39 protein-coding genes, 3 tRNA genes and 1 pseudogene are annotated in these 49,313 nt (G+C 46.3%); 23 read left to right on the top strand and 20 right to left on the bottom strand.

The window, feature by feature from the left end; all coding sequences use genetic code 11:
* Together D7V92_RS19275 and D7V92_RS19270 are read left to right on the top strand one after the other, a co-directional pair.
* A pseudogene (locus tag D7V92_RS19275) lies at positions 1-225 on the top strand (polysaccharide biosynthesis protein); the annotation flags it as partial.
* Between the two features lie 144 nt (positions 226-369).
* Positions 370-3,669, top strand: a complete 3,300-nt coding sequence (locus D7V92_RS19270) for an AsmA-like C-terminal region-containing protein (RefSeq protein WP_121773553.1) — start codon at positions 370-372, stop codon at positions 3,667-3,669.
* Here D7V92_RS19270 and rfbB read toward each other — a convergent pair.
* Together rfbB and rfbC are read right to left on the bottom strand one after the other, a co-directional pair.
* The gene (gene rfbB / locus D7V92_RS19265) at positions 3,661-4,800 is read right to left on the bottom strand and encodes a dTDP-glucose 4,6-dehydratase (RefSeq protein WP_121773552.1); all 1,140 of its coding nucleotides are present in this window, start codon (positions 4,798-4,800) and stop codon (positions 3,661-3,663) included. The two genes, D7V92_RS19270 and rfbB, sit on opposite strands and share 9 nt — an antisense overlap.
* Positions 4,801-4,813: 13 nt before the next feature.
* The gene (gene rfbC, locus D7V92_RS19260) at positions 4,814-5,371 is read right to left on the bottom strand and encodes a dTDP-4-dehydrorhamnose 3,5-epimerase (RefSeq protein WP_121773551.1); all 558 of its coding nucleotides are present in this window, start codon (positions 5,369-5,371) and stop codon (positions 4,814-4,816) included.
* Positions 5,372-5,537: 166 nt separating this feature from the next.
* On the opposite strand from rfbC, the gene D7V92_RS19255 reads away from it, so the two are divergent.
* From D7V92_RS19255 to guaA (D7V92_RS19235), 4 genes are all read left to right on the top strand, one after another.
* Positions 5,538-5,609 (top strand) — tRNA-Cys (locus tag D7V92_RS19255).
* A gap of 59 nt (positions 5,610-5,668) precedes the next feature.
* A tRNA-Cys gene (locus D7V92_RS19250) sits at positions 5,669-5,740 on the top strand.
* A 391-nt stretch (positions 5,741-6,131) separates the two neighbouring features.
* A complete protein-coding gene (gene guaA, locus D7V92_RS19240; protein ID WP_005854975.1) occupies positions 6,132-7,652 on the top strand; it encodes a glutamine-hydrolyzing GMP synthase in 1,521 nt (506 codons plus the stop codon).
* Positions 7,653-7,703: 51 nt separating this feature from the next.
* Positions 7,704-9,011 carry a glutamine-hydrolyzing GMP synthase gene (gene guaA, locus D7V92_RS19235; RefSeq protein WP_005854978.1) on the top strand — a complete coding sequence of 436 codons (1,308 nt, stop codon included), beginning with the start codon at positions 7,704-7,706 and terminating at the stop codon, positions 9,009-9,011.
* 88 nt (positions 9,012-9,099) lie between these two features.
* On the opposite strand, the gene D7V92_RS19230 is transcribed toward guaA (D7V92_RS19235), so the two are convergent.
* The 8 genes from D7V92_RS19230 to D7V92_RS19190 all read right to left on the bottom strand — a co-directional run bounded on the left by D7V92_RS19230 (position 9,100) and on the right by D7V92_RS19190 (position 17,340).
* Positions 9,100-9,837, bottom strand: coding sequence for a DUF1080 domain-containing protein (locus D7V92_RS19230; protein WP_057327341.1), 738 nt, complete (start codon positions 9,835-9,837; stop codon positions 9,100-9,102).
* 765 nt (positions 9,838-10,602) lie between these two features.
* Positions 10,603-11,301, bottom strand: a complete 699-nt coding sequence (locus D7V92_RS19220) for a 16S rRNA (uracil(1498)-N(3))-methyltransferase (protein ID WP_005854983.1) — start codon at positions 11,299-11,301, stop codon at positions 10,603-10,605.
* 38 nt (positions 11,302-11,339) lie between these two features.
* Positions 11,340-12,656, bottom strand: coding sequence for a NupC/NupG family nucleoside CNT transporter (locus D7V92_RS19215; protein WP_008780242.1), 1,317 nt, complete (start codon positions 12,654-12,656; stop codon positions 11,340-11,342).
* Positions 12,653-13,294: a bifunctional nuclease family protein gene (locus tag D7V92_RS19210; protein ID WP_009275899.1), complete on the bottom strand. Its 642-nt coding sequence runs from the start codon at positions 13,292-13,294 to the stop codon at positions 12,653-12,655. Before D7V92_RS19210 ends, D7V92_RS19215 begins: the two co-directional genes overlap by 4 nt.
* Positions 13,295-13,366: 72 nt before the next feature.
* Positions 13,367-14,113, bottom strand: a complete 747-nt coding sequence (locus D7V92_RS19205) for a sensor histidine kinase KdpD (RefSeq protein ID WP_233572879.1) — start codon at positions 14,111-14,113, stop codon at positions 13,367-13,369.
* Between the two features lie 183 nt (positions 14,114-14,296).
* Positions 14,297-15,367 (bottom strand): hypothetical protein, encoded by a 1,071-nt coding sequence (locus D7V92_RS19200; RefSeq protein ID WP_121773550.1) that lies wholly within the window; start codon positions 15,365-15,367, stop codon positions 14,297-14,299.
* A gap of 237 nt (positions 15,368-15,604) precedes the next feature.
* The gene (locus tag D7V92_RS19195) at positions 15,605-16,402 is read right to left on the bottom strand and encodes a M48 family metallopeptidase (RefSeq protein ID WP_121773549.1); all 798 of its coding nucleotides are present in this window, start codon (positions 16,400-16,402) and stop codon (positions 15,605-15,607) included.
* An 8-nt stretch (positions 16,403-16,410) separates the two neighbouring features.
* Complete coding sequence (locus tag D7V92_RS19190) at positions 16,411-17,340, bottom strand: DUF5106 domain-containing protein (RefSeq protein ID WP_008780245.1); 930 nt, start codon at positions 17,338-17,340, stop codon at positions 16,411-16,413.
* A gap of 81 nt (positions 17,341-17,421) precedes the next feature.
* Here D7V92_RS19190 and D7V92_RS19185 point away from each other — a divergent pair, with 81 nt between their 5' ends.
* The 6 genes from D7V92_RS19185 (at position 17,422) to D7V92_RS19160 (ending at position 26,028) form a co-directional block, all read left to right on the top strand.
* Positions 17,422-18,309, top strand: a complete 888-nt coding sequence (locus D7V92_RS19185; RefSeq protein WP_008773321.1) for a LysR family transcriptional regulator — start codon at positions 17,422-17,424, stop codon at positions 18,307-18,309.
* A gap of 109 nt (positions 18,310-18,418) precedes the next feature.
* Complete coding sequence (locus tag D7V92_RS19180; RefSeq protein WP_022191709.1) at positions 18,419-19,474, top strand: YeiH family protein; 1,056 nt, start codon at positions 18,419-18,421, stop codon at positions 19,472-19,474.
* An 86-nt stretch (positions 19,475-19,560) separates the two neighbouring features.
* Positions 19,561-21,906, top strand: a complete 2,346-nt coding sequence (locus tag D7V92_RS19175; RefSeq protein WP_005855004.1) for a transglycosylase domain-containing protein — start codon at positions 19,561-19,563, stop codon at positions 21,904-21,906.
* Between the two features lie 230 nt (positions 21,907-22,136).
* Positions 22,137-23,702: a glycerol-3-phosphate dehydrogenase/oxidase gene (locus D7V92_RS19170; protein ID WP_009275902.1), complete on the top strand. Its 1,566-nt coding sequence runs from the start codon at positions 22,137-22,139 to the stop codon at positions 23,700-23,702.
* 32 nt (positions 23,703-23,734) lie between these two features.
* A complete protein-coding gene (gene glpK / locus D7V92_RS19165; RefSeq protein WP_008773317.1) occupies positions 23,735-25,234 on the top strand; it encodes a glycerol kinase GlpK in 1,500 nt (499 codons plus the stop codon).
* Between the two features lie 56 nt (positions 25,235-25,290).
* Positions 25,291-26,028: an MIP/aquaporin family protein gene (locus D7V92_RS19160; protein WP_005855011.1), complete on the top strand. Its 738-nt coding sequence runs from the start codon at positions 25,291-25,293 to the stop codon at positions 26,026-26,028.
* On the opposite strand, the gene D7V92_RS19155 is transcribed toward D7V92_RS19160, so the two are convergent.
* Genes D7V92_RS19155 through D7V92_RS19125 form a run of 7 tightly spaced genes read right to left on the bottom strand, consistent with a single transcriptional unit; the run spans position 25,994 to position 32,432 of the window.
* Positions 25,994-26,473 (bottom strand): HyaD/HybD family hydrogenase maturation endopeptidase, encoded by a 480-nt coding sequence (locus tag D7V92_RS19155; protein ID WP_005865036.1) that lies wholly within the window; start codon positions 26,471-26,473, stop codon positions 25,994-25,996. The genes D7V92_RS19160 and D7V92_RS19155 overlap by 35 nt on opposite strands.
* Positions 26,470-27,207: a Ni/Fe-hydrogenase, b-type cytochrome subunit gene (gene cybH, locus D7V92_RS19150; protein WP_121773548.1), complete on the bottom strand. Its 738-nt coding sequence runs from the start codon at positions 27,205-27,207 to the stop codon at positions 26,470-26,472. Before cybH ends, D7V92_RS19155 begins: the two co-directional genes overlap by 4 nt.
* A 14-nt stretch (positions 27,208-27,221) precedes the next feature.
* Entirely contained in the window at positions 27,222-28,943 is a 1,722-nt protein-coding gene (locus D7V92_RS19145; protein WP_005865041.1) for a nickel-dependent hydrogenase large subunit, read from the bottom strand.
* Positions 28,944-28,958: 15 nt separating this feature from the next.
* A complete protein-coding gene (locus tag D7V92_RS19140) occupies positions 28,959-30,056 on the bottom strand; it encodes a hydrogenase small subunit (RefSeq protein WP_005865043.1) in 1,098 nt (365 codons plus the stop codon).
* Between the two features lie 19 nt (positions 30,057-30,075).
* Positions 30,076-31,125 carry a hydrogenase expression/formation protein HypE gene (gene hypE, locus D7V92_RS19135; RefSeq protein WP_121773547.1) on the bottom strand — a complete coding sequence of 350 codons (1,050 nt, stop codon included), beginning with the start codon at positions 31,123-31,125 and terminating at the stop codon, positions 30,076-30,078.
* A gap of 6 nt (positions 31,126-31,131) precedes the next feature.
* Entirely contained in the window at positions 31,132-32,211 is a 1,080-nt protein-coding gene (hypD, locus tag D7V92_RS19130) for a hydrogenase formation protein HypD (RefSeq protein ID WP_036651536.1), read from the bottom strand.
* The gene (locus tag D7V92_RS19125; protein ID WP_005865048.1) at positions 32,199-32,432 is read right to left on the bottom strand and encodes a HypC/HybG/HupF family hydrogenase formation chaperone; all 234 of its coding nucleotides are present in this window, start codon (positions 32,430-32,432) and stop codon (positions 32,199-32,201) included. The genes hypD and D7V92_RS19125 overlap by 13 nt, the downstream gene beginning before the upstream one ends.
* A 159-nt stretch (positions 32,433-32,591) precedes the next feature.
* Between D7V92_RS19125 and hypF the strand changes: the two genes are divergently transcribed.
* The 4 genes from hypF (at position 32,592) to D7V92_RS19105 (ending at position 38,156) form a co-directional block, all read left to right on the top strand.
* The gene (gene hypF / locus D7V92_RS19120) at positions 32,592-34,874 is read left to right on the top strand and encodes a carbamoyltransferase HypF (RefSeq protein ID WP_036618011.1); all 2,283 of its coding nucleotides are present in this window, start codon (positions 32,592-32,594) and stop codon (positions 34,872-34,874) included.
* A gap of 12 nt (positions 34,875-34,886) precedes the next feature.
* On the top strand, positions 34,887-35,234 hold the full coding sequence (hypA, locus tag D7V92_RS19115; RefSeq protein WP_005855027.1) for a hydrogenase maturation nickel metallochaperone HypA: 348 nt from the start codon (positions 34,887-34,889) through the stop codon (positions 35,232-35,234).
* Positions 35,235-35,263: 29 nt separating this feature from the next.
* Complete coding sequence (gene hypB, locus D7V92_RS19110) at positions 35,264-36,016, top strand: hydrogenase nickel incorporation protein HypB (protein ID WP_121773546.1); 753 nt, start codon at positions 35,264-35,266, stop codon at positions 36,014-36,016.
* Between the two features lie 79 nt (positions 36,017-36,095).
* Positions 36,096-38,156 (top strand): acetate--CoA ligase family protein, encoded by a 2,061-nt coding sequence (locus D7V92_RS19105; protein WP_005855031.1) that lies wholly within the window; start codon positions 36,096-36,098, stop codon positions 38,154-38,156.
* A gap of 62 nt (positions 38,157-38,218) precedes the next feature.
* Here D7V92_RS19105 and D7V92_RS19100 read toward each other — a convergent pair whose 3' ends face one another.
* Positions 38,219-38,836 carry a recombinase family protein gene (locus D7V92_RS19100; protein WP_005855033.1) on the bottom strand — a complete coding sequence of 206 codons (618 nt, stop codon included), beginning with the start codon at positions 38,834-38,836 and terminating at the stop codon, positions 38,219-38,221.
* 139 nt (positions 38,837-38,975) lie between these two features.
* A tRNA-Ser gene (locus D7V92_RS19095) sits at positions 38,976-39,062 on the bottom strand.
* Positions 39,063-39,201: 139 nt separating this feature from the next.
* Here D7V92_RS19095 and mltG point away from each other — a divergent pair.
* From mltG to D7V92_RS19060, 7 genes are all read left to right on the top strand, one after another.
* Positions 39,202-40,251 (top strand): endolytic transglycosylase MltG, encoded by a 1,050-nt coding sequence (gene mltG / locus D7V92_RS19090; protein ID WP_121773545.1) that lies wholly within the window; start codon positions 39,202-39,204, stop codon positions 40,249-40,251.
* A gap of 104 nt (positions 40,252-40,355) precedes the next feature.
* Positions 40,356-41,957: a thiamine pyrophosphate-dependent enzyme gene (locus D7V92_RS19085; RefSeq protein ID WP_008780255.1), complete on the top strand. Its 1,602-nt coding sequence runs from the start codon at positions 40,356-40,358 to the stop codon at positions 41,955-41,957.
* On the top strand, positions 41,954-42,535 hold the full coding sequence (locus tag D7V92_RS19080) for an indolepyruvate oxidoreductase subunit beta (RefSeq protein ID WP_005865060.1): 582 nt from the start codon (positions 41,954-41,956) through the stop codon (positions 42,533-42,535). The genes D7V92_RS19085 and D7V92_RS19080 overlap by 4 nt, the downstream gene beginning before the upstream one ends.
* Before the next feature lie 213 nt (positions 42,536-42,748).
* A complete protein-coding gene (locus D7V92_RS19075; protein ID WP_008778142.1) occupies positions 42,749-43,258 on the top strand; it encodes a TlpA disulfide reductase family protein in 510 nt (169 codons plus the stop codon).
* Positions 43,259-43,263: 5 nt separating this feature from the next.
* The gene (locus tag D7V92_RS19070) at positions 43,264-44,052 is read left to right on the top strand and encodes a 4Fe-4S binding protein (RefSeq protein WP_121773544.1); all 789 of its coding nucleotides are present in this window, start codon (positions 43,264-43,266) and stop codon (positions 44,050-44,052) included.
* Positions 44,053-44,173: 121 nt separating this feature from the next.
* Positions 44,174-46,600 carry an alpha-L-rhamnosidase N-terminal domain-containing protein gene (locus D7V92_RS19065; protein WP_121773543.1) on the top strand — a complete coding sequence of 809 codons (2,427 nt, stop codon included), beginning with the start codon at positions 44,174-44,176 and terminating at the stop codon, positions 46,598-46,600.
* 18 nt (positions 46,601-46,618) lie between these two features.
* Entirely contained in the window at positions 46,619-48,349 is a 1,731-nt protein-coding gene (locus D7V92_RS19060) for a bifunctional UDP-sugar hydrolase/5'-nucleotidase (protein ID WP_121773542.1), read from the top strand.
* 240 nt (positions 48,350-48,589) lie between these two features.
* On the opposite strand, the gene D7V92_RS19055 is transcribed toward D7V92_RS19060, so the two are convergent.
* A complete protein-coding gene (locus tag D7V92_RS19055; RefSeq protein WP_005865070.1) occupies positions 48,590-48,814 on the bottom strand; it encodes a hypothetical protein in 225 nt (74 codons plus the stop codon).
* Positions 48,815-49,313 lie beyond the last annotated feature (499 nt).

Here is a 49,313-nt window from a genome sequence, read left to right as displayed (position 1 = left end):
TATGAGGAGGTACTCAATGAGGAGGAAACCTCCAAGCCTACTTTTCATCCGAAGATCAAGATCGCCCAAGTCCGTGCGTATGATTATGTTGACGCCAATCTGCGGATTGATGCCTTGGTACATGCTTGTGCCGTGGAGGGGGATATGCAGATCGTGAAGCGGATGAAGGAGATTGTTCCCGAGTTCAAGAGCCAGCATTCTAAATACGAGGTTCTGGATAAATAAATTGTAGAAAAATAAATAAGATGTAAAAAGAAGGTCTCTCATTGCGGGGGGCCTTTTTTTATGAGATAAGCGTTGTCTTTGGGATAGTATTTCGTATTTTTGCTCATACAATTTAATTAGTGTTGTTTGTGATAAGATGAAGGAATGAGTATGGTACGAATAAGAAAGATATTGCTGGTTGTTGTGTCTGCGTTGGTCGGGATCTTTTTCATACTTCCCTTGATCGGGGTTGGTATACTGAAATGGGCGGTCTTACCTCCGGAGAAGCTGACACCGCTGGTCGTAGAAAAAACAAACGAATTCATAGAGGCGCACTTGGAATGTGAGCGGGTGGAGTTGACTTATTTCGAGACGTATCCTTATCTGGGAGTGAAGTTGACAAATGGGCGTTTGATCTCACATCAGGCTGAGGATTCTATAGAACATCAGGAGGATTTGATGATTCCTTCGGATTCTTTGCTGTCTTTCAAAAAAGCGATCGTCGTATTTAACCCTACGGATTATCTGTTTAGCGGGAAAGTGACGATTCCTCGGGTTATCATGGATAGTATCCGTTTTTATGGTTATGTGAATGAGGAGGGAAAGGCGAATTGGGAGATTTATCAAAGTGAGATGGATTCGGTAGACGAATCATCGTCATCTCCATTGCCTAAAATAGATTTGCAGCAAGTGCATATTACGAATGGGCATTTTGTCTATGATGACCGGCAGCAGGATTTATATACGGCGATCGATGGTTTCTTTTTACATATAGACGGCCTTTTGACCCAACGAGGAAATAAGTTGGATGTGGAGACCGGTTCTTCCTCGATCGTATTCCGTAGCCCGTCTTATTCTTTGGCGAATAAGTTAGCGTTACGCTTCAAGGGACGTTTGTTGTTGGCTGACGGACTTCGCCGGATTGGGTTGAGGGACGCGGAGTTGCTGGTGAATAACCTGCCTTTTACGGCGGATGGCTTTATGGTGCCGGCTACCGAGGATAATCCGTCACGGATCGATATGACTTTCGGGTTGAAGGTTTCCGATATGAATGATCTCTTACATTTTATTCCGGATGAATATTTTAAGGATCGGGATAAAACACTTGCTGAGGGACGTATTATTTTGGAAGGGGATATCCGTGGAGAATTAGGGGATAGTATTGTTCCGACCGTGAACTTATGCTGCAAGATAGAGGATGGTTCTTATCATGTAAAAGGTATTGAACAGGGGATCGATACCTTGCGCATGGACGTGGATTTACATTTGAATGGCGCTTACCCGGATTCTTCTTATGTCTCTTTGGAGGAGTTGACATTGATCGGGTTGAATACCTCGTTGACCATGAGTGGCGAGGTTAGGGATATCTGGAGGAATCCCGCGATTCGGGCGGAGATGAAAGGGCAGGTCGATTTTACCCGTTTGGCTAAAGAGTTCTTGAATCCCGACACACTGCTGCTGGAGGGTACCATGATGGCTGATTTATCTACGGTGTTTAAGGTGGATGATATCGTGAATAGCCGCTTCGCCAAGGTCAAATCATCCGGCAATTTGACGGTTGATTGCTTCAAGGCGTTTAGTAAGCCGTTAGGCGTGGATATGTATATCGCTGGGGCGAATCTGTTTGTAGGATCTACGGAAAATGAAAGTAAATATCTGAATGCGAAAGGATTGTTGAGCGCTAATCTATCGGTGGATACCTTGAATATAAAGTATAAGGATGAGATCAGTACGAATATCGGTGGATTGAAGATGGTAGCCAATACGACGCCGGTTATTGATACAACGGCTGTTATCCCTATGACCGCAGGGTTGGAATTTGATCATTTACGCACCAAGTTGCCGGATTCTACCTGGATGGTGGCCGGTAAGACCGTGTTGAAAGGGGGCATCAAGGCTTCTTCTACAGATAAGCGGATCCCTATGGCGGGAGCTACGATCTCGGTGGACACCTTAAAATATATTCTTATCCCTTTACGGACGGGTATGGTTCTGACGGAAAGCCAGTTCTCTTTGGAAGCATTACCTTATCGGCAAGCGATCCGTCAACAACGTGAACGCCGTATTGCCGCCGGTGATACCTTGCGCAGGCGCACGCAGACCACCCGAAGGGCGAATAGACAGCGGTCGCAAGTGGATTCGGTCGCTTCCTCAAACAGTGTCTTACGCCAATGGGAGGCTCGGGGACAAGTGAGGTTTAAGCAATTGAGGGGCTTTAGCCGCTTATTCCCCATTCCGATGTATATTGATGAGACAAGCGTGAAATTCAATACTAACAATATGACGTTGAGTGGTGCCCACCTGCATTTAGGAAAGAGCGATCTTACTTTGAGCGGAGAGCTTAGCGACATCCGGCGGGCCATGCTACGGGGAGGAAAGCTGAAAGCGAATTTCGAGTTGGAATCCGATCTGATCGATTGTAACCAGTTGATGCTGGCTATAAGTAAAGGTTTGCAGTTTTCTGATCAATTGGCATCCAATTCGGTTGGGGCCTTCTCGGAAGACAGTATCTCCGTACTGGAGACGGATCATCTATTAGCGAATACCGTGGATAGTGTCGCTACGGATTCGATCTCTCAACTATTTGTCGTTCCGAAATTCTTGGATCTGACGCTTCATACAAATGCTAAAAAAATAGATTTTAAGGATCTGAAGTTGGAGGATGTGAAAGGTGAGGTTGTAATCCGGGATCAAAGTATCAATCTGAGCGATTTATGTATGAGCTCGAATATCGGTTCCGGAGATCTGACGATGGTTTATACGACCAAAACAGATCAAGAGGCGACTATGGGATTTGAGTTGTCCTTAAATGATATTTTAGTAGAACGGTTAATCAGTTTATTCCCGGATATCGACACATTGGTCCCTATGCTTCGTTCGTTCGAAGGCATGGTAGATTGCCAGATGACGGCGACTTGCAAGGCGGATTCTACGATGTCCGTGTTGCTGCCGTCTGTAAATGCCTCTTGCTACCTGAGCGGAAAGAATATGGTGCTGCTGGATGGTGAGACATTTACCGAGATATCGAAGACGTTGATGTTCAAGAATAAAAAACGGAATATGATTGATAGTATAGCGGTAGATTTAGCGATCCATGATAACAAGATCGAGGTATTCCCATTCTTGGTGGAGATGGACCGGTATAAAGTAGCCGTAGGAGGAACGCATAATTTGGATATGACGTTCGATTACCATCTCTCGGTTTTAAAATCGCCAGTGCCGTTTAAGCTGGGTATCGATATAAAAGGGAATCTGGATGATTTCAAGTTCAAGATAGTGAAATGTAAATATAAAGATTTCTTGAAACCTGCCAAGCAAGCGGAACTGGATAGTACCCGCAGGAATGTGCGTGAGGAGATACGCGAGACGATCCGGAAACAAATAAGAGAGGCCGCTCCCGAATTAGGAAACAGCCTCTCTGAGATTCATCCACATACACACGGTCACGTTGAGGAATCAACGTGATCCATACATTTGCTCGTAATATTTCATGTAATCTCCACCGGTGATATCCTCTACCCATTTTTGGTTCTCAAGATACCAACGGATGGTTTTTACGATACCGACCTCGAAGCAGGTCTCTGGTGTCCAGCCTAATTCGTTGGTGATCTTCGTCGGGTCGATGGCGTATCGTTGATCATGGCCCAGACGGTCTTTTACGAATGTAATCAAGCTGTCGTTGATCCAGTCGATAGAGATTTGTCCATCGGCACCGATCTCTTTTTTCTTTAATACTTGGCGATATTCCGGTTGTTCGGTCATTAGTTGATGGATCGTCCGGATCGTGAGTTTCACGATCTCGATGTTCTGCTTCTCGTTATGACCGCCTACGTTGTAAACCTCTCCCACACGCCCGTGGTGGATGACGGCGTCGATCGCCTTGCAATGATCCTCTACATATAACCAGTCGCGTACGTTTGTGCCGTCACCATATACAGGTAGGGATTTACCTTCCAATATGTTCTTTATGATTAAGGGAATCAATTTTTCCGGGAAATGGTAAGGTCCGTAGTTGTTGGAACAACGGGTAATAGATACCGGCATCTTATATGTCTCGTGATAAGCCTTTACGAATAAGTCCGCGCTTGTTTTGGAGGCGCTGTACGGGCTTCGGGGATCTAAAGGCGTGGTCTCGTGGAAATACCCTTCGGAACCTAGGCTTCCATAGACCTCATCGGTAGAGACTTGATGGAAACGTACACCTTCACGCCATACCGGATAACCTGTCTCGGCCTTACCGGTAACCCATGCTTTTCGTGCGGCGTCCAATAGGTTTTGTGTACCGAGGATATTGGTTTGCAGGAATAGCTGGGGATTTTCGATGCTTCGGTCCACATGACTTTCAGCGGCGAAGTTCACGACATAATCGAAGTTGTATTTCTCGAATAGCTGGTCGGCCAAGGCACGGTCGCAAATATCGCCTTTCACGAACTCGCAACGTACTCCATCGATATTCTCGGCGATGGTGCCTAAATTACCTGCGTAAGTCAGCAAGTCTAGGACAACGATCTTGATATCGTCATATTTCGCCAGCATGTGTTTGATGAAATTGGCACCGATAAAACCGGCGGCGCCGGTAACTAGGTAAGTTTTCATATCTGTACAGTGTTTAGTATTTGAAATTAAGCTCAGCGTCTTTCAGCGATGGAGCTTTGGTGTCTTTCTCGGATAGGTTGATCGATTCCGGATCCGTGATGCCCCAATCTACATGGACCGTGGGATCGTCATAGCGGATTCCCCGTTCATGCGTCGGAGTATATGGATTATCTACTTTATAGGTAAAGATAGCCTCGTCACTTAATACATGGAATCCGTGGGCGAATCCCTGTGGAATGAATAACTGGCGTTTATTCTCGTCCGATAACTCTACAGCTACATATTTGCCGAATGTGGGCGAGCCTTCACGTACATCTACGGCTACATCCAATACCCGTCCTTTGATCACCCTGACTAATTTAGATTGAGAATAGGGCGCTAGCTGATAGTGTAATCCTCGTAATACGCCTTTAGAGGAGCAAGATTCGTTGTCTTGTACGAACTGGATTTTTCCGATATGCTCCTCGAATTCCGCTTGCTTAAAAGCTTCCATAAAGTATCCGCGCGCATCTTTCAATACCTTTGGCTCAATGATCCATACGCCCGGTATTACAGTTTCTGTATAAGTCATTTTTTTCGTTATTTATCTATTTGATAGGCAAAGGTAAGCTCATTTTCTCTACTTCTATAATATTCGGAAGGAAAAATAAAAAAGAAAGGAAAAGTTTGGAAATTCCAATATTATTCTCTTTCTTTGCACTCGCAAAACGAAAGTAGTTGTTTTGTGTTGAAATTATGGTTCCTTGGATGAGTGGCTTAGTCAGCGGTCTGCAAAACCGTGTACGGCGGTTCGAATCCGCCAGGAACCTCTAGGTAATTGAAAATTTAGAATTAAGAATTGAAAATTACTTTTATTTTTGATTGATTCGGTTCCTTGGATGAGTGGCTTAGTCAGTGGTCTGCAAAACCATGTACGGCGGTTCGAATCCGCCAGGAACCTCGGAGGAAAGCCTCGAAGTTGTTTGTAATGAACGCTTCGAGGCTTTTTTTGTTTTGTCCGTCCGGAACCCTCGTCGGGTTATCGGACGGTTCGCTGTTTTCTCGGCTTCCCTTGGCCGGATCCTTAGGGGGATTTGTGGTTTTCCTCTTGAGGTATTCATCTTCTAATGGCTGTTGCATGATTGTCCACCATCCGTTGCATGATCATGCAACAGTTGGTGGACAATCATGCAACAGATGGTGGATAATGAATGTCTCAGGAGGAAAGGCGTAATAGGACAAGGGAAGATCCTTTAAAAGTATCGTGATAAGGAAGAATATTTGCCCAGTGTGTTTATGCTTCCCGAATTTATTACTACCTTTGCGCCACTCAATTAAATAATCATAATTGCATGCACGAGAAACTTATTATTCTTGATTTCGGCTCGCAAACAACCCAGCTTATCGGCCGTAGGGTCAGAGAGTTGAATATGTATTGTGAGATCGTTCCTTATAACAAATTCCCGCATGACGCTACCGACGTGAAAGGTGTGATCCTTTCCGGAAGTCCTTATTCCGTATACGACGAGAATGCCTTTAAGGCTGATTTGACCGAGATACGGGGGAAGTATCCCGTCTTAGGTATTTGTTATGGAGCGCAGTTTCTAGCTTATACATCCGGAGGTAATGTGGAACCGGCTAATTCACGTGAGTATGGACGTGCTAATTTGTCGCACATTGATGGTGAGGATGAATTACTGAAAGGGATCCATGTGGGTTCACAGATATGGATGTCTCATGGAGATACGATTACCGTATTGCCGGATAATTTCAAGGTGATCGCCAGCACGGACGACGTGAGGGCTGCCGCTTACCATGTGGAAGGTGAGCAAACGTGGGGCGTTCAGTTTCATCCGGAAGTATTCCATTCGACAGACGGTACGAAGTTGCTGGATAACTTCTTGAATATTTGCGGATGCGCCAAGGATTGGACACCGGCTTCCTTTATCGAATCTACCGTAGCTGAGTTGAAGGAGCAATTGGGAGATGATAAAGTGATCTTGGCTCTTTCCGGCGGTGTGGATTCATCTGTTACGGCCGTATTGCTGAATAAGGCGATTGGTAAGAACTTGACTTGCATTTTCGTGGATCATGGTTTGCTGCGCAAGAATGAGTTCGAGAACGTAATGAGGGATTATGAGCATTTAGGATTGAACGTGATCGGCGTAAACGCGAAAGATAAGTTCTATAAAGAACTAGCGGGCGTTACGGAACCGGAGAAGAAACGTAAGATCATCGGCAAAGGATTTATCGATGTCTTCGATGAGGAGGCGCATAAGCTGAAAGATATCAAGTGGCTGGGGCAAGGTACGATTTATCCGGATGTGATCGAGTCGCTGTCTATCACAGGTACGGTTATCAAGAGCCATCATAATGTGGGCGGACTTCCGGATACGATGAACTTGAAACTCGTCGAGCCGCTTCGTCTTCTTTTCAAGGATGAGGTTCGCCGTGTCGGTATGGAGTTGGGTATGCAACCGCATTTGATCAAGCGCCATCCGTTCCCGGGACCGGGATTGGGTATCCGTATCTTGGGTGATATCACGCCGGAAAAGGTACGTATCCTGCAAGATGCTGACGATATCTATATGTCATTGATGCGTGAGTGGGGACTTTACGATAAGATTTGGCAAGCCGGAGTGATCCTGCTTCCGATTCAATCCGTAGGTGTAATGGGCGATGAGCGTACCTATGAGAATACGGTAGCTTTACGTGCGGTAACTTCCACGGACGCCATGACCGCCGATTGGGCGCAGCTTCCGTACGAGTTCCTCGCCAAAGTTTCCAACGAGATTATCAATAAGGTGAAAGGCGTAAATAGAGTCGTGTACGACATCAGCTCGAAGCCGCCTGCAACCATCGAGTGGGAGTGACATTTGTCTTAGGTATAACAAAGTGTAAAATCAATAAAATTTAAAAGTCACATGAAGCAAGATATGATTGTTATCTTGGATTTAGGTAGTCATGAGAATACGGTGTTGGCTCGTGCTATTCGTGCGTTAGGCGTTTATAGTGAGATTTATCCGCATGACATCACGGTTGAGGAATTAAAAGCCTTGCCAAACGTGAAAGGTATCATTATCAATGGTGGTCCAAACAATGTTATCGACGGTGTAGCTATCGACGTGAATCCGGGTATTTACGAGATGGGCACTCCTGTAATGGCCGCAGGTCACGATAAGGCGTTGTGCGAGGTTAAATTGCCGGAGTTTACGGATGATGTCGAGGCGATCAAGGGCGCTGTCAAGTCTTTCGTGTTCGATACTTGCAAGGCTGAGGCAAACTGGAATATGACGAATTTTGTCAATGACCAGATTGAGTTGGTGAAGCGTCAGGTAGGGGATAAGAAAGTTCTGCTGGCCTTGTCTGGAGGTGTCGATAGCTCTGTAGTAGCCGCTTTGCTTTTGAAAGCGATCGGCGATAAATTGGTTTGCGTGCATGTGAACCATGGTTTGATGCGTAAGGGCGAGTCCGAGGATGTCGTTGAGGTCTTCAAGAACCAATTGAATGCCAATTTGGTGTATGTAGACGCTACCGATCGTTTCTTGAATAAGCTGGCCGACGTGGAAGATCCGGAGCAAAAGCGTAAGATTATCGGTGGTGAGTTTATCCGTGTATTTGAGGAAGAGGCTCGCAAATTAGATGGAATCGATTTCTTGGCTCAAGGAACGATCTATCCGGATATCGTGGAGAGCGGAACGAAGACGGCTAAGATGGTGAAATCCCATCATAACGTAGGCGGTCTGCCGGAAGATTTGCAATTTGAGTTGGTTGAGCCTTTGCGTCAATTATTCAAGGACGAGGTTCGTGCTTGTGGCGTAGAGTTAGGTTTGCCTTATGACATGGTTTATCGCCAGCCGTTCCCCGGACCGGGTTTGGGCGTACGTTGCTTGGGCGCTATCACTCGTGATAGACTGGAAGCGGTACGTGAGTCGGATGCGATCTTACGGGAGGAGTTCAAGAACGCCGGACTGGATAAAAAGGTATGGCAATACTTTACGGTAGTACCCGACTTTAAGTCGGTTGGCGTACGTGATAACGCCCGTTCTTTCGAATGGCCCGTGATTATCCGTGCCGTCAATACGGTAGATGCCATGACCGCTACGATCGAACCGGTTGATTGGCCAATCTTGATGAAGATTACGGATCGTATCTTGAAAGAGGTGAAGAACGTGAACCGTGTATGCTACGATATGTCTCCGAAACCGAATGCGACAATTGAGTGGGAGTAATTAGGCTTACTTTTTAAACAGATATAAAAAGGCCCGGTGATTTATCAGAATCCCGGGCTTTTTATTTATATACGATAGATTCGAAGAACTATTTTAGTTCACGGATCTTGATATTACGGAACCATATAGGATAGCCATGATCTTGCAGACCTATATAACCTTCTTTAGAGATACCTTCGGTAAAACCCGGGAAGTTCTTGAATTTACTGTTAGCTACCAGATCATCCCACTCTTTGCTCCATAAAGTGTACTCAACTACTTTTTTGCCATTTTGAGTATGCGTTACTTTTCCATCTTTTACACGGATTACGATCGTATTCCACTCGCCGGCAGGATTAACTGTTTTCGGATCTGCGGGAAGCATGTCATATAGAGAACCTGCTAGGTGGTTCGCTAATTTGTTGTCGGTTGCGTCCACGTTATCTAGTACCTGTACTTCGGGAGCCGCATAATAAATAGGTTTGCCGGGTACTTCGCGTACATAATAGAAGATACCGGAGTTGCCCATCTTGCTGGCTTTCCAGTCTACCGAAAGCTCGAAGTTTTTGAACTTTTTGTTCTGGTAAAGGATATCGCCATTAGCGCCTTGTCCCGGTTTCTTGCCTTCGCCGGTAAATACTTTCATTGCATTGTCTTCTATAACCCAGTTCGCGGGCATAGCGGTTCCGTTACATTGACGCCATCCTGAGAAGTCTTTTCCGTTGAATAATAATTCCCAGCCAGCTTTTTTCTCCTTCTTAGTCAATGTATTCGGAGTTTGAGCGATACAGGGGATAGCCATAGCTATGGCTGAAAGAATCAAGAATGATTTGAACAAATTTTTCATGTTACTTAAATTGTTATTAGATTAGATTTGTTAATATCATTACAAATGTAGCAATTTGCTTAATAACCCTTATGAGGATTAACGTATTTTTAATGGAAATAGGATTATTCTATATTAGTGTCATCTTCAATACCCTTTAGAAAGTCGGATAAAGAGATATTTAATGCTCTGGTTATTTTAATTAAGGTTCCGATTTTGATATCTTGTTTGGCTTGTTCTAATATAAAAATATTGACGTCGGATCTGAACATCAGTTCACGTTGTGACATACTACGTTCCTTGCGTAAAGATTTTATCCTTTGCACAATACGTTGTATTATTATTTTGTCACTCTCGTTTATCATAAATAGAGTAACAAAGTATGTGAAGATTTTTATGTAAATAGCTATAGTATATTATAGCATAGGTCTGTTTTTTTCGTATATTTGCGGTGGCTATTGATCAAATATGCTGATCTGCGTTCATGTTTTTGTTGTATTCATTAAAATTGATAATTGCAATTGCAACGCATTTGCTTGTTTAGTTAAGGTGGTTTTCATTTGTGACAAGCAGTAAAGACATCCTGTCAGTGATTGATCGGATGTTTTTTTGACTGCTGGAGAGTGACGTTTTTATAAGCCATCCCGTACTTCTGTCTGTAAACAAGACAGAATATGGGGATAGATTGACAAACTGTTAAAACGAATCCGAATAACAGACAGGGCATCTGCGATCAATAATCAAGTTACGATTACCCTCCGGTAATGTGAGGCATCTTACCGGACTCTATTGATTTAACACATGAATCGTATGGCAAGCCACTAGCGCAGCCGTTTCCGTACGCAGCCGGCTCTCTCCTAAAGAGATCGGCTCGAAGCCATTCTCTTGAGCCAGCTTGATTTCTTCCGGGCTAAAATCACCTTCCGGTCCGATGAGGATTAAGGCATTCTCTCCCGGCTGATACGTATGTTTTAATAGTGGCTTCTCGCCTTCCTCGCAATGGGCGATAAACTTACGCCCGTCAAAGGGAGTGGCGACAAACTTCTTGAAATCTGTCATTCCTTCTAACGCTGGCAAAGTCGCTTTCTGGGATTGCTTCATTGCACTGACCAATATCTTCTCCAATCGAATCGGCTTGATCTCTTTACGCTCCGAGAAACGACAATTCAAACAGGTGATCGCATTGATCCCTATTTCCGTCGCTTTCTCCACGAACCACTCCATCCGGTCCATGTTTTTGGTAGGAGCTATGGCTATATGGAGATTGAAGTTCCAGAGATCGGGTTGTTTCCAACTCTCTAAGAGGGTCACCTCACAATGTTTGGGATGCGCCCGGCTAATAGCCGCTTTATAAAAAGAGCCTTGCCCATCCGTCAATACTATCTCATCGCCTTCACCTAGACGAAGTACCCGTATACAATGTCCTGCTTCTTCTTCCGGTAATTCCGGCTTGATAGCTATATCTGGTGTATAAAAAATCTGCATGACCATCTAATTTTCAATTCTCAATTCTCAATTTTCAATTACCCAAGGATCATACCAATTATAGTAGCCGATAGCACAGAGACCAGGGCTCCGCCGATCATGGCCGGTACGCCGATACGTGAAATTAATCCTCGTTTTTCCGGGGCTAATACGCCCAATCCGCCTAATAAGATACCGATAGACGATATATTAGCGAATCCGCAAAGGATATAAGTAGACATCAAGATCGATTTCTCATACATGAATAATCCGGCATCTTTCCATTGCTGTAATTGGAAATAGGCGACAAATTCGTTCAATATGGTCTTTTGTCCCAGTAAAGATCCTACCAGCATGATATCCTGGCCCGGTACACCTATCAACCACATGAAAGGAGCGGTGATTACGCCCAGTATGAACTGGAAAGTCAGTCCTTTTGCTTTGCCGTCCGAGATCTGTACGATCCAGTCGTTCAATCCCGTGTAACGTCCAATTACGTCTTCCGTAACATAATTCGCTAACGCTACTAACGAGATGAATACCAATAACATGGCAGCGATATTCGTCATTAATTTTACGCCGGTAACCGTACCTGATGAGATGGCATCTAAAATATTCGAGTTCTCTTTTTCCTTGCCGGAGACAGCTACATGATCCGTGGCTTCTTCTGTTTGCGGACAAAGCATCTTCGCTAAAACGATTGAACCCGGTACTGCCATCACGGAAGCCGAAAGCAAATGAGTGGCAAATAAAACCTTCGACGCCGGATCTGTTCCTCCCAACATACCTATGTAAGTACCCATTACGGAACCGGCGATCGTACCCATTCCGGATACCATGACCAAAAATATCTCCGAACGATTCATTGTCGGCAGGTAATTCTTGATCAACACAGGAGATTCTGTCATTCCCATAAAAATATTACCGGCGGCCACTAATCCCTCCGAGCCGGATATATTCATGAATTTACGCAATACCCACGCAAAGGCACCGACTACTTTCTGGATAATCCCCCAATGGTAAAACATGGAAACCAAGGCGGAGAAGAAAATAACAATCGGTAGCGAATGAAGCAAGAAACTGAATCCTGCCGCTTTAGAGGCATACGGGCCTAATAAGAAAGTAAGACCGGCATCCGTGAAGTCCATCAACTTAACAAATATCTTGCCACATCCTTCCAATAGGCTTCCGACGAACGGTACATATAAAACCGCCAAGGCGAATACGATCTGCATGAACAAACCTCCACCTACTAATTTCCAATCGATCCGTTTACGGTCATAACTCATCGCATAGGCGATACCTAAAATCGTAATGATCCCAAGCAGACCTCTTAAAAGTGAGACCAGTCCGAATCCTCCTTGTTCTCCAATCATTTGTTTGTGTCCTCCTCTTCTTCTCGACGGCGCAACTCGTCTTTATACATTTTCGCGTATTCGTAATTTTCGTCCGCTATAGCGTCTTCCAATCGCTCGTTTATTTCTTGGATATCCAATAGGCTTAACCATTTCTTTAACTGGGCTTCGTCCTTAATCTCATCCGGTTCTAATTCTAATAAATTGTCATCGTCCTCCGGTTCGTCAGCGGGGATGGACAGGGTGTCTTCCAGTACGACACCGCATTCCTTTACAATCTCCTCGGAAGTAAAGATGTCGCAATTTACCCGAAGCGCTATGGCAATCGCGTCGGAAGTGCGAGAGTCCAGCTTTATCGAGCGCTCACCGTCGCTAAACTCTAATTCTGAGTAAAACACACCATCTTCGAATTTGTATATGTAGACTTCCTTAAGAATGACGTTGAAGGCTTGCGCAAAAGTGGCGAATAAGTCGTGTGTTAATGGACGAGGAGGTACGATATGCTCCAAAGCGATCGCTATAGACTGTGCTTCAGCGGTTCCTACGATGATTGGAATTCGCCGTGGACCATTTTCCTCTGCCAAAATTAACGCATAGGCCCCGGATTGAATTTGGCTGTTCGCTAATCCTTGAACCCTTAATTTTATTCTTGTACTCACAGATCTGAAATTTAAAATTGTATACAAAAGCAAAAGTAATATTATTTTCGGGATTATCGCGAATAAATGTGATTAATCACTTTCAGTGTGTTTGGGGTTAAGGGGAAGGATAATGGAGAAACGGCTTCCTTTTCCTATTTCGGACTCTACGGCGATATACCCATCGAAACGTTCGGTTATCACTTTGCAAATGGATAGTCCCAAGCCGGTACCTTTGGCGAATTCATCCAGTTTCGTGAAACGATTGAAAACGGCGTCTTGCTTTTCTTTCGGGATACCAATGCCGGTATCTTCTACGAAAATATGTATATGCCGCTCTTCCTCTCGGTATTCATAACCAATCAATATATATCCCTTTTGCGTGAATTTGATAGCGTTGCTAAGAAAGTTGGTAATCACTTGTGTCAACCGAAGCTTATCCGTGGGAATGGATATGCTTTTTTCCGGTATTTGCATACGAAGTTCTACGTTCTCCGGCATTAAAACTTGGAAAGTCTGGTAAATCGTGCTTATTAATTCATTTAGAGAATATTGCTGGAAAGAGAATGACATACGGCCCGATTCGATACGGGAAAGATCTAAGATATCATTGATAAGGTTCAATAACAGATCGCTGTTCGTATTGATTAACTCGGTAAAGTTTTCCCGTTCTGCCTTACTGAGCTCGATGTCTGTGTTCATAAGATTCGAGAATCCGACGATAGCGTTCAATGGAGTCCGTATCTCATGGCTCATATTCGCTAAAAATGCCGATTTCATTTGGTCGGACTCTTTAGCCTTCTCTAAGGCTACTTCCAGTTCCTTGTTCTGTTTTACCAAATTGGCTTGCGCTAATTTCTTATATTTCTGTTCTCTGGAATATAGCTTCCATAATCCCGTGGCAACGATATTGATAAAGATGAACGCTACGCAAATGAAAGCGATTAGCTGTTTCTTGTATAGCTCATAAAAAGGGATATTGACTAAACGGGCATAAGAAGGGATCTTCTCGATAGGTATTCCCTATGCTTTTATGCTATGCCATACGAGAATATATTCCTTACTGCTTTCTTTGATCGGAATTTCTGCGACAGGGGTCCCTTTCAACACTAATGAAGCCATTTCCGCCTGTTCTTGTGCTTGTATTTCTACGGATGTGAAATAACCTCCGATGTATCGATTCCGTCTTTTAGCCGGATGATATTGAATCGGTTCGTAATGAGCGGAGAAGCTGGGATAATTGACTAATTGATAAAAAGCTTCGGAGGTATGATCGTATTTTATATCTAGATAAGTGCTTTGATCCAGAGTGCCGGACAAATTAAAGAGCAAAGAAGATCCCGGTAAAACTCGGTATGGAAGGGTATTTATTTTTGCTATACAGTTTTTTCCCGGTAGCGACCGCATCTGAGTGCCATTTTGGGTAAGGTCTATGAGCCTCTTTACAAATAGACTGTCATTTGTTCCGATTTTATCTAACTCTAGCCCCCGGATTTTAAGGCGGATTATTTCTATTTCCGGGTGTCCTTGTATTTGTTGCCAAAAGTCATTAAAGGATTTTCTTCCAAGGATTGTCCGGTCGCAAGGAATCTGGATTTGCAATACTCCGAATAATTTATGTATAAATTCTATATTCTTGATGAAGTCTTGTTTGTCGTGTAGTCCGGTAAGATTGGGGTACTTCTTTAAAAGCGACCAATTCGGATAATTTACGCCGGCGAAAACAATCGGTATTTCTTTTAGATACGGGTGTCCACAAGCTAATAAAGAGTAGCAAGCTTGATCATCGTTTACTAATATGATATCGGGTTTAATCTCTTTGATCGAGTCAATATAATTATACATTCGGGCTATTTCGGCACTATCCAGATATTGCTCGCAATCTAGATAGAATGTATGAATCTTCGGGTTTATTTTTTGCTTATTGAATGTTCGTTCCAGCACTTCATTAAAAATCGGGTAGGTATCTTTCTTTTGCTCAAAAGAATGGATAAGCACGACTTTCTTTTCTTCTTTTTCTTGGCAACCTAGGGTTAACAAAGAGACAAGAAATATGGATATGGCAAAAATTAAATATTTATGTGTGTGTTTCATGATTCTTAATAGATAGATCTTTTGCAAAGGTAGAAGTTTTTTTGATTATCAAAGCAAAAAAAATGGTCATCCGTCACGGACGACCAATCTTCATTGCTAACCTTAAATCTAATACCATGAAAAACACGGTGCAAATATATAGTATTTTATGTTGTATAGCATGATTTCGTGGCGTAAATCCTTGATAAGTTAGCTTTATTTTAATAATAGTCCGTCCTGCTAAAGGACCGTTAACAGTTATTGCTTGCTTTTCACGTACTCATCGGCCTTCTCTTTTACCCGATCGGCACGTTTTTGAGTCTCGGGATGGCTTGAGAACATCTGCATAAACTTGGACGATTTAGCTTCCGACTCACTCAGTTGTAACAATTTATTTAATGAGTTAGACATTCCGTACGGATCTCGCCCGTTATCTATACAAAACTGGAAACCGAATTCGTCCGCCTCATACTCTTGTTTCTGGGAATATTGAGCGCCGGCCAAGGCCTGTGCCATGTCTCCCAGTTGAGAGTCGGTCAGTTTGGATACGGTTCCACTTACAGCTCCGGCGGCGTTTTTAGCGGCGGAGGTCAAGTAAGCGTTTTTCATGGCGTCTTTAGAGTCGGAATGAACGACGTGCCCGATCTCATGACCGATAACGGCGAATACCTCGTCATCGTCCATGATTTTCATCAATCCGCCACATACGCGTACACTTCCGTCTCCACAGGCGAAAGCGTTTACATCTACTACATTATATACTTTAAAGTTTAAGTCTAGGCCGGAAACTTTCTTTAAATTGGCGGTCAAGCGTTCCAAGCGTTGTCCCATTTCCGTATCCGGACCTGCTACCTCGTTATGAGTGTCCATCCATTGGATGTACTCTTTTGCCATTTTGGCTACATCCTCGTCGGATAGAGTAGCGGCATGCGCTACATCAGTCGCGGCATTAATCACTTTTTTCGTATTAATGGTCTTGCCGCCAATCTTGAATTGGGCGGAAACCGTTAGGCTCACTCCTGCTAAGAAAGCCAAGGACAATAAGATTTTTTTCATGTTTTAAATTAGTTAGTTGTTTGTGATAAATAATTTTCGATCTGTTGAAAAGTAGCGTCTTTCAACAATACTTTTTTCTCTTTGTTTAATAGATATAATGTGGGTATCGCTTTTAAGTCGTAGATCTCGTCGTTTTTAAGCGAAACACTTTTGTCGTATGAGTTGATCCAATCTTTAGGCATGACGGAAACATGCTCTTTCCATGCGTCCAGATCCTCGTCCGGATAAACGGCTAAGATCTTTAGTTTGTTGCTTTTTGAAAATTCATTGATCAAGAAGGACGATTCCATTTGTCTGGTTATTTCTTGACAAGCATGACAGTCCGGATTATAGAAAAATAATAATAGATAATCCGCTTTTATATTGTATAATTTCCCGGTTTGTCCGTTCGCTAATGTGTACGTGAAATCGGTCGCAGGCGTCCCGATTCTGTTTTTTAATGCGAGCTCTAGCAAATGGGCGGGACGTATCTTTTCCACATCGCTTAATGACGAGGATTCGGTAAGATATTCCAATACTGCTATATACATTTCCTCATTCCTTAGGGGGGAGTTCGGGTCGTATAGATATTTCTCCATCATCTCGGAAAAGTACTGAAACATGGCACTGTCTTGTTCTGTTTGTTTCATCATCGCTTTTACGGAAGAAGACATAGCCGCAGGCGAGACATAGTTCATCAAATCTATATAGTTGGATAATGCCTGCTCGGTCACTTGAGGTTCATGGATATAGGTCGTATCCTTGAAGTCGAATTTATCCCAATAATGTTTCACTAAATATTCGGCCCTTTCCACTGGGTCTGTGATTAGGGTGGGGACTGAGACCATTTCAAAGGTGGGTGGCGCTACATTGGATTCTTCCGTTTTTTGATTGCGTTGACCACTGCATGCGTTGACGGTCAACGTCAACAATAAAACATATAGATATTTCATATTCATTCATATATTTATGTTTCAATCTACAAATATATAGTATTTTTTTTATCTTTGTTAAATTAAAACAGCAAAAGGTAGAATATCATGGATTTTCGATTAAAAGTATTTCATAGCGTAGCTTGTAACTTAAGCTTCACGAAAGCGTCCCGGGAATTGTTCATTAGCCAACCCGCTATTAGCAAGCATATCCATGAGTTGGAGGTTCAGTATAAGACGCCTCTCTTTGAACGAACAGGTAGCCAGATCCGTTTAACTCGTGCGGGCGAGTTGTTGTTTTCGCATACCCATTCCTTATTGGCTTCGTATCGTCAATTGGATTTCGAGATGAATCTGTTGACAAATAATTTTCTGGGGGATTTACATTTAGGTGCCAGTACGACAATATCCCAATATGTTCTTCCGCCCGTGCTTGCTTTATTCATTAAGATGTTTCCGGATATACATGTATCTGTATTGAATGGGAATAGCCGGGATATAGAGTTGGCTTTGCGAGATGGAAAAATAACGTTAGGATTGGTGGAAGGGACTACCCGTCAAAATACGATGCATTATATACCTTTTATGAAGGATGAGTTAGTGGTTGTCACTCATGTAGGGTCTAAGTTGGCTGCTTATGACGAACTGACGTTGGAACAACTTTGTGCTTTGCCCGTAGTACTTCGTGAAAACGGCTCCGGTACGCTTGAGGTCTTGGAGGGGACCTTGGCAAAACACCAGATCAAACTGTCGCAATTGAACGTATTATTGCAGCTAGGTAGTACGGAGAGTATCAAATTATTCTTGGAAAATTCCGATGCTTTGGGAATTCTTTCTATTCGGGCGGTGACACGTGAGCTGATGGCAGGACGTTTGAAAGTGATAGATATTGAGGGTTTTAAGGCCGAACGGACTTTCTCCTTTGTGGAGCCGCAGGGGCAGAACAGCGGTATGGAAGAAAGTTTCATGCGTTTTGCCAGTCAACATTGGCAATAACTTTAGGTTATTCGCTATAAAAACTTGTGAAGTAAGGGATCGGATGAAAATATGTACTTTCGCGAACGAAATCAAATAATGATATGTTGTACTAAATAAATCAATAATTATGTTTAGTGAAAAACGAGGTAACGTATTACATGGTGTCTTGCTGATAGCTCTTTTCTCTTGTTCCGCATTCTATATCGCGGAGTTCCAGTTTATTAAACAATTGTCATTCAGTCCGCTGATTGTCGGCATTATTTTAGGTATGTTGTACGCCAACAGCCTGAGAAACCATTTGCCGGAGACGTGGGTTCCGGGTATCCTGTTTTGTACTAAGCAAGTGCTTCGTGCGGGTATCGTACTATATGGGTTTAAGCTGACCTTCCAGAGCGTGATTGCGATCGGCCTTCCGGCAATCCTGATCGATATGGTGATCGTGGTGCTTACCATCTTGATCGGTGTTTGGGTGGGGCGATTGATGAAAATGGATAAAGACCTTGCTTTACTGACCGCCACGGGTAGCGCTATTTGCGGGGCTGCCGCGGTATTGGGCGCTGAACCGGTCGTGAAGTGCGAGGCTCATAAGACGGCGGTTGCCGTATCGACAGTCGTGATTTTCGGTACGCTTTCTATGTTTATTTATCCGGTGATGTACCGTGCAGGTATTCTTGATTTAGACCCTGAGCAAATGGGACTTTATACGGGTGCGACCTTGCATGAGGTAGCTCATGTGGTAGGAGCCGGTAACGCTATGGGAAAGGAAATTTCGGATGCGGCTATTATCGTGAAAATGATTCGTGTGATGATGTTAGCTCCTGTGCTAGTGGTCATGAGTTTCATGTTGGCTCGAACCGCCGTGAAGTCCGTGGTTAACGGGGGGAGGAATGGCGGAGGCGTTGCCCCTTCTCGTGGTAAGATCACTATTCCTTGGTTTGCGTTTGGTTTCTTGGCCGTGATTGGTTTCAATTCGCTCGACTTGCTTCCTCATGCGGTTGTAGATGGGATCAATCAGGTAGATACATTCATGCTGACAATGGCCATGACTGCTCTTGGTACGGAGACTAGTATCGAGAAATTTAAGAAAGCTGGCGCTAAGCCCTTTGTTTTGGCCACTATTTTATATGTTTGGTTACTAGCTGGTGGTTATTTGTTGGCGAAATATGTGCCTCAACTTGCATAAGATCGTATTTTCCTCTATTTTTGTGATCTTAAATAGGTCGTTGTGGATAAGATGAGTCTTTTATCCATACCGTGAAATATAAAAAGATGGCATCAAAGATTACAAAAGGTATCCTTATTTCTTGTTGGATAGTATACCTCGCTATATTAGGGGCGGTGGTAATGGTGTTTATGGCGATAGCGAATGGTTCAATTGGTTATATGCCTCCGGTGGAACAATTGGAGAACCCGATTGATAAATATGCTTCCCAAGTTATCTCCTCGGACGGAAAGGCGTTGGGAGCCTATGCGCATAGCAAAGACAATCGTATTTACGTGAATTATGAGGATCTTTCGCCGGATTTGGTGAAAGCCTTGATCGCTACCGAGGATATCCGGTTCGCCGAACATAGCGGTATCGATGCGCAGGGTTTGTTTCGTGCCATCGTGAAGCGGGGTATCTTGATGCAAAAAAGCGGTGGTGGCGGTAGTACCATTACCCAGCAATTAGCGAAGCAATTATTCTCGCCGAGTGCCGATAATATGATGGAACGTCTTTTCCAGAAACCGATCGAATGGGTGATCGCGGTTCAATTGGAACGTTATTACACAAAGGAAGAGATTATAAATATGTATCTGAATAAGTTTGACTTCTTGTACAATGCCGTGGGAATCCAATCCGCATCTCGTGTGTATTTCGGGAAGACCCCTAAAACCTTGAAGATCGAGGAAGCCGCCACGTTGGTAGGCATGTGCAAGAACCCTTCTTATTTCAATCCGGTTCGCCATAACAAGCGTACCATCGGCCGTCGTAATACGGTTTTGGAGCAGATGGAAAAGGCCGGGTACATAACCAAGGCGGAATGTGATTCGTTGAAGGCTTTACCCTTGGTCGTACATTTTACCCGTATGGACCATAAAGACGGTTTGGCTCCTTACTTCCGTGAATACCTTCGTCTGACAATGACCGCGAAGAAACCGGAGCGTAAGGATTACGCCTCTTGGCAATCTCAGAAATTCAGTGAGGACTCATTATCTTGGGCGACGAATCCATTATATGGATGGTGTAACAAAAATAAAAAAGCCGACGGAGAATACTATAATCTTTATACGGATGGCTTGAAAATCTATACGAGCATCGATTCCCGTATGCAGAAATATGCGGAAGACGCTGTCCGCGAACATATGAGTAAAGATCTTCAACCGGCTTTCTTCCGGGAAAAGAAGGGACGTAGCTATGCTCCGTTCTCAAGAGACGTAAGTGTCGGTCAAGTAGACACGATGTTGATGCGTGCGATGCACCAGACAGATCGTTACCGGGCGATGAAGAAGAGTGGAATGGCTGAGGCCGATATGCGCAAGGAGTTTGAGAAGCCTGTCGATATGCGTGTGTTTAGTTGGGATGGTCCGATCGATACGATCATGTCTCCCTTGGATTCGATTCGTTATCATAAGAGTTTCTTGCGTACGGCGTTTATGTCGATGGACCCTCGCACCGGGCAGGTCAAGGCTTATGTAGGTGGTATTGACTATAATGACTTCCAATATGATATGGTGAATGGCGGTCGCCGTCAGATCGGTTCTACCATGAAACCGTTCCTTTATTCGTTGGCGATGATCGAGGGGATCAGTCCTTGCGACCAGATGCTACATGTGCAGCAGCAGTTGATGGACGAGAACGGTCGTTTGTGGGTTCCCCGTAACGCCAGCGCGAAGCGAATCGGCGAGATGGTTACGATCAAGTGGGGATTACAGAACTCGGATAACTGGGTAACCGCTTATCTGATGAGCCAGCTCTCACCTTATACGTTTGTTCGTTTGCTTCATTCTTTCGGCTTGAAGAATCATATCGATCCGGTTATCTCGGTCTGTCTGGGTACTCCGGATGTATCGGTGGGTGAGATGGTCGGGGCCTATACGGTATTTGCCAACAAGGGCATCCGGGTAGAACCTTTATTCGTGACCCGTATAGAAGATTCATATGGAAATACAATCGCGAACTTTACCCCACAGATGAGTGAGGTGCTGACGGAAGATGCTTCCTATAAGATGCTACATATGTTGAAAAGCGTAATCGACGGTGGTACCGGAGGACGTGTACGTTTCCGCTACGGTATCAAGGCGGAGATGGGTGGTAAGACCGGAACGACCCAGAATAACTCCGACGGTTGGTTCATGGGATTTACGCCTAGCTTGGTTTCCGGCTGCTGGGTAGGCGGCGAGGACCGTTCCATCCATTTCGACCGCTTGGCGGAAGGGCAGGGAGCGAGTATGGCGTTACCGATTTACGCCCTTTATATGCAAAAGGTTTATAAAGATAAAACGTTAGGCTACTCGGAAGACGAGACTTTCGAGATCCCCGAGAAATACGCGAACCCATGTAGCGAAGGAGGGGAGGAAGATAGCCCTACGACTCCACCGGATACAGGAGGTATCGATAAGATGTTTGAGTGATAATAATCAGACTATTACAGTTTTTTTAAATTCCCCGTAAGGAAAACTTTTGTTTCCCTATAGCAAAACAAAAGTTTCTTCAGCAGGAAACTTTTGTTTCTTCCAATAGAAACTGCAGTTATCTTTATGGAAAACAGAAAGCGCTACTGATCCTTTTTCCCAAATCCTTTGTTATACTAAGAATTAATGGTTAGATTTGTGACTGTTAATCTTAATAAAGGAGGAGCTATATGGACCGTAGTAAAATGATTTCTCAGTTGGAAGACCCGTCTGAAGTCTTTGATTTTCTTGTGATCGGAGGAGGAGCTACCGGCATAGGTATCGCTCTGGATGCTTCGACAAGAGGATATAGAGTCGCCTTATTCGAACAATCGGACTTTACGAAAGGAACTTCCAGCCGTAGTACGAAGTTGGTCCATGGCGGTGTCCGTTATTTGGCGCAAGGAGATATCTCCTTGGTTCTGGAAGCCTTGCGCGAACGAGGCCTGCTACGCCAGAACGCTCCCCATTTGGTAAAAGATCAAACCTTCTTAATCCCTTGTTATCGTTGGTGGGAAGGCCCGTTTTATACGATAGGCCTGATCCTATATGATGTGATGGCCGGAAAATTAGGTCTGGGACGTTCGGTTTGTATCGGTCCGAAACGGGCGCTCCGTACCATTCCGATGCTTCGTTCGAAAGGGATGACCGCCGGGGTGCTTTATCATGACGGCCAGTTCGATGATTCCCGTCTTGCGATTAATATGGTCCGCAGCTCTATCGACGCTGGCGCTTGTATCTTGAACTACGCGAAAGTCATAGGGCTTCTGAAGGACGACGACCGCAAAGTATCCGGCGTTACGGTTCGAGATGAGGAGACCGGTACGGTTTATCAAGTAAGATCCCGTTGCGTGATCAACGCTACCGGTGTCTTCGCCGATGAGATCTTGCAAATGGACGAGCCGGGTAAACGCCCGACCGTTCGCCCCAGCCAAGGAGTCCATTTGGTATTGGATTCCTCTTTCTTGCAAAGTGATTGCGCCATTATGATTCCTAAGACATCGGATGGACGTGTGTTGTTCGCCGTACCTTGGCATGATAAAGTCGTGGTAGGGACAACGGATACCTTGATGGAATCGCCGGAAAAAGAGCCGGTAGCCTTAGAGAAAGAAATCCAATTTATACTCGATACGGCCGCTAACTATTTGACCCGGCCACCCAAGCGAAGCGATGTCTTATCCGTGTTCGCGGGGCTTCGTCCGCTCGCCGCTCCCCGTAGCGAAGGTAAAAAGACAAAAGAGATATCACGTAGCCATAAATTGATCCGGGAGAAATCCGGCTTGATCACCATTATCGGAGGCAAATGGACAACCTACCGGAAAATGGCTCAAGATACCCTAGACCTAGCGATACGTTACATGCATATTCCTACAAAAGACTGTATTACCGAGCGTTACCAAATCCATGGTAGCCGGAAGAATCCGGATTTCTCCGATCCTTTATACGTATATGGTACGGATGCCGACGAAATCCGTAACTTAGTGGCCTCTTCCCCCGCCATGGCGGAGAAGTTGCATCCGGACTATGCCTATACGGTAGGAGAGGTGACTTGGCTGGTCCGTAATGAGATGCCTCGTACTTTGGAGGATGTATTGGCACGCCGTTTGCGTATCTTATTCTTAGACGCACGGGCAGCGATGGCGATGGCTCCTAAAGTAGCGGGGATTCTGGCTACGGAATGGGGGAAGGACGAGACTTGGACCTCTGCTCAGGTAAAGGCGTTTAATGAGGTTGCCTCGAATTATATACTGAATTGACAAATTGATAAACGATACTAATATAGAAGGATATGAATTTTCGAAATAAATATGTGTTGGCGATCGATCAGGGAACCACTAGCTCCCGGGCTATCCTGTTTAATCATCAAGGAACTATTATTACGTTGGCTCAGAAACCATTCCAACAGTATTTCCCGAAACCGGGCTGGGTAGAGCACGACCCGAATGAGATTTGGTACACCCAATCGTCTGTCATCAAGGAGGCGATGGCAAAAGCGGATGTCACGGATAGCCATATCGCCTGTATCGGAATCGCTAACCAACGGGAGACTACCATCATCTGGGACCGGGAGACTGGCTTTCCCGTATACAACGCGATCGTATGGCAGGATCGCCGTACGGCGGATTATTGCGAGGAACTTAAATCGCAAGGCTGGGCGGAACGTATCCAGCAGAAGACCGGATTGGTGATCGACGCTTATTTCTCCGCCACGAAGATAAAATGGATATTGGATAACGTAAAGGGTATCCGGGAGCGTGCGGAGCGGGGAGAGCTATGCTTCGGTACGGTAGATACTTGGCTGGTTTGGAAACTTACCCGGGGCGCTCAATTCATTACGGATGTGACGAACGCTTCCCGTACCATGCTTTTCAATATCCGTACTTTGCAATGGGATCAAGAGTTATTGGACTTGTTTACGATACCTGCCTCGATGTTACCGCAAGTGAAAGCCTGTAGTGAGGTTTACTGCGAGACATCAACTCCTATTTTTAAGAAAGGCATCCCGGTATCCGGTATGGCTGGCGACCAACAGGCGGCTCTGTTCGGCCAGCTCTGCGTAGAGGATGGTATGATCAAGACAACCTACGGAACCGGCTGCTTTATGATCCTGAATACCGGCAAGGAACCCGTTCTTTCCCAGAATAACCTATTGACAACGATCGCGTGGAAATTAGGGGATCAGACGACCTATGCGCTGGAAGGTAGTGTCTTTGTGGGAGGTGCCGTCGTTCAATGGTTGAGGGATGGGATCGGCTTGATTCCGAATGCCTCGATTACTGAGCAAATGGCGAAATCCGTCAGTGATAATGGGGGTGTTTATTTTGTGCCGGCGTTAACGGGTTTGGGTGCGCCGTATTGGGATCAATACGCACGTGGCGCTATTATCGGGATTACCCGCGGAACTACGGCGGCCCACTTGACCCGTGCGGCTTTGGAGGGCATCTGTTATCAAGTATATGATGTATTGATGGCCATGGAAAACGATATTCACGCCAAGCCGAAAGAGATTCGGGTAGATGGCGGTGCTATCGCTAATAACTTCTTGATGCAATTCCAGTCCGATATCTGCCGCTGTCCGGTCGTACGTCCGAATGTATTGGAGACGACTGCTTTGGGTGCCGCTTATTTGGCGGGCTTGGCGATCGGCTATTGGAAGGATATCGATGAACTGAAAGAACAATGGTGCTTGGATAAGGTCTTTAACCCACAAATGAAAGAGGATACCGCCCGTAAATTATTGAACGAATGGCATAAGGCGGTGGGGCGTTCTCAGAATTGGGCTGAATAATGAAAATCATCTTATAGGCAGATTAACAAGTTAACAAATTCTTAAATTATTATCTTATGTCTCCATTTTTAGCGGAATTATTAGGGACTATGCTCTTGATCTTGATGGGAGGAGGAGTTGTAGCGAATGTCTGTTTGTCGAAAACAAAAGGCAATGGAGCGGGCTGGATAGCGATAACGACCGCTTGGGCTTTAGGCGTATTTATCGGTGTTGTGGTAGCCGGCCCTTATAGTGGCGCACATTTGAATCCGGCGGTATCGATCGGCTTGGCGATCGGAGGGACTTTCCCTTGGTGTGATGTATGTACTTATATAGCCGGGCAAATGATAGGTGCCGCTTTGGGCGCTTTATTGGTCTGGCTGGTTTATAAGGATCACTTCAACGCTACGGATGATCCGGATGCGGAATTAGGCGTATTCTGTACGAGTCCTGCTATCAAAGATTATCCAATTAATTTCTTAGGTGAGATGATCGGTACGTTCGCCTTGATGTTTGTCGTATTTTTTATAACGGACGGAGAACTAACCTACGAAAGCAATAGTACCTTGCCGATAGGTTTAGGTTCGGTAGGTGCCATTCCGGTAGCGTTTACGGTCTGGGTAATCGGCCTTTCCTTAGGTGGAACTACCGGTTACGCGATTAACCCTGCCCGTGATTTAGCTCCCCGGTTCATACACTTTATTTTGCCGATCAAGGGAAAAGGCAGCAGCCATTGGGAGTATGCTTGGGTACCTGTTTTAGGGCCGATAGCTGGGGCCGCTATTGCCGGTATGCTCTATTATGTATTGAAATAATCTCTTGTATCATCCGGATCACTTTCGGAACCGCAGCCTTTACCTCGGGTGTCAGATCCATTCCGACCTCGTTGATATTGAGGGCGGAGATGACAATGAGATGGGTTTCCGGGAGATCGTCGGTTAGGATCATGGCGTCGATCATATCTTTTAGACCGATCTCGTGGGCGCTCATGAGCGGGGGAAAGTCGGTGGCGTAACGAGGTTGGATCAGACGGACGGTGCCCGGAGGGTTATTATCCAGCGTGGCGTCGATCATGATGATACGGTCATACCCTTGCAGCCAACTTAATAAATGAAGCCCTCCCGTGCCCCCGTCCATCAAATGGACGTGAGCCGGGAGCTTCTCGTTTTCTAAAGCCTTGATAACGTGTATGCCTACACCTTCGTCTTTCAGCAATAAATTGCCTACTCCTAATACTAATGTTTCCTTCTCCACTTTCATCCTTTTTTAGCGATCTTAGTGATAGTCTCGGCAGTCTCGGTTACTTCTTCCTTGTCCGCTATGTCTTCCTCGATAAACTTCCAGCCACCGATGATGGACGAAGTCTCGCCACGTTGCTCGATATAGTCATGATAAAATACCAGATAAATATGAACGATAGCGAAAAGGATGAAGAACCACATCAGGAAATGATGAATCTGGCGAGCCATCAAATCCCCACCCATCAAGGGAACCGTCCACGCGAACAGTTGCGGGAAGAAGGACTGGCTCATCTTTGCGTACAGGCCGAAACCCGTGATGCTTTGCAACAAGAACGCCCAGAACGTACCGAAATAGATCAAGCTGGCCAAGGCGTTATGCCCGATACTGTCTACCGGTTTGTTCTTGATCATCAGGATATCTACCTTGATCACCTCCAATACCTCTTTCCATTGGGATTTCTTTAAAGGGATGAAGTTATTCCATCTGGCATAACGATTCCCGACGAATCCCCAATAAAGCCGGAATACGAAATTGAAGAAGAATACGAACGCTGTTACGAAATGGATAAACCGAACCACGCCGAACCAATAGCTGAAATAAGCCTCCGAAGCGGACATGATCGCAGGAGGATCGGCGATGATAAAGCCTGTCACGCAGAGTATGGCGATACAGAGCGCATTCACCCAATGATAGATACGTACGGGTAATTCCCATACATACACTTCTCTTAAACGTTTCTTACGACTCTTCATGGCTCTATTGCTTTTTAGAATGTATCAACTTGGTGCACATATTTTCCTTCCTCGTCATACAGATGCACGGCACAAGCCAGACAAGGATCGAAAGAGTGGATCGTCCGAAGAATCTCTAAGGGTTGCTTCGGATCGTATATCGGCGTACCGATCAAAGCGGACTCGTAGGCGGACAATACGCCGTTCTCATCCCTCGGTGAGGCGTTCCAAGTAGTAGGCACTACCATCTGGTAGTTCTTTACCCGGTTCTTGTCGATCACGATGAAATGGGCTAATGCTCCACGGGGAGCTTCGGCTAATCCTACGCCTTGCTCATGATCGGGCCAGTTCTCCCGTTCCCATTCGGCACTGTTTGCCATCCGGGAATCCCCGTTCTCTAGGTTCTTGATCAATTGGTTGAAAAACTCAAGGGCCCAGTCTGCTGCCATTCTACATTCCAATCCACGAGCAGCGGTGCGTCCTAGGGTAGAGAATAAAGCATCTACCGGCAAGTCGAGCTGACGTAAAGTCTCGTCTACGATACTCTTTTGGGGTTCCTTCCCTGCGGCGTAAGCTACGATCAAACGGGCTAACGGACCCACTTCCATTGGTTCCTGTTTCCACCGTGGTGTCTTGATCCAACTATATTTATCCTCTACGTCCAATAACTTATAGGGGGGACGAGGGCCGGTATATTCCAGATGGGTCTCTCCCTCGTAGGGATGCAAACCGGCTTTGTCTCCTTGCGTGTATTTATACCATGAATGATAAATGTACTCCTTGATTTCCTCCGGGGAGTTAGCGTCTACGGGATGTACCTTACTTAGGTCACGATCCAAAACAATTCCTCTGGGGATCTTATAACTTTCCACTTCCCCGAGATCGAACATCGGATAGTCTCCGTAAGACAAATAGTTTCGTACTCCTCCGCCAATCTTACTCCATTTGTCTTTATAAACATTGGCGATCATCAATAAATCCGGGATATAAACTTGATTGATGAATGTTTTCGCCTCCTCTAGTTTCTGCTTTACCAGAGCGAGTCGATCTGCGTTGATCGCATTGGCCTCATTTAAGTCGATGCTGCAAGGCATACCGCCTACGATATAGTTTGGATGCGGATTCTTGCCCCCGAACACGGCGTGTACCTTAACGACCTCTTTCTGCCATTCCAACGCGTCCAGATAATGGACGGTAGCGATAAGGTTCTGTTCCGGCGTAAGTTTATAGTCCGGATGTCCCCAATACCCATTGGCGAATATACCAAGCTGCCCGCTGGCAACGAACTTCTTTAGCCGTTGTTGTGTGGCGGTGAAATACCCCTCGGTATTCTTTGCCCATGGAGAAAGTTGCTGGGCAAGTAAAGCGGCGGCTTTCGGATCGGCTTTTAAGGCGGATACCACATCTACCCAATCCAATGCATGCAATTGATAGAAATGCACCGTATGGTCATGCATGTACAATACGGCTTGCATGATATTACGAACCATACTGGCGTTGGGAGGGATCACGATACCCCGTGCGTTCTCGACCGCCCGTACCGAGGCAAGCGAGTGGATGGAAGTACATACGCCGCAAACACGGCCTACGAAAGCCCATACATCCCGGGGATCCCGGTCTTTTACGATATTCTCGATGCCCCGCACCATGGTACCCGAGCTATAAGCGTTCTTGATCGTGCCACCTTCTATTTCAGCCTCTACCCGCAGGTGGCCTTCTATACGGGTAATGGGGTCTATGACAATTCTTTCTGACATGATAGTAGTGTTTTATTAGATCGTAGATTTACTTTCCGGCTCATCATTGTCGATAAGCTCTTTTTTCCGTATGTTAGTTGCTACGGCATGTACGGCGATACCGGCGGCGGTAGCGGCTCCTAGAGCCAGACCGATCTGATCCGCCGTGGCCTCGATACCGAATCCGTGTATATCGGGCATACGTTTATAGAACGGGCTGTTGTCCCAGAAATTCTCCTCGCTGCAACCCAAACAGGGGTGACCGCTCTGGATCGGGTAACTGGTGCCCTCGTTCCATTTGATGATACCGCACGAGTTATAGGTGCTCGGACCTTTGCATCCCACTTTATACAAGCAGTAGCCATGCTTGGCGTTCTCATCGTCGAAGCTTTCCACGAACAAGCCGGCGTCGAAATTCGCACGGCGGTAGCACGTATCATGTACCCGGCGTGAGTAGAACATCTTCGGACGGCCCAATCCATCCAATTGTGGCATACGATCGAAGGTCAACATATAGATAATGACACCCGCCATCACGTCGGCGATCGGAGGACAGCCTTGTACATTAATAATAGGTTTACCTTTGATGACTTTATGGATACCTTTAGCGCCGGTAGGATTCGGGTTCGCCGCTTGCACGCAACCGGCGGAAGCGCAGTTGCCCCAAGCGATGATCGCTTTAGCTCCTGCGGCGGCCTCTTCGGTGATCTGCAAGGCACTCTTGCCGCCTACGCAACAATAAGCCTCGTCTTTTGTAGGTAACGATCCCTCGATCATCAGCAGATAATTGCCGTAATATTTTTTCATGGTCTCTTCCTTAGCGGCCTCGGCCTGTTCGCCGGCGGCGGCCATCAGCGTCTCGGTATAGTCTAGGGAAATCTTGTCTAACAACAAGGTAGCCACGATCGGGTGGGCGGCACGGATAAACGATTCGGTACAACAGGTACATTCCTGTAGGTGTAGCCAGATGATCGGAAGGCGGGGTTTCGTCTCCAAGGCATTTACTACCTGTGCCACTCCCGAAGCCTCCAATCCCATCAGGGCGGCCATGGTGGTACAGAACTTCAGGAAGTCCCGGCGGGAGATGCCTTTCTGACGGCACTCTTCGTAAACGGACGGTCTTTTATTTTCCATATCTCAGCAATTAAGTATTCTAACAAATACGGGGGAGTTGCTCCCCGCTTAGCATATCGATGATCCGGTAGTTACCGTATAATGTCTTCATCTTGACCCGGGCTTGCTCTCCGCTTTGCTTGGTGATACGGCCGATAACGGTCGCTTGCCTGCCCTCCTCAAAACGTCTCATAAGGGGTAACGCTTGTTCCGCAAGGCTTTCCGGCAGGATCACAAGAACCAATCCTTCGTTCGCTATATAGAGTGGGTCTAATCCTAGCATCTCGGATGCGGCACGTACCGCTTCCGGAATAGGCAGGGCGTCTTCGTCCAGCAGGATATCCACACCAGCGTCTTGGGCGATCTCGTTGAGGGTTCCGCTTACGCCACCTCGGGTGGGGGCACGTAAGACATGTACCTCTCCTATAGTATGTAACAGCTCAGAAATCATAATGTTTAGCGAAGCGGTATCACTTTTTAGATCCGTCTCGAATCCCAAGCTTTCCCGTGCGGAAAGGATCGTGATACCATGTAGACCAATCGGGCCGCTACAAATGACGACATCGCCGGGAGTCGCTTGGCCTGGGGCGATTCGTATGCCCGGAGGGACGATCCCGATCCCACTGGTGTTGATAAACAATTTATCGCATTTGCCCCGTTCCACCACTTTTGTGTCTCCTGCTACGATCTGTACGCCGGCACGCTCCGCCGCACGTTTCATGGATTGTACGATACGCTGAAGATCTGCTAGAGGCAAGCCCTCTTCCAGTATAAACCCGGCGGTCAGATACAAAGGACGGGCACCACAACAAGCCAAATCGTTAACGGTCCCGTTGATCGCCAGATCACCGATATCTCCTCCGGGGAAAAAGATCGGGTCTACCACGAAGGAGTCGGTAGAGTAGGCCAGTCGCCCTTCTTCCATAGGGAACACGCATCCGTCATGATCCTGCTCCAATAATGGGTTCCGGAAAGCCGGATAAAATACTTGGCTGATCAGTTGGTGTGTCATGCGTCCTCCCCCTCCGTGCGCTAGTAACACACGGTCTGAGTCGGTAAAAGGAATCGGGCAATTCAAGTGTATATCCATATCTTTCTATTTATATCTATAATAAGCGGCACAAACCCCTTCCGAGGAGACCATCGGGGCTCCCAGCGGATGGGTGGGATGGCAGGCCTTCCCGAAATGGGGACAGTCCGAGGGTTGTCTCAAACCTCTCATAATCAGTCCGGCGATACATTCGGATGCGATCTGGTTTTCTTCCGGACGCAATTGAAATCTCATTCGGGAGGAATATCTTTTATATTTGGATCGAAGTTGAAGCCCGCTGGAGGGGATGATTCCGATGCCCCGCCAGTCTTGGTCGCAAGGTTCCAACATCTCGTCTATAAGTTGGCGGGCGGCGGCATTCCCTTGCTCGGGAACGGCCCGTTTGTAAGCGTTCTCTACCTCATAACTTCCGGCTTCCAACTGGGAGACACAGCGATAAATGCCATATAATAGATCTACCGGCTCGAATCCGGTGACGACCATCGGGATTTTATAGTGGGCGGCTAATCGGTGATAGGCCCTGTTGCCTGTGATGGCGCAGACATGTCCGGCTGTCAGGAAACCGTCTACTTTACTTTCCGGATCGGATAAGATAGCCTCGATAGCGGGTGGTACCGTGAATAGGGAAGTCAATATGGAAAAGTTCGGAAGTCCTCGGCGTATGGCCTCTTTCAAAGCCATGAGGTGGACAGGTGCGGTTGTCTCAAAACCAATCGCGAAGAATACGATTTCCTTATCCGGGTTCTCCTCGGCCAGTGATAGGGCATCCAAGGGCGTATATAGCATACGGATATCCGCTCCTCTCGCTTTTACGCTCAATAAATCCTCCTTACTTCCCGGAACTCGCATCATATCCCCGAAAGAGGCTAAGATCACATTCGGCTGTGTCGCCAACTTCAAGGCGTAGTCGATTGTCTCGACCGGTGTTACACAGACCGGGCAGCCCGGCCCATGGAGCAGTTGAAGATCCGGCGGCAACATCTCTTCCAGCCGATAACGGGCGATAGCATGTGTTTGCCCGCCACAAATCTCCATGATATACCAAGGTCGTGTCACCTTTTTGCGGATGGCCTCCAGAAGAGTTTGTACCTTCTCGTTGCTTCTATATTCGTCTACGAAACGCACTTTTGTAATTCTTTAAGGTCTTTCAGTGTTTCCTCCGCTTCTTTCTCATCTACAACAGATATAGCGATCCCTGCGTGAGCGAGGATATAATCCCCCTGTTTCACATCCACCCATTCAATACATATATTCTTTAGGATGCCTCCGAAATCAACTTTAGCCATGGTCATTTCGGGGATGCTTCGATCGATTGAGATAATCTTTCCGGGTACCGCTAAACACATATCGTTTCAATTTATTTAATAACCTCAAAGATACTTAATATGTTTAAGAGGGAAAGATAAAATTGATAAATATTATTTATAAGATGATGGATAATATCTCTTTAGTAAATACGATAGTCGATTCGTGTCTGATTAGACATTTATTCCTATATTTGTGCTATGGCGAAGAATAAAGTATATGCGTTGATTATTCAAGGCTTGGTTCAAGGGGTTGGTTTTCGCCCTTTTATCTACCGGATCGCTAAAGATCTGGGGATGAAAGGTTGTGTGGAGAATATGAATAATGGAGTACGTATATTGGTTGCCGCTACTCCGGATGATCGGGATTTGCTGATAAGTCGTATACGGACCGAGCATCCTCGTGTCGCTTATATCCATCGGATCTCCTATACATCTACGGAAATGGATGAAGATGATTTTGACGATTTTACGATTACGCCCAGCCATTCAGAATCGGATGAGGTCACGCAGGTCTCCCCGGATATCGCTGTTTGTGCGGATTGTATGCGAGACCGGACTACGCAACCCCATCGAATCGGATATCCTTTTATTAATTGTACGCATTGTGGCCCTCGTTTCTCTATTATCCGGGACCTTCCTTACGACCGTTCGCAGACAACGATGGGCGGTTTCCTTATGTGTCCCGATTGTGAGAAAGAATATACGAATGTTATCGATCGCCGTTTCCATGCCCAACCGGTCGCTTGCAATCATTGTGGCCCGACTTATTACGCGACTTATAACGAGGAGACTTATATCGATTATGAGACCTTATTGAAACTTACCTCTCGTCTATTGCTTGGTGGAGAGGTTATTGCGGCTAAAGGAATCGGAGGCTATCATTTGATTTGTGATGCCTCGAACGAGAGAGCGGTTGCCCGTCTGCGAGAGATAAAGCAGCGGGATACCAAACCATTCGCTGTTATGTTCCGTGATTTGGAACATTTGCAGGTCTATACGGCTACGGAACCGATGGAGGAGCGATGCCTCGTCTCTTGGCGCCGTCCGATCGTGCTGCTGAGGCAACGGAGCCGGTTAGCTTCCGGAATCAATCCGGGCATGCATACGCTAGGATGTATGTTGTCTTATATGCCGATTCATTACGATTGGTTTGCTCGTACAGGGATACCTGCGTTGGTAATGACCAGCGGGAATCTAAGCGATTTGCCAATAGCGATCACCCCGGAGGATGCGGAGGCGCAATTAGCGGGAAAGGTAGCGGTCCTCTTGCATCATAATCGCCCGATCCATAACCGGGTAGATGATTCTGTATTGCAGGTCTGCGGAGGACAACCTTGCTTGATCCGTCGTTCCCGGGGCTATGTGCCGGAACCCTTTTTCACGGATACAAATGTGGAGGGGATCATGGCTTTCGGTGCGGAGAAAGTGAACACGTTCGCTTTGGGGAAAGGAGAGACGATCCTGCAAAGTCAATATATTGGCGACTTAAAGAACTGGGAGACTTTCCGGTTCTATACGGAATCTATGGAGCGGTTTCGTCATTTGTTTCGTTTCAATCCCCAGCGATTGGTTTGTGACCTGCATCCGGATTATCTTTCCAGCCAAGAGGCGGAACGTATCTCGAAATCTCTTTCCTTACCTTTATTAAAGGTACAACATCATCATGCTCATGCCGCTGCTTGTATGTTGGAGCATGGATTGAATGAGCCGGTTCTCGCTATCGTGATGGATGGGACAGGTCTGGGTGATGATGGTAAGGTTTGGGGAGGCGAGTTCTTCTTTTGTGACCGAGCGAAATACCGTCGCCTTTCCCATTTTGAGTATGTCCCGTTACCGGGAGGCGACAAGGCGGCTGAGGAGCCATGGCGAATGGTTGTCGCCTATTTGTGGCATTATTTCAAGGACGAACCGTCGGGTATTCCTTATCCGGCCGATTTCGTGGAACGCATAGGCACGGAAAGGATCGCTATGCTTGAACGAATGATGGAGAAAGGTGTGAATACACCCTATACATCCAGCGCTGGCCGGCTGTTTGATGCGGTAGCTTCTTTATTGGGGATTTGCGATGTCTCCAGCCACCAAGCGGAGGCTCCGGTCTTATTGGAGCAGGCGGCGATGGGAGAGAGGAACGCTTATGCGTATCCAGTCTCGGCGGAGGGAGAGGAAATCTCTTTTTATTCTTTGTTTGAGGCATTATTGCATGATAAGACGAACGAGGTCCCGGTGAGCTTGATATCCGCCCGTTTCCATACGACATTGGCTTCCTTGTTTGTGCAGAAAGCCCGCTTGTTGATTAAACGGACGAAAGCGACACAAGTGGTTATCTCGGGAGGATGTTTCCAGAATAAATTATTGACGGAGTCGATGAGGAGACAGTTCATCATGGCTGGGGTCCCCGTCTATATTCCGTCTCGTATACCTTGTAACGATGGGGGGATAGCCGTGGGGCAATTAACGATCGCCTCGGTGACTCCCTTTTAAAAGAGATCAGATATGCATGAGTTGTCTATAGCCCGTAGCATCGTGGAGCTGGTCGAGGAACAAGCGGATAACCGGGGAGCCTCGGTGGTCGAAGAGTTGGAGTTAGAGATAGGACATTTGTCCGGCGTAGAGATCCAAACCTTAGAGTTCGCATTGGATAGCGCCATAAAAGGTAGCAAGCTGGAAAAGGCCCGGATTATCCGTCATTATATTGAGGGGGAAGGACAGTGTAGCGACTGTGAGACCATTTTCCCAATGAACGCCTTGTTTTCCCCTTGTCCCCATTGTGGCTCCTATTTAGTTAAAATCCTTAAAGGGAAGGAACTTCGGGTGAAGTCGATTGTTATTAAAAAGGAATGATATATTAATGAAATAAAAACTTAAATACTATGTGCGGAACTTGCGGATGCGGAGAGCATCATCACCATCACGATCATACGCATGAGCATTCTCATGGCCATGAACATCATCACCATCCTGATGAGGGGATCGTAATCAATCTGGAACAAGATATACTTCAACGTAACAACTTATTGGCGGAGCGAAACCGGGGATATTTCGAGGCTAAGAACCTGTTCTGCCTGAACTTGATGAGTTCGCCCGGATCCGGTAAGACAACCTTGCTGGAAGAGACGATCTGCCGTTTGAAAGCGAAGCGACCGATCTATGTGATAGAAGGCGATCAACAAACCTCAAACGATGCCGACCGTATAGCGGCGTTGGAGATTCCCGTGTTTCAGGTAAATACCGGTACCGGCTGTCATTTGGAAGCCGACATGGTCAATCATGCCGTTAAGCATCTGAATCCGAAGGAGGGAGCGATCCTTTTTATAGAGAATGTCGGCAATCTGGTCTGTCCGGCCATGTTCGATCTCGGAGAGTCCAAGAAAGTCGTTATCGTGAGTACGACGGAGGGAGATGATAAACCGTTGAAATACCCACATATCTTTCAGGAGGCAGATATCTGCGTAATCAACAAGATTGATCTGGCTCCTTATCTGAATACAAAAGTGGAAGTGCTTCGGGAAAACGCCTTGAAGGTAAATCACCATCTCCAGATATTCGAGGTGTCCGCCACGAAAGGAGACGGGATGGATGCATGGTGTGACTGGTTGCAGACAGAGAGTGCAAAGTGTAAATAAATACCCCGGGTTTTAATGAATAAATGGAGAAAAAAACTATATTTGCTCCCATTCATTGAATCTAACTAATCAAAATGTTATGATTAACCGAGAATTGATTAATCCTCAAAGCATCGTAGTGGTGGGAGGTTCCAACAACGTACATAAACCGGGCGGTCGTATCGTGCGAAACCTGTTGGATGGAAAATATAAAGGAGAATTATGTGTGGTAAACGCCAAGGAGACAGATGTGCAAGGCGTCAAGTCTTATCCTTCTGTACATGATATCCCGGAGACTGAGTTGGCGATCATCTCGATTCCGAGTAAATCGTGCCCCGAGGTGATGGAAGTGCTGGCCCGGCAAAAGGGGGTAAAAGCTTTTATCGTGATCTCGGCCGGCTTCGGCGAGGAGACACACGAGGGCGGTATCTTGGAGCAACAGATGCTGGATGTCGTGAATGAGGCGGGAGCTTCCTTGATCGGCCCGAACTGTATCGGGTTGATGAATATGAATTATCATGGCGTGTTTACGCAACCGATACCGGAATTCCATCCCGATGGCGTGGATTTCATCTCTAGCTCCGGCGGTACGGCCTTGTTCATTATCGAGTCGGCGCTGACAAAAGGGCTGCGTTTCTCTTCTGTTTGGTCGGTTGGGAACTCCAAGCAGAATGGAGTAGAGGATATCCTTGAATATATGGATCGGAACTTTGATCCGGTATTGGATTCCAAGATCAAGATGTTGTATATCGAGCAAATCAAGCAACCGGATAAATTGTTGTATCATGCGTCTTCCTTGATACGTAAGGGATGCAAGATCGCCGCTATCAAGGCGGGAAGTACGGAGTCGGGAAAGCGAGCTGCCTCTTCGCATACGGGCGCTATCGCTAGTTCGGACTCTGCCGTGGAGGCTTTGTTCCGTAAGGCGGGTATCGTGCGTTGTTTTAGCCGTGAGGAATTGACTACCGTGGCGAGTATCTTTACCTTGAAAGACGTGAAAGGGAAGAATTGTGCGATCGTGACACATGCCGGAGGGCCTGCGGTAATGCTGGCGGACGCTTTATCCAAGGGGCGTTTGAATGTTCCTAGTTTGGAAGGCCCTATCGCTGATGAGTTGAAATCCAAACTGTATCCGGGTGCCGCTGTCGGTAATCCGATTGATATTATCGGTACGGGGACACCGGAACATCTGGCTACAGCCATCGATTTCTGTGAGAATCGTTTCGATAATGTGGATTTGATGATGGTCATCTTCGGTAGTCCCGGTTTGGTAAAACTTTATGATACCTACGAGGTACTTCATAAAAAGATGGAAGAGTGCAAGAAGCCGATCTTCCCGATATTACCGTCTATCGTAACGGCCGGACCGGAGGTGAAGAGCTTTGTCAAGAAAGGCCATGTGAACTTCTCGGACGAGGTGACATTGGGTACCGCCCTTTCACGGGTGATCAATACGCCGAAACCGATGAGCACGGATATCCAGCTATATGGCGTGGATGTACCGGAAGTTCGTCGTATCATAGATCGGTTGCCGGGTAGCGGTTATTTAAATCCGGAGGAAGTGCGTACATTGTTGCGTGCCGCTAATATCCCGTTAGTGGAGGAATATGCTTCGGATGATAGGGATGCGTTGCTGGCTTTTGCCAAGAAGGTGAAATATCCGGTGGTAGCCAAGGTTGTAGGGCCTGTGCATAAGAGCGATATCGGTGGTGTGGCCTTGAATATCCGTGGAGAAGAGCATTTATTGTTCGAGTATGAACGTATGATGCGTCTGCCGGGTGTTACGGGCATCATGGTACAACCGATGTTGAAAGGACAGGAATTATTCTTGGGAGCTAAATATGAGGATCGTTTCGGCCATGTGGTACTTTGCGGGTTGGGTGGAATCTTCGTGGAGGTATTGAAAGATGTGTCTTATGGTTTGGCTCCGTTGTCATACGATGAGACTTATTCAATGATTCGTTCTTTGAGAGGGTATCCGATCATTAAAGGTACACGTGGGCAAAAGGGTATCGACGAGCAACAATATGCGGACATTATCGTTCGCCTCTCTACCTTATTGCGTTTTGCCAGCGAGATAAAGGAAATGGATATAAATCCGTTGGTGGCTACGGATAGAGGCTTGTTCGCTGTAGACGCCCGTATCCGTATAGAGAAATAAAAAAACAAGCTCCTTTCACTACTGAATGCTAATATACTTAGCAGAGGTGAAAGGAGCTTTTCTTATTTTTTAGTCTTCTTCTTTTTCTTATCGGGAAGATACTCTTTCAGAAAGCGTTTGAAGCTACTTAACGATACATTGTATTTCTCCGCTATCTGAGCGTAAGTCAAGCTCGGGTCTTTCAAGTCTTTCTCGATTTGTTCCTTATAAGGCTCCAAGCGTCCCATTTGTTGACTACCTTTCGGACGGCCCAGCACCACACCTTTACTTCTGATCAAGGCAAGGGCTTCCTTCGTACGGATAGAGACCAGCTTTCGCTCGATCTCGGAGACCAGACCGAAGGTAAAGGCCAAAGTCTTACTGTCGATATTATCCTCGAACACATATCCGTCGCTTACGCTACGAAGCGTTACCTTTCGCTCTATACAAAGCAAAATGATATGGATGATCTCGATCATCTTACGGCTCACACGGGATATATCGGACACAAGTATCTCATCCCCGGGACTTAAAGATTTGACAATACTTTCCAGTCTGCGGTTCGCACGAGGACTATTTCCCACCTCTTTAGCCCACTTCCCGATCTCTATCTTCTGAGATTCGGCAAATTCCCGGATCACAGCTTCTTGGACCTCGGAGTTTTGCTTATTATTATATGTTCGGATAAAAGCAATTGTCATAATGTATATATTTAATTATCTCCTTTTAATAACAGATCGACTTACGATAAGTTCAAATATGACAAATATATGAAACACTTTAATTCGGTTGGCTTAAAAACAAAAAAACCAACTAATAAATTTATTAGTTGGCTCTTTGCGGAAGCGGGGGGATTCGAACCCCCGGTACCCTAACGAGTACGTCAGTTTAGCAAACTGGTGGTTTCAGCCACTCACCCACACTTCCTTGTGTGTTCTGTGCTTCTTCCTTAGAATTGCGATGCAAAGGTAGAACTATAATTTTAAATAAACAAGGCTTTGTACATCATTTTTTTCGAAAAAAGATACTACTTTTGTGCCTTATTCTGATATTCAATAGATTATTCATGGATTTGAACAAACAAATTTTATCGAGGCGTCCGATAATTATCGCCTTGATAGCGATTCTCGTTGTTTTGATAGGCGGTGGAGGCTTTTGGGTGTACCGTTTGGCTTGGGCTCCGAATTTTAAGCCGGATAAGACGGTCTATGTCTATATAGATGATAAAAAGGATTTTGATGATCTTTGCCGGCAGTTGAGTGATTCGGCGAACTGTCTCCGTATCGGTAGCTTTAAGCAATTGAGTGGATTGTTGAAGTATCCTGCGTCCATGCGTACCGGTCGATACGCCGTGAAGCCCGGCATGAGTAATTTAACCTTATTGAATGACTTGCGGAGAGGACATCAAGTAGCGGCCCGGGTTACTTTTAATAATATCCGTTTCAAGGAAGATTTGGCGGAACGTATAAGTGATCAATTGATGTTCGGGAAGGAAAATCTCCTGCGTTTATTGAATGATTCTGTGTATTGCGACTCTTTAGGTTTTACCCCGGAAACGATCAATGCCCTCTTCATTCCTAATACCTATGAGATTTATTGGAATATATCCGCGGATAAATTTATACGTCGCATGAAGCGTGAATATGACGCTTTCTGGACACCGGAACGATTGAAAAAGGCAGAGGAGATCGGGCTTACTCCAGTCGAGGTATCTATCTTGGCTTCTATCGTAGAAGAGGAGACGGCGGCATCGGACGAATATCCAATCGTGGCGGGCCTTTATATCAACCGCCTTCATGCTGGTATTCCTTTACAGGCAGACCCTACCGTAAAGTTCGCGGTGGGGGATTTTTCTTTGCGACGTATCTTATTTGAGCATTTGGAAATAGATTCTCCCTATAATACCTATAAATATGCGGGCCTGCCTCCTGGTCCTCTACGGATTCCTACTATCAAGGGCTTGAATAGCGTATTGAATCATACGAAACATAAATACTTATACATGTGCGCTAAGGAGGATTTCTCGGGACGGCATAATTTCGCCGTGACGTTGGCGGAGCATAACCGCAATGCCAACCGGTATCGGGCGGAGTTGAATAGGCGCCGGATACGGTAATGGATCTAGTATAAATCATAAGTCTCTCATTCTAAATTGAACATTTTTCATTACCTTTGGCGGCTAAATAGTGTGAATAGTCAATATTAAGAAAACAGATACACATGGAAAAACATTTATTTTTGGGGGACGAGGCCATAGCACAAGCCGCTATAGACGCTGGAATCTCCGGGGTATACGCATACCCGGGAACCCCTTCTACTGAAATCACAGAATATATCCAAGGTTCTCCGGTAACGAAGGAAAGAGGTATCCATTGTCGCTGGAGCGCGAATGAGAAAACCGCCATGGAAGCCGCTTTGGGTATGTGCTATGCCGGTAAACGTGCGCTTTGCTGCATGAAGCACGTGGGTTTGAATGTAGCCGCCGATTGCTTTATGAACGCCGCTATGAGCGGTATCAACGGAGGTATGATCATCCTTACGGCCGACGACCCATCCATGCACTCTTCCCAGAATGAGCAAGACAACCGTATTTATGGCAATTTCGCCATGATCCCGATGTTTGAGCCATCCAGCCAGCAAGAGGCTTATGATATGGTATATCATGGATTCGAGTTATCCGAGAAATTAGGGTATCCTATCTTGCTGCGTGTAACGACCCGTATGGCGCATTCTCGTGCCGGTGTCGTAACCAGCCCGTTGAAGCCGGAGAACCGGATGAATTGTCCGGAAGACGGTCGTCAACGTTTTATCTTACTCCCGGCATTGGCCCGTAAACGTTTCAAGAGTTTGCTGGCGTCTCAAGAGGCTTTCACGGAAGCTTCCGAGAATTCCGCGTATAATAAGTATTTCGATGCCCCGAATAAAGACTTGGGTATCATCACGACGGGTATCGCTTTCAATTATCTTTCCGAGAATTATCCGGACGGTTTCGAGCATCCCGTATTGAAGATCTCCCAGTATCCGCTTCCGAGAAAGCAAGTGGAGAAGATCGTTGGCGAGTGTAAGGAGATCTTGGTGTTGGAAGAGGGATATCCGGTCGTTGAAGAGCAATTAAAAGGTTTCTTGGCGAAAGGCGTGACGGTTCATGGCCGTCTGGACGGTACGCTTCAGCGTGACGGCGAGCTTACGCCAGACGCGGTAGGCAAAGCCTTGGGTAAGGAGATCCAGAGCTATTATGCGATCCCCGAGGTGGTTGAGCAACGTCCGCCCGCATTGTGCCAAGGTTGTGGACACCGGGATATGTATGAGGCCTTGAACGAGGTGATCGCCGAGTATAACGGTACGGCTAAGGTGTTTGGCGATATCGGCTGTTATACCTTGGGAGCTTTGCCTCCTTTCCGTGCGATCGATTCTTGTATCGATATGGGCGCCTCCATCACGATGGCGAAGGGCGCTTCCGATGCGGGTGTATTCCCTGCTATCTCCGTGATCGGCGATTCTACGTTTACCCATTCCGGTATGACTGGTTTGCTGGATTGCGTGAACGAGAACACGAATATCACCATCGTTATCTCCGATAATGAGACGACGGCCATGACCGGAGGGCAGGATTCCGCCGGAACAGGACGTCTGGAGTCTATCTGCGCCGGTATCGGTGTGGATCCGGCTCACATCCGTGTGATGGTTCCTTTAAAAAAGAACTTCGAGGAGATGAAGTCTATCATCCGTGAGGAAATCGAGTACAAGGGCGTATCCGTATTGATCCCCCGCCGTGAGTGTATCCAGACATTAACCAGAAAGAAAAAAGCAAGCAAGAAATGAAAACAGATATTATACTATCAGGTGTAGGAGGACAGGGTATCCTTTCTATCGCCGCCGTTATTGGAGAAGCCGCCTTAAAAGAAGGTCTGTATATGAAGCAAGCGGAAGTACACGGTATGAGTCAACGGGGTGGAGACGTGCAGTCTAACCTGCGTCTTTCCGACGAGCCGATCGCCTCGGACTTGATCCCGAAGGGCCACGCCGATTTGATCATCTCCTTGGAACCGATGGAGAGCTTGCGTTATCTGCCTTACCTGAAGAAAGAGGGTTGGCTGGTGACGAACTCCCGTCCGTTCGTGAACATCCCGAACTATCCGGAGATCGAGAAAGTGAACGCCGAGTTGGACAAGCTCCCTCACAAGGTCGTATTGGACGTGGAGGAGATCGCCAAGGAAGCGGGTTCTGTCCGTGCCGCCAATATCGTGATGCTGGGGGCTGCTACCCCATTTATCGGGATCGAGTATGATAAGATCGAGGCGGGAATCCGTCAGATATTCGGTCGTAAGGGCGAGGATATAGTTAATATGAACCTAAAGGCATTGAAAGCCGGTTATGACTTAGCGCAAAGTCTGCGGTAAATCTTTCTCCGGGTTTGCATGGTATCAGCGTACGTGACATCTCCGGGTTTCACGTACGTTTTTTTTAACATCTAACCCCCTAGAACTTTTAGAAGAGCTGTCGAGGGGTAGGTACAGCATCGTAGAACTTTCGTAAGCCTTAGAATTATGCGGTTTGATGAGAATTTTAATGTATCTTTGTCGCTGAATCCTAAACGAGAAATGATTAAGGTTATGAAGAAGTATTTATTGGCTAGTTTACTAGCGTTATTGGCTTTCGTAGGCAAAGCTCAGGAGGATAATTCCGATATCGTGAAGGTCGGTGATACCATGCCGTCATTTACGATTGTTTCCGACAACGGGAGTAAGTTGCAGTCCGCTTCGTTAAAGGGAAAAGTGATCCTCGTGAATTTCTTCGCCACTTGGTGTCCTCCCTGCCAAAAAGAATTGGCCGCTGTCCAACAAACCCTCTGGCCGAAATACAAGAACAACAAGGACTTCGTTCTCTTGGTGATCGGGCGTGAGCATTCCGATGCCGATCTACAGAAATATAACGAGAAAAAAGGCTTCGATTTTCCTTTGTATCCCGATAAGGACCGGGCTATTTTCGGCGCTTTCGCCAAGAACTTGATCCCTCGTGGCTATTTGGTCGGAAAAGACGGGAAGATCATTTATACGAGCAAAGGCTATACCGATGAGGAATTTGCTGAGTTAATGACTAAAATAGAGGGTGCGTTAAAATAAGAATCATGAAATATAGTAACATACATTTAATTTATTTTTCTCCGACACACACGTCCGCCAAGATCGTTTACGCGATAGCGGAAGGAATGGGTGCCACTTCGATGTCCGAGTCGGATGTCACTTGTGAGAGTCTGGATATGGAAGAGTATATTGATGATGAGCTGACGATTATAGCCGCTCCTGTATACGGTGGCCGTGTGGCGGAGACTGCCATGGAACGTTTTCGCATGTTCCGTTCTGCCCACCATGCGCCGGTAGTCCCCGTGGTACTGTATGGGAACCGGGATTATGAGGATGCCTTGAAAGAGCTCTGTGATTTAGTGTCGGAGCAGGGGTTCGTACCTGTGGCTGCCGGAGCGTTTATCGGCGAGCATTCTTTCAGCCGCAAGGGGATGCCCATTGCCGAGGGGCGTCCGGACGAGTCGGATCTTAATCAGGCTACGGAATTCGGGAAAAAGATTATCGAGGAGCTGGAGAAGGTTTCCTGCGTGGAATGCTTGTCCGCCTTGGAGGTGAAAGGTAATTTCCCGTATCGGGTGAAAGGCCCTTCCACTCCTCAAGCTCCTGTTACGGATAATGATTTATGTACGCAATGTGAGTATTGCGTGGATGTGTGTCCTACACATGCGATATCCTTGGCAGACGAGGGTATGTATAGCGACCCGAACCTATGTATCAAATGTTGCGCCTGCGTGAAAGAGTGTCCCGAGGGCGCACGTACTTTCGATACTCCTTACACGGCGATTCTCCATAAGAACTTTAGCGCGCGCAGGGAGCCGGAGATATTCTTCTAATGGAGGACCGGGCATCCGGTATATGGTGAGGGAAAGCGTCAAAAGGCAAAAGTTCTTTTGGCGCTTTCTCTTTTTTTGTACCTTTGTTCGGATCGTTAATCTCAAATAATACCGTGTTTGTATGAAAACCTATTTATTCCTTTTGCTTTTTGTGTTTCAAGCCTTTTCCCTTTCCTCCCAGATTAGCCTGAAAGGGTATAATCAGGAGAAGATCGATCCTTCTCTTTTCGAGGGACGATGGAAAGCCCGTTGGATCTCCTACCCGGGTGAGGCCCCGAATGTATATGGGGTCTATCATTTTCGTAAATCGTTCGATCTGGAGGTGGTTCCTTCCCGGTTTATCGTCCATGTTTCCGCCGATAACCGTTATAAATTATATGTAAACGGGAAATTGGTATCCTTGGGCCCGGCCCGTGGGGATATCTATAACTGGAGTTTCGAGACGGTGGATCTGGCTCCTTATCTGAGGAAAGGGAAGAATACGCTGGCCTCCGTTGTCTGGAATTATGCCGAGCGGAAACCTGTTGCCCAGATCAGTTACGATCAGACGGGTTTTATCCTGCAAGGCAATACGGGGCATGAGGCGGTGGTAAATACGGATACCACTTGGGTCTGCCTGCGTAATAAGGCGTATGCTCCTTGGACCGAATGGCAGGTATTGGGGTATTACGTGGCTGGCCCGGGTGAGGAACTGGAAGCCTCCGCTTATCCTTGGGGCTGGGAACAACCGGATTACGACGACAGGAAATGGGAGAAGGCCGTACGGGGCATGGAAGGTGCCACGAAAGGATCGAGAGATTACCCGGGACGGTTGCTGGTTCCTAGCCCGATACCTCCGATGGACAGCCGGATCGAGCGTCTGGCCAAGCTCCGCCGGTCGGAAGGGATCGAATGCCCGCAAGGATTTCCTTACTGGCCAAAAGCTTTGACGATCCCGGCGAATACGGAGGTCCGCTTGCTTCTGGATAATGATTACCTGACGACGGGTTATTTCTCCTTAGCCTTCAGCAAAGGAAAGGAGGCCGAGATCCATATCGGTTATTCGGAAGCCCTCTATAAGCAAGAAGAGGAATCGACCACTAAATCGTATGCGTTGAATGGCAAGGGACATCGGGACGAGTTGACGGATAAGCAGTTTATCGGGTACGGGGATAAGATACTGGCTGATGGGGGAGATAATCGTCTCTTCACCTCCCTGTGGTGGCGTACATGGAGATATGTGGAGTTGAAAGTGAAGACGGCTTCAGAGCCTTTGGTGATCGAGGATATGTATGGGACTTTCTCCGCCTATCCTTTCCGTAACGAGACCGCTTTCTCCGCTCCGGGACATGAGGAGCTGGGCCGTATGCTCGAGATAGGATGGCGTACCGCCCGTCTGTGCGCCAATGAGACGTATATGGACTGCCCGTATTACGAGCAACTGCAATATTTCGGGGATACACGCATACAGGCAATGATTTCCATGTATAATACATCAGACCCTTATATGGTGAAGAATGCCATAGAGCAAGGACGGCAGTCCATGGTGGCGGAAGGGATTACGATGAGCCGATATCCGTCTAGCGTACATCAGTTTATATCCTCGTTCTCTCTCTGGTGGATTTGTATGGGGCACGATTATTGGATGTACCGTGGGGATGAGGCATACATGAAGACCTTGCTTCCCGCTTACCGTCAGGTTTTGTCGTGGTACGAGCAATGGTTGAAGCCGGATTATAGTTTGTCCTACGTTCCTCATTGGTTCTTCGTGGATTGGGCGGCCGGTTTTGATTATGGCGAGCCGATACGGGAGAAAGAGGGAAACTCGGCGCTCCAAGATTTGATGTATATAATGACCTTGGAGTTTGCGGTGGAGATGGAACAAGCGATCGGCCTCCCTGCCATGGCGGATCATTACCAGAAGATCGCTACCGAGATGCGTAAGACGATCCGCCCGAAATATTGGGATGCTGCCCGTAATCTATTCGCCGATACGCAGGATCATCGCAGCTATTCCCAGCATGTGAACGCCTTGGCGATCTTGACTGGGGTTACGAAAGGGGAGGAGGCCGTAAAGGTGATGAACCAAACCTTGGCGGATACGAGCTTGATCCAGTGTACGATCTATTTCCGTTATTACTTGAATCAAGCGTTGAAAGTTTCCGGTTTAGGGGATCAGTTCTTGGATAACTTACAAATATGGCGGGATCAGATGGCGTTGGGATTGACCACATGGGCAGAGATGCCGGAGCCATCCCGTTCTGATTGCCATGCTTGGGGAGCCAGTCCGAATATCGAGTTTTACCGGATCTTGTTGGGGATAGATAGCGATGCTCCCGGATTTAGGAAGATACGGATCGCTCCGTCTTTGGGAAAACTGAAGGAGGTTTCCGGTACGATCCCACATCCGCTTGGAAGCGTGACCGCCGCTTATAAATTGAATGAAAGAGGTGAGGGAACCGCCCGTCTGGTCTTGCCGGAAGGTACTACGGGTATATTTATCTGGGATGGAAAAGAAATCCCGTTGAAACCGGGCGAACAGGTTATTTCGTTATCTTCGCGTCATTAATCTATCTAAAATCCTGATATGAGACGAGTTTATTCAATTGCCTTATTGCTGCTGGTCGCTCTCGGTCTGTCGGCGACAACGAAGGAAGTAAAGTTGAAATTAGTGGAAACCAGTGATATCCATGGAAACTTCTTCCCGTATAATTTTATCGAGCAGCGGGAGTGGGGAGGAAGTCTGGCACGGGTATATTCGTTCGTGCAAGAAGAACGCCGGGCGTATGGCGATAACCTTTTGCTATTGGATAATGGCGATATCTTGCAAGGACAACCTTCGGCGTATTATTACAATTTCATGGATACGGTCTCTACGCATATAGCTTCCGCCATGATGAATTATATGGGGTACAATGCGGGAAATATGGGTAACCATGATGTAGAGGCTGGCCATGCCGTTTTCGATCGTTGGATCAAACAATGTGATTTCCCTATCTTGGGTGCCAATATTATCCGTACCTCCGACCGGGAGACCTATTTAAAGCCCTATGAGGTATTTGAGCGTGATGGTGTGAAGATCGTTGTACTGGGGATGATTACTCCGGCTATTCCTGTATGGTTGCCGGAGACTCTGTGGCAAGGTCTTTATTTCGCCGATATGGAAGAGACGGCCCGTAAATGGATGAAGATCATTCAGGAGAAGGAGAAACCGGATGTTGTGGTAGGTATCTTTCATGCGGGAAATGAGGCTCGTACCATGTCCGGCCAGTACCGTGAGGATGCGTCGATGGAGGTTGCCCAGCGCATTCCGGGCTTCGATGTGGTTATGATGGGGCATGATCATCGTCGGTATTGTGGTAAGGTGGCGAATATCGAGGGAGATTCCGTGTTACTGATAAATCCGGCAAGTAATGGGCGTGTAGTCGGTTCCGTTGATGTCGTGTTAAAGATGGAGCATGGAAAGGTTTTGGATAAACAAGTATCGGGTGTTTTGACGGATGTGGATAAGTTGGAGCCTAGCAAGGAGTTTATGGAGAAATTCGCTCCGCAATACAAAGCGGTGAATGATTTTGTCTCCGAGAAGGTGGGAACTTTTACGGAGAGTATCGCGACCCGTCCCGCTTACTTTGGGCCATCCGCTTTTATTGATTTTATTCACTCTTTACAATTGGAGTTGACTGGTGCGGACGTCTCTTTTGCCGCCCCGTTATCCTTTGACGCAAAAATAGATAAAGGGGATATCACGATCAGCGATATGTTCAGTCTTTACAAATATGAGAATATGCTTTATACGATGAATTTGACGGGAGCCGAGATCAAAGGTTTCTTGGAGGAATCATACGCTATGTGGACCAACCGGATGAAATCTCCGGACGATCATGTCTTATTATTGAAAGAGAGAAAGAAAGGACAGGAGAATTATGTCTCATTCGTCAACTTCAGTTTTAACTTTGACTCCGCAGCTGGTATCATTTACACCGTGGATGTAACGAAACCCAAGGGCGAGAAGATCACGATCTTGAAAATGGCGGATGGTAAGCCTTTCGACGAGAATAAAACGTATAAAGTAGCTCTTAACTCTTACCGAGGTAATGGAGGAGGTGAGTTATTGACGAAAGGGGCCGGCATTCCCCAAGACGAGTTAAAGAGTCGTATCATTCATTCGACCGATAAAGACCTCCGTTATTATATGATTCAATATATAAAGGAAAAGGGTGTACTTAGCCCACAACCTTTAAACCAATGGCAAATGATCCCGCAGGATTGGACGAGACCGGCGGCCGAACGGGATTGTAAGTTTCTTTTCGGGGAATGAGTTTCCGTCCTTGAAGTGTCTGGTTTGCGATAGTATCTCAATGGGAAACGGTGGTAAAGTCAATGGAATAGAGATGGTTTCTCAATGACTTTACGGCCGTGTCCCATTGACTTTTTTGTATCCCGTATTAGGGATGTTGCTGATAGGTTAGGGCGCAAGGGGCGCATCTTTACGTATGTTTCTAAAACTTTTTCTGTAAATAACGTTTATACCCCTCTTGTCTGTAGAGTGATGTAAATATTATTTTTCTAAAAATGTTTCTTTGAAAGCGTAAAGATGCGCCTTTTGCGCCCTAGGATTTTTACCGGGGAATTTTCCTGATGCCTTAACATGTGGATATACAGTTGTTTGTGTGGTTCTTCCCTCTTCGGCTTTTTGGGTCTTTGGGGGGCGATATAATGGGTCCTTACCCACGTTTACGTGATCCGAAAGCACTAAAACCAAGTGCATTTCGCATGATTTCATGAGCTAAAAGCCGTTTTTTCTGTGTGATTTCCTATCGGGGCCAAGATGATGTTCATCGTTTTTATTACGTGCGAATGTACTCGTGGAGCACTTGTTTTAAGTGCACGTGGTGACACGTGAGGCCACGTGAGCCGAGAATGGATATCGACGTATTATTAATGTATGCGATCCCCCTCGTGAAAAAAACTTGAAAAATAATACCGGAAAAGTTTGGAGGTTATGTTTTATAACACTACTTTTGCACCCGCATTCGAGAGAGAACGCCGGTACAAAATGATGAAACAAACTTTTAGAAAAAAAAGTTTCGAAATAATTTGGAGGTTTAAAATAAAAGTCCTTATCTTTGCAGCCACGTTCGCAAAACGAAAGCGACAAAAGAGTTCTTTGAGAGATTTACATAATTCAACAAGTAGTACAAGTATAGGAGAAGAAATTTTCCGGATTGATACCGTCAAAGAAGTATGACTTTGGACTACAATAACGGATTCCGGAGCGAGGA

It is taken from the genome of Parabacteroides sp. CH2-D42-20, assembly GCF_003670185.1.
Taxonomy (GTDB): domain Bacteria; phylum Bacteroidota; class Bacteroidia; order Bacteroidales; family Tannerellaceae; genus Parabacteroides; species Parabacteroides distasonis.
Note: the sequence above shows the minus strand (reverse complement) of the source record. Positions and strands in the feature narration are given on the sequence as shown.

Bases quoted from the DNA above. Each gene is read 5' to 3' on its own strand.
- D7V92_RS19185 (WP_008773321.1), top strand. From the start codon at position 17,422: ATGGATTTTCGATTAAAAGTATTTCATAGCGTAGCTTGTAACTTAAGC.
- hypA (WP_005855027.1), top strand. From the start codon at position 34,887: ATGCATGAGTTGTCTATAGCCCGTAGCATCGTGGAGCTGGTCGAGGAA.
- mltG (WP_121773545.1), top strand. From the start codon at position 39,202: ATGGATTTGAACAAACAAATTTTATCGAGGCGTCCGATAATTATCGCC.
- hypE (WP_121773547.1), bottom strand. From the start codon at position 31,125: ATGGATATACACTTGAATTGCCCGATTCCTTTTACCGACTCAGACCGT.
- D7V92_RS19055 (WP_005865070.1), bottom strand. From the start codon at position 48,814: ATGAAATCATGCGAAATGCACTTGGTTTTAGTGCTTTCGGATCACGTA.
- glpK (WP_008773317.1), top strand. From the start codon at position 23,735: ATGAATTTTCGAAATAAATATGTGTTGGCGATCGATCAGGGAACCACT.
- D7V92_RS19180 (WP_022191709.1), top strand. From the start codon at position 18,419: ATGTTTAGTGAAAAACGAGGTAACGTATTACATGGTGTCTTGCTGATA.
- hypF (WP_036618011.1), top strand. From the start codon at position 32,592: ATGGCGAAGAATAAAGTATATGCGTTGATTATTCAAGGCTTGGTTCAA.
- D7V92_RS19100 (WP_005855033.1), bottom strand. From the start codon at position 38,836: ATGACAATTGCTTTTATCCGAACATATAATAATAAGCAAAACTCCGAG.
- D7V92_RS19145 (WP_005865041.1), bottom strand. From the start codon at position 28,943: ATGTCAGAAAGAATTGTCATAGACCCCATTACCCGTATAGAAGGCCAC.
- D7V92_RS19065 (WP_121773543.1), top strand. From the start codon at position 44,174: ATGAAAACCTATTTATTCCTTTTGCTTTTTGTGTTTCAAGCCTTTTCC.
- D7V92_RS19175 (WP_005855004.1), top strand. From the start codon at position 19,561: ATGGCATCAAAGATTACAAAAGGTATCCTTATTTCTTGTTGGATAGTA.
- D7V92_RS19075 (WP_008778142.1), top strand. From the start codon at position 42,749: ATGAAGAAGTATTTATTGGCTAGTTTACTAGCGTTATTGGCTTTCGTA.
- D7V92_RS19060 (WP_121773542.1), top strand. From the start codon at position 46,619: ATGAGACGAGTTTATTCAATTGCCTTATTGCTGCTGGTCGCTCTCGGT.
- D7V92_RS19160 (WP_005855011.1), top strand. From the start codon at position 25,291: ATGTCTCCATTTTTAGCGGAATTATTAGGGACTATGCTCTTGATCTTG.
- D7V92_RS19080 (WP_005865060.1), top strand. From the start codon at position 41,954: ATGAAAACAGATATTATACTATCAGGTGTAGGAGGACAGGGTATCCTT.
- D7V92_RS19105 (WP_005855031.1), top strand. From the start codon at position 36,096: ATGATTAACCGAGAATTGATTAATCCTCAAAGCATCGTAGTGGTGGGA.
- D7V92_RS19190 (WP_008780245.1), bottom strand. From the start codon at position 17,340: ATGAATATGAAATATCTATATGTTTTATTGTTGACGTTGACCGTCAAC.
- guaA (WP_005854978.1), top strand. From the start codon at position 7,704: ATGAAGCAAGATATGATTGTTATCTTGGATTTAGGTAGTCATGAGAAT.
- hypB (WP_121773546.1), top strand. From the start codon at position 35,264: ATGTGCGGAACTTGCGGATGCGGAGAGCATCATCACCATCACGATCAT.
- D7V92_RS19125 (WP_005865048.1), bottom strand. From the start codon at position 32,432: ATGTGTTTAGCGGTACCCGGAAAGATTATCTCAATCGATCGAAGCATC.
- rfbC (WP_121773551.1), bottom strand. From the start codon at position 5,371: ATGACTTATACAGAAACTGTAATACCGGGCGTATGGATCATTGAGCCA.
- D7V92_RS19170 (WP_009275902.1), top strand. From the start codon at position 22,137: ATGGACCGTAGTAAAATGATTTCTCAGTTGGAAGACCCGTCTGAAGTC.
- D7V92_RS19200 (WP_121773550.1), bottom strand. From the start codon at position 15,367: ATGAAACACACACATAAATATTTAATTTTTGCCATATCCATATTTCTT.
- D7V92_RS19270 (WP_121773553.1), top strand. From the start codon at position 370: ATGAGTATGGTACGAATAAGAAAGATATTGCTGGTTGTTGTGTCTGCG.
- D7V92_RS19195 (WP_121773549.1), bottom strand. From the start codon at position 16,402: ATGAAAAAAATCTTATTGTCCTTGGCTTTCTTAGCAGGAGTGAGCCTA.
- cybH (WP_121773548.1), bottom strand. From the start codon at position 27,207: ATGAAGAGTCGTAAGAAACGTTTAAGAGAAGTGTATGTATGGGAATTA.
- D7V92_RS19220 (WP_005854983.1), bottom strand. From the start codon at position 11,301: ATGCAGATTTTTTATACACCAGATATAGCTATCAAGCCGGAATTACCG.
- D7V92_RS19140 (WP_005865043.1), bottom strand. From the start codon at position 30,056: ATGGAAAATAAAAGACCGTCCGTTTACGAAGAGTGCCGTCAGAAAGGC.
- D7V92_RS19070 (WP_121773544.1), top strand. From the start codon at position 43,264: ATGAAATATAGTAACATACATTTAATTTATTTTTCTCCGACACACACG.
- guaA (WP_005854975.1), top strand. From the start codon at position 6,132: ATGCACGAGAAACTTATTATTCTTGATTTCGGCTCGCAAACAACCCAG.
- rfbB (WP_121773552.1), bottom strand. From the start codon at position 4,800: ATGAAAACTTACCTAGTTACCGGCGCCGCCGGTTTTATCGGTGCCAAT.
- D7V92_RS19155 (WP_005865036.1), bottom strand. From the start codon at position 26,473: ATGAAAGTGGAGAAGGAAACATTAGTATTAGGAGTAGGCAATTTATTG.
- D7V92_RS19085 (WP_008780255.1), top strand. From the start codon at position 40,356: ATGGAAAAACATTTATTTTTGGGGGACGAGGCCATAGCACAAGCCGCT.
- D7V92_RS19230 (WP_057327341.1), bottom strand. From the start codon at position 9,837: ATGAAAAATTTGTTCAAATCATTCTTGATTCTTTCAGCCATAGCTATG.
- D7V92_RS19215 (WP_008780242.1), bottom strand. From the start codon at position 12,656: ATGATTGGAGAACAAGGAGGATTCGGACTGGTCTCACTTTTAAGAGGT.